Source organism: Campylobacter sp. US53, from assembly GCF_004378995.1.
GTDB classification, from domain to species: domain Bacteria; phylum Campylobacterota; class Campylobacteria; order Campylobacterales; family Campylobacteraceae; genus Campylobacter_D; species Campylobacter_D jejuni.
Genome location: NZ_RYYH01000011.1, coordinates 1 through 45,809 on the forward strand (window position 1 = coordinate 1; position 45,809 = coordinate 45,809).

Here is a 45,809-nt window from a genome sequence, read left to right on the forward strand (position 1 = left end):
GAATAGTGTAAAATAAAGATTTACTGTGTGCTTAGGGTTATATTAGAGAATAGGGTGTTTTTAGGGGTTTGGAAGGTAATAGAGGATAAAATTTAAAATTTTCTAAGTTAAAATTACATAGAATATATTAGCAATATTTTTGAAAAGATGTCGAAAATTTGAAGGCATCAAAATGGATTTTATAAAATTTCTTAATCATTTTCAACCCATATCTAAATCTTCTCAGCAAGCTAGTGTATATAAATCTTTTAAGTTGAATTTAAAACCAAAGATTCTTAATGAAAAAGACGAAAATTCCTCTTCATTTCAAGATCAAAAAACAGATGTAGCTCAAACTATGCTTCAAAGATTAGAAGATGAAAAAGTTTTCAATCAAAAGGTAAGTGATAAAGTGAAAAAAGCTGAAAGAGGTATGACTACTATATATTTTAGAGATCCTATTACAAATAAACTCGTTCGTAGTGCTTTAAGTTCAACAGCTATCAATAAAATGGGGATTGAATTTGATAAAGAAGATATGACTAAAAGACTTGATGGATCATATATATTAAGTGGAAAAGCTGAAAATTTCGTGGCTGGATGGTATGCTGATATAGCATATACTAGAGCTTATATGGTTAGCGATAGAAATAATGATGGATATTTAGAAGATTACGAGCTTGAAGATACGAAAAGTGGTTTTGTAGCACAGGAAACAAATTTAGGACTTTTTGTGCAATCTTATACACAATTAAATGGTAGTGTAGATACTCTATTTGGTTTTGAAAAAGATTTTAGAGAAATGCGTCCAGATGATACCAAAGATACAGATTATGCTGGTAGAACTATAGGTTTAGAGCTTGATAAAATGATAAGAAAAGATGGAGATTTTGATGGAGAGCTTAGTTTTAGCGAAACTGGCATGCAAGCAGTAAAAACCAAAGCTCCAAATTCTAGATGGACTGAAAGTGTAGGTATATTAACTTTAACTAAATTTGATCAAACTAATACAATGGAAATTAAAGATATCTTGGATAAATTAGGTAAAGGTGTAAAATATGATGATTTAAGTGAAGATGAAAAATCTCTACTTAAAATGCAATTATCTGATAAAATTTTTGATGAAGTTGAAGATAAAGAAACTGGTAATAAAAAACTTGTTTTTAATCTGGATAAATTTAAAATTTTCTATGAAGCTTTTGTGGATTTATTCAAACAAAGAAGTGCAAAAATGCTAGGTTTAAAACCTGAAGATGCAACTAAACTTAATTATGACAATCTTGGTGAAATTGTCAACGAAATGAAGCAAACTTATTTTGATACAAATTCTACAAGTTATGGAAAAATAGCTGATTTAATTAAAATTTGGGCTTAGTTTTTATAATTATCTTGTAAAGTGTATTGTTATTTTTATTTTGATATATTGATATATTGTATTCTTATAAAAAAGTAACTAATAAAAGTTTAGTCATATAGACTAAATAAAATTAAGTATATTTTTTTATATTTATACTTGACAAAATAACACTCAATGTTGTATAATACTTCTAGCAATCAAAAAATAGAGTGCTAAAAATTTAAGGAAAGAGCTATGAAAAGCCGAGATAAAAAGGATTTGATTTTAGATTCTATCATCCAAACTTATCTTTTAGATAATGTTCCTATTGGTTCAAATGAATTGAATTTAAATCTTTGCATCCCTGCTTCAACTATACGTGTCTATCTTAAAAGGCTTAGCGACGAGGGTTTGATCACTCAGCTTCATATAAGTAGTGGTAGAATTCCTACTATTTTGACAATGCAAAATTACTGGCAAAGTTTTTGGAAAAAAGAACAAGATCAAGATATCAATATCAAAAGTGAGAATTTTTTAAAAGAGTTGAGTAAAGAATTTGAAATTTACTGTCTTGTTTATGGTGGTAGAAGCTTAGTGCTTAAAGAAGTGCTTGATCTAAATGCTAAGTTTATAGTGCTTGATTTTAAAGAAGAAGAGCTCGTTTTAAAATATGAAAAAGAAGCATGGAATTTTTTACAAAGTCTTATAGGATTGGATCTTTTTAGTATAGAAAAAATAGCTTTGAGGGTTCATTTTATGGATCTTGTAGAAAAAATAGCTAGCTTAAGGCAAAATTTGATTTGCTATAGAAGCAATGAAGAAAGAGCTTATCAAATTTATCAAAATGATGAATTTGTTAAGCTCTTAGATTGCGGAGTTCATCGTTATTTTAAAGAAAGTCTTGAATTTGAACCTTTATTTAAAGAAGGTTTTATGGGGCTTAAGGTGGATGCGCAGTTTTTGGGCGAAGATGTAAATATTATCTTAGCAGGTAGTGTTTATACGGATTATAAAAAAATATTACAATACATAAAGGAGGCGGCGTGAGCGAGCAAAAGCAAGAATTTGAAAACGAAAACGCAGAAAATTCTGAACATTTGCAAGATGAGAATTTGCAAAATATCGAAGATGTTGAGCAAAACAAATTGCAAAAAGACTATGATGAATTAAAAGACAAATATATGCGTGCAAACGCTGAATTTGAAAATATTAAAAAAAGAATGGAAAAAGAAAAGCTAAGTGCTATGGCTTATGCAAATGAAAGCTTTGCAAAGGATTTGCTTGATGTTTTAGATGCTTTAGAAGCAGCTATTAATGTCGAATGTCATGATGAAATTAGCTTAAAAATCAAAGAAGGAGTGCAAAACACTTTAGATTTGTTTCTTAAAAAACTTGAAAAGCATGGAGTGGCTCTTATTAAAGAAGAAAAAGAGTTCGATCCAAATTTACATGAGGCAATGTTTCATGTAGATAGTGAAAATCATCAAAGTGGTGAAGTGGTTACCGTGCTTCAAAAAGGCTATAAAATAGCCGATCGCGTAATCCGCCCAACCAAAGTTAGTGTAGCAAAATAAATTTTAATAAAAAGGATAAAAAATGAGTAAAGTTATAGGTATAGATTTAGGAACAACCAATTCTTGTGTTGCTGTGTATGAACGCGGTGAGAGTAAAGTAATCCCAAACAAAGAAGGTAAAAATACAACCCCTTCTGTGGTGGCTTTTACAGATAAAGGCGAGGTTTTAGTAGGAGATAGTGCAAAACGCCAAGCGGTAACTAACCCTGAAAAAACTATTTATTCTATTAAAAGAATTATGGGTTTGATGATCAATGAAGACGCGGCTAAAGAAGCTAAAAACAGACTTCCTTATCATATCACTGAAAGAAATGGTGCTTGTGCTATTGAGATTGCAGGGAAAATTTATACTCCGCAAGAAATTTCAGCAAAAGTTTTAATGAAACTAAAAGAAGATGCTGAAGCTTTCTTGGGCGAGAGTGTTGTAGATGCGGTTATTACTGTGCCTGCATATTTTAACGATGCGCAAAGAAAAGCGACAAAAGAAGCAGGAACGATAGCAGGACTTAATGTATTAAGAATTATCAATGAACCTACTTCAGCAGCTCTAGCTTATGGACTTGATAAAAAAGATAGTGAAAAAATCGTGGTTTATGATCTAGGTGGGGGAACTTTTGACGTTACTGTGCTTGAAACTGGCGATAATGTAGTAGAAGTTTTAGCAACAGGTGGTAATGCTTTCTTAGGGGGCGATGATTTTGATAATAAACTTATTGATTTTCTAGCTAATGAATTTAAAGATGAAACAGGCATAGATCTTAAAAATGATGTTATGGCTTTACAACGCTTGAAAGAAGCAGCAGAAAATGCTAAAAAAGAATTAAGCTCAGCTAATGAAACTGAAATTAATTTACCATTTATCACAGCAGATGCAAGTGGGCCAAAACACTTGGTTAAAAAACTTACTAGAGCTAAATTTGAAGGTATGATTGATTCTTTAGTGGCTGAAACCATCACTAAAATCAATGAAGTAGTAAGTGACGCAGGGCTTAAAAAAGATGAGATTAAAGAAATTGTTATGGTAGGGGGCTCTACTCGTGTTCCTTTAGTGCAAGAAGAAGTGAAAAAAGCCTTTAATAAAGATCTTAATAAGTCTGTAAATCCTGATGAAGTTGTGGCTATTGGTGCGGCGATTCAAGGTGCGGTTATAAAAGGTGATGTAAAAGATGTGCTTTTACTTGATGTTACTCCGCTCTCTTTGGGTATAGAAACTCTAGGCGGGGTAATGACTAAGATTATCGAAAAAGGAACAACTATCCCAACTAAAAAAGAGCAAGTTTTCTCAACCGCTGAAGATAATCAAAGTGCTGTAACTATCAATGTTTTACAAGGGGAAAGAGAATTTAGTCGTGATAATAAATCTTTAGGAAATTTTAATCTTGAAGGAATTCCACCAGCACCACGCGGTATGCCGCAAATCGAAGTTACTTTTGATATTGATGCAAATGGTATTTTAACTGTTAGTGCAAAAGATAAAGCAACAGGTAAGGCTCAAGAGATCAAAATCACAGGTTCAAGCGGACTTAGCGAAGAAGAAATTAACAACATGGTAAAAGATGCTGAACTTCACAAAGAAGAAGATAAAAAACGCAAAGAAGCTGTAGATGCTAGAAATGCAGCTGATAGCTTGGCTCATCAAGTAGAAAAATCTTTAAGTGAGTTGGGTGAAAAAGTTGCCACTGCTGATAAAGAAAACATCCAAAAAGCTCTTGATGATTTGCGCGAGACTTTGAAAAATCAAAATGCAAGCAAAGAAGAGATTGAAAGCAAAATGAAAGCTTTAAGTGAAGTTTCTCATAAATTAGCTGAAAATATGTATAAAAAAGATGAGCCAAATGCAGCGAACGATAAAAAGAAAAAAGATGACGATGTAATCGACGCTGAAGTTGAGTAATCTTCCAAAATCTCCATTCAAGCCTTTTTAAAAGGCTTGAACTCAATTCTATTTTATCTTATTTAATTTTTAAAAATTTTTTAGTAGTGATTTTATATAATATATTATTAATAAAAACATAAGGAACACATCATGAAACAAAGCCAATTCCAGCCCATTGTCAACTTTATATGGAGTGTGGCAGATGATTTGCTTCGTGATGTTTATGTGAAGGGCAAATACCGCGATGTTATCTTACCCATGACAATCATAAGAAGAATTGATGCGGTTTTAGAGCCTACAAAAGATAAAGTTCTCGAAACTTACGACACTTATAAAGATAAATTTGAAAATTTAGATTTTATACTAGGTGGAAAACAAGGAAACAACCTAGGCTTTTCTAATTATTCTAAATTTAACCTACAAACCCTTCTAAACGATCCAAAAAACATAAGAATAAATTTCGAAAATTATCTTGATTGTTTTAGTGAAAATATCAAAGATATCATTTTAAAATTTAAATTCAAAAACCAACTCGATACCCTAGAAGAATCCAATATACTTTTTGGTGTTATAGAAAGATTTTGCTCACCTAAGGTAAATTTCGGTATAGAAGATATTTTAGATGAAAAAGGTAATGTTATCCATAAAGGCTTGAGTAATCTTGGCATGGGGTATGTTTTTGAAGAGCTTATCCGTAAATTTAACGAAGAAAATAATGAAGAAGCCGGAGAGCACTTTACCCCAAGAGAGATTATAGAGCTTATGACTCATCTTGTATTTTTGCCTGTAAAAGAGCAGATCAAACAAGGAACATGGCTTATTTATGATAATGCTTGTGGAAGTGGTGGTATGCTAACAGAATCAAAAGAATTCATCACAGATCCTGAAGGGCTTATACAGTCAAAAGCAAATATTTATCTTTACGGACAAGAAATCAACCCTGAAACTTATGCTATATGTAAAGCAGATATGCTGATAAAAGGCGAAGATCCAGATCATATAAAATTTGGCTCTACTTTAAGCAATGATCAACAAAACTTACAATTTGATTTCATGCTTAGCAATCCACCTTATGGTAAGTCTTGGGAAAATGATCAAAAAATTCTAGGTGTAGAAAAGAAAGGTTCAAATTCAACTTGTAATGATCCAAGATTTAGCGTAGGTATCACGAGCAAAAGCGATGGGCAAATGATGTTTTTGCTCAATATGCTTAGCAAGATGAAAACAGATACCCCTTTAGGCTCTCGCATCGCAAGCGTGCATAATGGAAGCTCACTTTTTAACTCAGATAGTGGCATGGTAGCCATAAGAAAACACATCATAGAAAAAGACTATCTTGAAGCTATAGTCGCTCTACCTACAAATATGTTTTACAATACAGGAATTCCCACTTTTATATGGATCATCACCAACAAAAAGTCAGAACACAAAAAAGGCAAAGTCCAGCTTATAAACACTACAAATGAAGAATATTTTTCAAAAATGAAAAAGTCTTTAGGACAAAAGCAAAATGAAATGACAAAAGAACATATAGAAAAAATCACTAAATTATTTTTGAATTTTACATCAAGCAAAGATTGCAAGATTCTAGATAATGAAGACTTTGGCTATACTAAAATCATCATAGAAAAGCCAAAAAGTGTAGAATTTCTAAAAGATGATGAAAAATTTGCAAAACTAAAATACAAAGAAAAAATCTTAGAAAAATTACAAGAATTAGAACAAAATCCACAAGACTTTAAAAACAGAGAAGAATTTATCAAATTTTTAGGTGTAAAGCTTAAAAAAAGCGAAGAAAATCTCATCATTGATAGCGATAAAACAAACAATACTGAAAAAATTCCACTCAAAACAGATATACAAAGCTATTATGATACAGAAGTAAAGCCTTATGTAGCAAACTCTTGGATAGCATGGGAAAGTGCAAGTGTGGGCTATGAAATACTTTTTAACAAATATTTTTATACCTACACACCACCAAGAAAGCTAGAAGAGATAAACAACGAATTAGAAAAGCTAGAAAAAGAAGTGCAAGATCTTTTAAGAGAGATTGTACAATGAAAAATTTCAAAGATAGTGGCATAGAATGGCTTGGAGAAATTCCGGAGCATTGGGAAGTGGTGAAAATCAACAAGATAGTAACTTTTGTAAATGGATATGCTTTTGAAAACTTTGATTTTAATCCAATTTTTGAAATTCCTGTGATTCGTATCGGAGATATGCAAAAGGAAAAAATTTTATATGACAATTGCCTAAAAACAAAAGAAAAAGAAAAATTGAAACAATTTTTAATTAGTAATAATGATATTTTAATTGCTTTAAGTGGAGCAACCACAGGAAAAATAGCATTTTGTGATACTGATAATAAAGCTTATATCAATCAAAGAGTTGCCATTGTTAGAAGTAAATTAAAACTTGTAAAATATTATTTTTTAACTAGAGGATTTTCATTGCTTATTGAGCTTGCTTGTAATGGATCTGCACAACCAAATATTTCAACCAAAGAAATAGGGGAATTTAAAATCCCACTTCCGCCCTTAAAAGAGCAAGAGCAAATCGCAAAATTTTTAGATGAAAAATGCGAAAAAATAGCAAATTTCATAGAGAAAAAAGAAAAACTCATCAATCTTTTAAAAGAGCAAAAGCAAGTCTTGATAAATGAAACCATTACAAAAGGACTTGATAAAAATGTAAATTTCAAAGATAGCGGTATAGAATGGCTTGGGGAAATTCCGGAGCATTGGAAGTTGATTAAGTGTAAAAATTTTTTTGTTTTAAAGAGTATACCTATAGGTGATTTGTGGAATAAAACAAAATTACTATCATTAACTTTAAATGGAGTTATAGAAAGAGATATTAATAATCCGGAAGGAAAATTTCCAAGTGATTTTTCTACTTATCAGATAGTTAAAGAAGGCGATTTAATTTTTTGTCTTTTTGATGTAGCAGAAACCCCTAGAATTATAGGATTATCAAAATTAAATGGAATGATTACTAGTGCTTATACTATATTTGAGATTAAAAATCAAGAAAAACGATTTTTAGAATATTTCTTTATTGACCTTGATAACAGAAAAAATCTTAAATTTTTATATAGAGGTTTAAGAAATACAATATCAAAAGAAGATTTACTGAATCTTAAAATTCCACTTCCACCACTAAAAGAGCAAGAGCAAATTGCAAATTTTTTAGATTCTGAAATTTCTAAAATAGATAAAATCATAGAAAAAATCAAAAAACAAATAGAACTCATAAAAGAATACAAAACCATACTCATAAACCAAGCCGTATGCGGTAGGATTAGTTTATAAAAGGAGAAAAGATGAGAATTAAAGAAATTCAAATTAAAAATTTTAAAAGATTTGATAATTTGATTATTAAAGGCACTGAACAATCTAAATTAGTTGCGTTAGTCGGTCCTAATGGAAGTGGAAAATCATCAATCTTGGAAGCTTGCAACACATGGCAAAAAAGTAAAAGATGGAATATTATAGATACAACGTATCATAATAAATATTTGAATATAGGTCATCAAATTGATATAATTTTTAATCAAGATTTACCTCATGATTATAATTATCAAAAGCTAATGCATTTTAGAAGTGCTCATAGAAATGAAGCAGATTTTACAGTTGAGCAATTTTCAAAAATGAGCAAACCCTATGAAAGTTTAAAACTCAGAAAAATTATAGATAATGATACTTCTGTTTCTGATAATTTTAAAAGATTAGTTGGAATGACGGTATCTGATTTATATAATAATGAGAACTCTGAAATATTAGTAAAAGATTTAAAAGAAAGATTATTGGGTAAATTAAGAAAATCTATGAAAAATATTTTTGATGATTTGATTCTAGAAGGAATAACAAATCCTTTTGAAAATGGTAGTTTTTATTTTAAAAAAGGAAAAGTAGAAAAATTTCATTATAAAAATTTATCATCAGGAGAAAAATCAGCTTTTGATTTATTATTAGATTTGGTTTTAAAAATAGAATATTTTGAAGATGGGATTATTTTCATTGATGAACCAGAAACTCATATGCACACTTCATTACAGTCAAAACTAATTGAAGAAATTTATAATATTATTCCAGATAATAATCAGCTATGGATTACAACACATTCTTTAGGAATATTGCAAAAAATAAAAGAATTAATTGCATGCAAAAATCAAGATATATCTATTATTGATTTTTCGGAACAAAATTTTGATGAAGAAATAGTATTAGAACCTTGTAATATTGACAATATAATTTGGGAAAAATTTTTATCTTTTACTATTGGAAATTTATCAAATTTTATAGCACCAGAAATTATAATTTTTTGCGAAGGAAATTTATGTGGTGAAAAAAGAAAAAATTTTGACGCTGAAATTTATAATAATATTTTTAATAAAAAATATCCAAAAGTTACTTTTATAGCTGGTGGTAATTGTGAAGATTTGAAAAAAGATGATAATCAAAGTGTAAAACTACTAGAATACATACTGCCAAAAACTAAAATTATTAAATTAATTGATAGAGATACACATACAGATGAAGAAATTAAAGATCTTAATAATCAAAATATAATCGTTTTGAACAAAGCAAATTTGGAAACATATTTATTAGATGATGAAATTTTAGAACTTTTTTGTCAAAATAATTTTACTGATTATTTAAAAGTACTTGAACAAATAAAACAAATAAAACAAAATGATATACATGATCTTAAAAAAGTACGAGGAGAAATTTTTAATGCTTTAAAGAATCAATTTAAATCAGAAGGTAAAACCTATTATATTGGAAGTAATGCTGATGGTTTTTTAAAATCGACATTATGTAAATATATTACAGAAGATACTAAAATTTATAAAGAATTAGAAAATATTATTTTTGGAAAAAACAATGACTAACTACACAGAAAAGAGGCTTGAAGATTTCATAGAATCATATTTGTTAGAAAACCATGCCTATATCAAAAGAACAAATGAAAATTACGATAAAAATTTATGTTTAGATGTAGAGCTTTTTGAAAATTTTTTACAAGCTACGCAAAGTGTAGCACTTGAAGAGCTTAAAAAGCGTTGTGGGCAAAACTATAAAAAAGAACTTTTTGATCGTATTTTCTCACAGATCAAAACTAAAGGCATAGTCAAAGCCTTGCAAGGCTATGTAGAGATCAAAGGTATCAAAATTTACCTAGCCTTTGCCAAGCCAAATACCAATGCAAACGAAGAAAGTGTGAAAAAATACGAGCAAAACACCCTTTCTATCATACGCCAGCTTTACTATAGCACGCAAAATAAAAACTCCCTTGATATGGTGATCTTTTTAAATGGCTTACCTCTTATCACCATAGAGCTTAAAAACCATTTCACAGGACAAAATGTCTTTCACGCTATAGAGCAATACAAAAAAGATAGAAACCCAAAAGAAGCTATATTTAACTATACGATAGTGCATTTTGCGCTAGATCATGATCTTTGTTACATGAGTACGAAATTAGATCAAGATGCGACTACATTTTTACCTTTTAACCTTGGTTTAAATAATGGTAGTGGCAAAATAGGCCTAGCAAATGGAGCAGGTAATCCGCCAAGTGATGGTATAAAAACAGCTTATTTGTGGGAGAAAATCTTTAAAAAAGATACTTTGCTAAATTTATTTTTTAATTTTGTGCAAGTTGTAAAAAAGAAAAATGAAGAAATCATCATATTTCCTAGATACCATCAATTCGATGTAGTAGAAAAGCTACTCGCCCATGCAAAAGAAAACAGCACAGGGCAACGCTACTTGATCCAGCATAGTGCAGGAAGTGGCAAGAGTAATTCTATATCTTGGCTTGCACATAATCTCGTAAGCTTGCATAGACTTGAAAAAAATATCTTTGATTCTATCATCGTAGTAACCGATAGAAAAGTGCTTGATAGTCAAATAAGAGAAAATGTAAAATCCTTTTCGCAGACAAAAAATTTAGTAGAAGCTATCACTCATGGAAGCAAACAGCTTAAAAATGCTTTAGAAGAAGGTAAGAAAATCATCATCACAACCATACAAAAATTTCCTTTTATTTTAGATGAAATCAAAACTTTAAAAAGCAAAACTTTTGCTATCATTATCGATGAAGCTCATTCAAGTCAAAGCGGAAGCAATGCTCAAAAAATGGCAGAAGCCATAAGGGATAAAAGCGGCGATGAAAGTCAAAATTTAGATGATGAAATTTTAGAAATCATAAAAAATAAAAAACTCCAAAGTAATGCTTCTTATTTTGCATTTACCGCTACGCCTAAGCCAAAAACCTTAGAAATGTTTGGTATGCCTTGTGATGTTAATGGAGAACAAAGGTTTATCCCTTTTCATCTTTACTCGATGAAACAAGCCATAGAAGAAGGATTTATACTTGATGTACTAAAAGGTTATACAACCTATAAAAGTTACTATAAAATCATATCTTGTACAAATGATAATCCAAAATACGATAAAAAAAGAGCAAGCGCAAAACTAAAAGCTTATGTACAAAACAATATCAAAACAATCGAACAAAAATCACAAATCATGTGTGAGCATTTTTTTCAAAATAGCTTTAAAAAGATAAATGGTAAAGCAAAAGCTATGATTGTAACAAGCTCAAGAGAAAATGCCGTGAAATATTATCTTGTTTTTAGGGAATATTTAAGAAAAAATTATCCACATTTTAAAGCCATTGTAGCTTTTTCAGGTGAAGTAAATTTAGAAGGTGAAATTTATAGCGAAAGTGCTTTAAATGGTTTTGCGGAAAATGTTTTAAAAGATGAGTTTAAAAAAGATGAGTATCGTTTTTTAATCGTTGCGGAAAAATACCAAACTGGATTTGATGAGCCATTATTACATACTATGTATGTGGATAAAGCATTAAGTGGGGTAAGTGCAGTACAAACTCTATCAAGACTAAACCGAACTTGCAAAAACAAAGAAAACACTTTTGTGCTAGATTTTGTAAATACTCATGAAGATATAGCAAAATCTTTTAGTGTGTTTTATGAGCAAACTTATTTAAGTGAAGCCACAGATGATAATAGAATTTTTGATTTAAAGGCAAATCTAAATGAGTATGAAATTTATACCCAAGAAGAAATAGATGATTTTACAAATGCCATTTTAAAAAGTGAAAAAGAAAATATCATTCATGCAAAATTGGACATAATGCTAGATAGATTTAATCAAAAAAGTGATGATGAAAAATTAGATTTTTATAATAAAGCAAAAACTTATCTTAAAGAGTATTCTTTTCTTGCACAAATATTGCTTTATGAAGACATAGAGCTTGAAAAACTCTATATATTGCTTAAAAAACTTGCTAGTAAGATCATCTTGCCTAAATCAGAGGATTTAGCTAAAGGAATTTTAGATAATGTGGATTTTGATAGTTATCGCTTACAACTTGATAAAACACAAGACATCGTTTTACAAGGAAATGGAGAGCTAAAGCCTTCGTTCGCAGATGGTTCGAGCAAAAGTGTTGAAGCTGAATTAGAAGAACTTTCAAACATCATCAAAGATTTTAATAACAAATACGCAAATATAGACTTTAATGAAAGCGATAAAATTGCTAAAATCTTATATGATATAAAAGATGATATAGCAAAAAATGAAAGAATACGTGAAACTTTTAGCAAATCCGATATGCAAAATTCTCGTATCGAGTTCGATGCACTTTTAAAAGATAAAATTCAAGATATCTTGGAGTTAAATTTAGAACTTTTTAAACAATTTAATCAAAATATAGAATTTAAAGACAAGATAGCAAATACCATGTTTAATATGGTTTGTAATGATTTTTAAAGTATAAAGTTGTCAAAAAAAGGATAAATGTTTGTGAGTGTAGATTTTTTTAAAACCTTTGATATTTCTAATGCACAACGATCAAAAGCTAAAAAAGTGCAGGGTAAAAAATATGAAATTTTTCTTAATGAAAATGAGCAAAGTCTTATAACTCCTAAAGTGTCTTTTAAAGAAATTTTGAGGTATTATTATCTTTATCCTAAAAATGCCATTCCTTCTTTTAAATTACCTTTTTTCAAGCCTGATTTGAGTGATTTTAATACTCCGCATATTACTTGGCTTGGACATTCTTCGCTTTTTATAAGTTTTAAAGAATATAAAATTTTGATCGATCCTGTTTTTAACACTCATGCTTCGCCTATTTCTTTTATCAATAAGGCTTTTAAAAATGCTCCTGTTTATAATGTAAATGATTTTAATGAAATTTTTGCTGTGATTATCACGCATTCGCATTTTGATCATTTAGATGCTAAGAGTGTAAAAGTTTTAAAAGATAAGGCTAAATTTTTTATCACTCCTTTAAAAGTGGGAAATTATCTAAAAAGCTATGGGGTGAGTGAGAAAAAAATCATAGAGCTTGATTGGTGGAATGGAATAGAATTTGATGATTTAAAAATCATTGCAACACCTGCACAGCACAGTTCAAGTAGGGGAGATGGTAAAAACAAAACTCTTTGGGCTTCTTTTGTGATGGAATTTTTAAGTGTAGATAAAAGAGTGTTTTTTAGTGCAGATGGAGGGTATTTTACACATTTTAAAAAAATAGGTGAGTATTTTGGAGGTTTTGACCTAGCTTGTCTTGAAAGCGGACAATTTAATATCGCTTGGCCATATTCACATTCTTTTCCTGATCAAATTTTAAAAGAGGCAAAGGATCTTAATGCAAAAGCTGTCATGCCTATACATTGGGGGAGATTTTTAGCAGGAACTCATGCGTGGAATGAAGTGGTAAAATTTCTTTATGAAAATTTAGATTTACCCCTTATCACACCAAAAATGGGTGAGGCTTATGAAATAGGGGTTAAGTTTAAACAGGATTTTTGGTGGAAAGAAGGATAAATTAACACAAGTTTATAATTTATATTTTGGTTTTTGTTATAGTTTTATAAAACTAAAAAAGGAGATTTTGTGAAAATCATTCAATGGAATAGGGCGGAATTTAGCCCAAAAGAAGTGAAAATCAATGTTTTAATTGACAATGAAAAAGGTAAAGAAATTCAAATTTTATTAGCTAAAGATAGTGTGATGAAAGAGCATAAAGCTCCTTTTGCTATACATATTCAAGTTTTAAGCGGTAAAATTTGGTTTGAAGTGGAAAAGGAAAAATTTGAATTAAATGCTTTAGATATGATAAGCCTAGAGGCAAATGTAGCGCATTCTTTAGGTGGATTAGAAAATTCTATAATAAGATTGAGTTTAAATAAATCAGATAGTATTCAAAGAGTAAATGCTGTGCTTAAAAAGCCTTAAAGTAATTTTAAGGCTTTAGGGCTTAATAAGAAGCAATGAAATTTGCTATTCTTTCTAAACCTTTTTTGATAAGCTCATCGCTTGTGGCATAAGAAAGCCTAAAATATCCATCCATTCCAAAACCTATACCTGGAACAACGGCAACTTTTTCTTGTTCAAGCAATTTTTGGCAAAATTTCATAGAATCTTTTTCTATTTTTTGTATATTTACAAAAAGATAAAAAGCACCTTCTGGTTTATAAACACTGATATTTGGGATTTGTTTAAGCATATCTAAGGCTAAGTTACGGCGTTTTTCAAAGGCTTGACGCATTTTTTCTATATCTTTATCACATTCTCCATTTAAAGCAGGAATGGCCGCATGTTGAGTAATGGAGCAAATATTTGAAGTGCTTTGTCCTTGAAGTCTTTTAACGGCCGAAATTAGGGCTTTATTTTTGCTTGCCATATAGCCAAAACGCCATCCTGGCATAGCTCCACATTTGCTAAGTCCGTTAATGGTCGTAGTGCGTTTTAAAGCATCTTCGCTTACACTTGCAAAAGCTACAAAATCAAAACCATCATAGCGAAGTTTTTCATACATTTCATCACTTAAAACAGTGATTTGCGTTCCTTCTAAAACTTTAGCAATTTGAGTTAATTCTTCTTTGGAATAAATCGATCCCACAGGATTTGAAGGAGAATTTAACATCAAAACCTTGGTTTTAGCTGTGATAGCTTTTTTTAATTGTTCAGCGGTAATTTTAAAGCCATTTTCTTCTAAGCCTTCTACAAATACAGGTTTTCCACCTGCAAATTTTACCATTTCAGGATAGCTTACCCAGTAAGGACTAGGGATAATCACTTCATCATCTTTTTCTACTAAACATTCTATACATTCAAAAAGAGAGTGTTTTGCGCCTACATTGGTGATAATTTCGCTTGTTTCATAATCAAGATTATTATCTTTTTTAAATTTGATTTGAATAGCTTTTAATACTTCAGGAATTCCCGCAACGGCAGTGTATTTTCCACATCCTTTTTCAATAGCACTTATAGCGGCATTTTTGATAGTTTGTGGTGTGTCAAAATCAGGTTCGCCTGCTGAAAAACTAATGATATCTTCGCCTTTGGCTTTAAGTTCATTGGCAAGTGCAGTGATGGCTAAAGTGATAGATTCTTCTAAAACTTGAGATCTTTTTGTAAGCATTTTTCAATCCTTAATAATTTTTGTTTAATTTTAGCAGAAAATTGCATTTTTACAATAAATTTAATTTAAAAATGAGTTATAAATTTCAATAAATGTGAAAATTTGTATTAATTTTTAGGAAAAATTAATACGCATAATAATATGTATAATTTTATGTATTATAAAAAATTATTATTTTTGTGATTCAGGTTGTTTTAATATAAGATTTTCAAGTTCTAAAATTTTCTTTTCTAACTTTTCTAGTTTGTCATCGCAATTTGCATCTATGGCTCTAATGTTTTTATTTTTACGCTCTTCGATAATATAAGCAGGAATTCCAACGGCAGTTAAATTTGCGCCTACATCTTTAACCACTACAGCATTTGAGCCTATTTTGGCATTTTCTCCTATGGTGATATTGCCAAGTACTTTTGCGCCTGAGCCTATGATCACTCCTTTTTTTATGGTTGGATGGCGTTTAGTACCTTTTTCTAGGCTTGTTCCACCTAAAGTAACGCCTTGATAAATTAAAACATCATCTTCTATGATCGCTGTTTGACCTATAACTACTCCATTGGCATGATCTATAAAAATACGTCTTCCAAGTTCTGCTCCAGGGTGTAAATCTACCCCAGTTAAGAATTGTGAAATTCCACTAATCATTCTTGCAATACGTTTAAAATTTCTTATATAAAAAAAATGTGCAAAGCGGTAATTTACTACAGCCCACACTCCAGGGTAATTAAAAAAAAGTTCTATACAAGAATTAAAAGCTGGATCTTGTGCCTTTGGCTGAGAAAAATCTTCTTTTATAATACCCCAAAAATTCATCTAAACTCCTATGCTTTTTAAATAACCATTATCATTTAAGAAAAGATAAAGTTCCCCTAAAATATGCTTTTTTTGCTTGTCATTTACAAGCTTAGAATTACTTATGCGTTCATTAAGTATATCCATGATAGCGTGTATATCATAGTCTAAATCTTCTAAGGCATCAAGTATGGATTGTGCTTCTATAACCCCCTCAACTTCATAGCCTTTTTCATTGATACTTATAATAGCTTCAGTAGGATGAGTAAAAAGATTGTGTTTCATTCCAAGTACTTCTTGATAGGCACCTACAAGAAAAAACCCTAGAAAATAATTTTCTTTTTCTACATCTACATCGTGTAAAAATAAAGGTTTATCTTTAGAGTATGAAATTTCTCCATCACTATCGCAGGTTATATCCCAAATACTTGCACTTCGAGTCGGTTCTTCATCTAAGCGATCAAGTGGCATAATGGGGAAATTTTGTTCTAAGCCCCAAAAATCGGGTATGCTTTGAAAGAGTGAAAAATTTACCAAATACCTTTCTTGTACTTCATCTTGTATAGCAAGCAAATCCGCAGGATTTTGCTTATCACCTAAAAGCAAGATGGCTTTTTTTGTAATCAAATGAGTTAAAATTTCAGCATTGGAACGATCTTGTAAATCCACATAGCCCAAATCAAAAAGAGTTAAAATACTCTCTAAATGATCTATGCTATCATGCAAGTATTCTAAAGCATTGGAAGGTTTTATGCTTTTATAAAGATCGTAAAGCTCATCGATAAGTTTTGGATTTTGTTTTTTAAGTATGAGTTTGTTTTCTGCGTATTCTTGAGAAAAAAGTTCTAATACAGGAGCAATTAAAACAGCGTGATTAGCTGCTACAAAACGTCCACTTTCTATGAAAATATCAGGCTCTAAATCTTTTTTTTGTTCAGCTATATTTTTTAGGATAAAAACTACATCGTTAGCGTATTCTCTTAAGGTATAATTTCTACTTTTTTCATTTTTAAATTGTGAGTATTCCACAGCTAAACCGCCACCAAGATTGATAGCTTTTAGATTTTTAGCTCCCATTTTTCTAAGTTCTGTGTAAATATTTCCTGCTTCATTTAAGGCTTTTTTCAAGGGATGAATTTCGGTAATTTGTGAGCCTAGATGAAAGTGAATCATGGTAAATTGTTCTAAAAGTTTGTTTTCTTTGAGTAAATTTACCGCTTCTATGAGTTCAGTGGATGTAAGTCCAAATTTAGAATTAATCCCACCACTTTTTGCCCAAATTCCAACTCCAGCAGAATGCAAACGCACGCGTAAGCCTATATTTGGTTTAGGTTTAAAGCGTTCTTTGGCTATGTCTATGATAGCTTCAAGTTCATTAAGTCCTTCTATGGTTAAAGTGATATTATGTCCCATTTCAGCTGCGATAAAGCCTATATTGATAAGTTCTCTATCTTTAAAGCCGTTTACTGTAATAGGTGCGCCTTCATTATTATAAGCCATAGCGAGTAAAAGCTCTGCCTTAGAACCTGCTTCAAGTCCGTAGTTATAGTCTTTTCCAAGCTTTACAAGATTTTTTACAAAACCAGGGTATTGATTGACCTTTAAAGGATAAACAGCGTTAAATCCTCCTTTATAGCCAAATTCTTTTCTTGCTTTATTGAAATTTCCGTAAATATTTTCAATTTGTTTTTGAATAAGATGAGGAAATCTTAAAAGTAAAGGCCCCTTGTATCCATCATCTCTTAATTCTTTAACTATATCAATAATAGCAGGTTTTTTCTCATGATTGATACAAACTTTACCATTTTTGATAATAAAATTTTCATTTCCCCAAATATCAATACCATAATCCATCATAAAACCTTCTTTAAGTCTGAAATTTTAATCATTTTTTCTTCTTTTTTTGCTAAATTTTTATAAAACAAACTTTCATTTTGTGCTTCATTTTCTCCCATACAAAGAAAAATTTCAGCATTATTTTTATCCGCGTTTTCGAGATGTTTAGCTAGTTTTCTTGCCTCATAGCTTAAAAACACTTTATATTCTTTTCTTAAATTTGTAGCGATATGCAAAAGTTTTTGGATATAAATTTCATCCATAGCGCAAAGATAAATTCCTTCTCTTTGAACCTTTTCTTCTTTTTGTTCTAAAATGGCTATAATTCTTTCTATACCCATGGCAAAACCTACGCCAAAACCACTTTTTCCATCAAGGTATTCAATGAGTCTATCATATCTTCCGCCCCCAGCAATAGCAGCTTTTGCACCAATTTCATCGCTAATGAATTCAAAAGCCGTTTTAGAGTAGTAATCAAGCCCTCTAACAAGTTTAGAATCTACTTCAAAATCCACTCCATTTTCTTTTAAAACGCTTTGTAAAATTTCAAAATCTTTTTGACAAGATGAGCATAAATTTTGATTTAAAAGTGGAGCATCGTTAAGTAAGCTTTGGCAATGCTCATTTTTACAGTCTAAAACACGAATGGGATTTAAGTTTTTTCTACGCAAACAATCCTCGCAAAAACCTTTTTTGCTATCTAAAAAATGTATTAAATTTTCACGATATTTTGGCATACATTCTAAACAACCTAAAGAGTTAATCAGTAGTTTAAATTTAATATCTAAGCGTGAAAAAATTTCTACTAACATTAAAATAATACTTGCATCTTCATAAACGCTTGCGTTTCCAAAACTTTCAACGCCAAATTGATGAAATTCTCTTAAGCGTCCTTTTTGGGGTCTTTCATAGCGGAACATAGAGCCATGATAAAACCATCTTTTCACACTAGTGTTTTTATCGAGTTTTTTTTCTATATAGGCACGCACTACCCCAGCAGTTCCTTCAGGACGCATGCAAACATGATTTTCGCCTTTATCGATAAATTCATACATTTCTTTACCTACTATATCAGAACTTTCTCCTACGCTTCTTTTAAAAAGGGTGCAAAGTTCTAAATGCGGTGTATTGATAAAAGTAAAGCCATAGTTTTTAGCTACTTCTTCGCAGGTTTTAATCACTTTTTCATAATAATATGCATCTTTATCTAATAAATCTTTCATTCCTTTTAAAGCGTTAATCATTGTAAAAATTCCTTTATTTGTTGGTGTAATTTTTCTTTACTTTCTTTTGCGTCAAGTGTTAAAATTTCTACAGAAATTTTTTCTTTTAAAAAATGAAGCACTTTTTCGAGTTTATCTTGCACACTTAAAAAATACTCAATGCCACGTTTTTCTATGCTATCTAGTTCTTTTTGACTGAGGCGTTCTTGGATAAGGCTTGCATCTCCTTTTAAAAAGATAATTTTTTGTGGAAAAAAATCTTCTAAAGCAAAACTATTTAAAGCAAAAAGTAAATCGTTTTCAAAATCTTTGGCATAAGCCATGCCTGAAATAAAACTTCTATCGCTAATAATGAGTTTGTTTTGATTGGTTTTTAAGATTTCTTCAAAATGTTGAGCACGATCAGCTAAAAAAAGCAAGAGTTCAGCTCTTTTGCTAATAGGATGAGTTTTATTAAGTAAAATTTCTCTTAAATGTTTTCCAAGTTCTGTTCCGCCAGGTTCGAGTGTAAAAATGGCGTCTTTGTAAATTTCTTTTAAAAGTGAAATTTGCGTACTTTTTCCTACGCAGTCAATACCTTCAAAAACTACATACAAGATTGATCCTTTAAAAAAGGTAGAATTTCTTTTGGAACAAGAGAACTTACATCGCCCCCATGTGCTACTATAGAGCGAACAATAGAACTTGAAATAAAAGCATGTTTTAGACTTGGCATAAGATAAATGGTTTCCATATCTTCCCAAAGTGCGTGATTTGCATAGCCAATTTGCAATTCGTATTCAAAATCACTCACCGCTCTAAGTCCACGGATTATAGTATTAACTTTTAATTCTTTGGCTAAATCTACAAGCAAATTATCAAAAGCAATGATTTTAACATTTTTTAAATTTTGTGTTGCGAGCAGGGCTAGTTCTTTGCGTTTTTCTAAATCATAGCAAGGTTTTTTATGTTCACTTTTTGCTATGGCAACGATGACTTCATCAAAAATTTTTAAAGCCCGTTTTATAACATCTAAATGCCCGTTGGTAATAGGATCAAAAGTCCCAGGATATAAACAAGTCATTTTTGCTCCAATTTTTTTTAAAAATATAACAAATTTAAACTAAAAATTTTGCCATTTTTCGTATAAATTGTGTTTTATTTCTAAAAGATCTAACCATTTACCTACGATAAAATTTTCCATTTGCTCTAGATTGTTTGCTCTAGAATAACTTGCAATAATAGGAGGTGCGATGATAGCTCCCATTTGGCTAAGTTTTAACATATGTTCTAAATTTAAAGTAGAAAAAGGCATTTCGCGTACACCTAAGATGAGTTTTTTTCTTTCTTTTAAGGCTACTGCTGCAGCACGCATTAAAAGAGTATCTGCAAAACCAGCGTGAATTTTTGCTAAACTTGAAATCGAACAAGGAGCAATGATAGTTTTTTCTATTCCAAAAGATCCACTTGCTACACTTAGACTTAAATTTTTATCATCTAAAAAATGAGTGTATTTAAAATTTTCTTGACAAATTTCTTCTAAATTTGCTCGATTTTCAGCTTTGAAGCTAAGTTTAGCACCTTGGGTTAAAATGCAATAAAGTTCGCATTGATTTTCTAAATTTTTTAATAATTTTAAGCCTAAATTGACACTGCTTGAACCAGAAATTCCTAATAAAACCTTCATTGTATAATCATCCTATTTTTACCCACTACGATGCCTTGCATAACTTTACCTTCTTTGTTTTTTGCACGAATCCTTTCGCCCATATTTGCACTTTGCAAAGCCACAAGTTCGATTAAAACATCAACATTTGCTTCGCTTAAAACCCCGATTATAGGATCATTTCGGCGTATTAAAGCTGTGGTTTTAAACATATTTGCTCTTAAAATGGCGTTTTTGTTAATATTGCTTTTAGCTACAAGATTATCCACATCATCTAAGGTTAAGGCATTTAAAGGAACTTTATCAAAATCAATCAATACGCTTTTATAGTCAAAAGCTCCAAGTTTATCTCCTCTTTTTATAGCGCGTTCGCTTTTTAAAACTTCTAAATTTGCTTGAATGAAATATCTAAAAAATACATTTTTTTGTATATTTTGCGGAGTTTTAAATTCAGCCCTTAAAAAGCCTTGTGCTTGATTAAAACGCCCATTAGCGATTCTTAGAAATTCATATTGATCAAAATCTTTAGGCAGTGATGTTATTTTTAAATCAATTTGAGAAATTATAATTTTAGGGAAATTATTTCTAAATTCTTTAGCTAGTGCTGTTTTGATTTCTTCTAAACTAGCTGCTTGGATATAATTTATCACAATAAAAAAAGTTAAAAAAATAATTTTCATTTTTATCCTAAGAATTATAATGCAATAAATAGTATTTTAGCTTTTATAAGTTTAACAAAGCCTTTAGAAGGCTTTGTATAGAGTTAAAAAGTAGGGATAACAGAGCCTTTGTATTTTTCTATGATGAAATTTTTAATTTTATCGCTTGTTAAAATTTCTTTAATAACAAGACTTTTTTGACTTGTTTCTTCACCTTTTCTTGTAGCTAAAACAATAGCATATAAACTATCTTTATCTTCCATAAAAATACCATCTTTTAAAGGGTTTAAACCTGCTCCAAGAGCATAGTTTGTGGTAATAATAGCCAAATCAGTATCATTTAGGGCTCTTGGAAGTTGTGCGGCTTTAAGCTCTATAAATTTAAGATTTTTTGGATTTTTATTTATGTCAATAGGGGTTTTAAGGGTGTTTTGACTTTTAAATTCTATTAAATTTGCTTTAGCTAGTAAATCAAGGGCTCTGCTTTCATTGGTAGCATCATTAGGTATAGCGATTTTAGCACCATTAGGAATATCTTTTATATCTTTTATGGAATTAGAATATATAGCCATAGGAACTAAAACAATAGCATCTAAAGAACTTAAATTTGTTCCTTTGTGGGTATTAAAATCATCTAAAAAAGGTTTATGCTGATATAAATTTGCATCTAAATCTTTTTCATTTAAAGCGATGTTAGGTATATTATAGTCATTAAATTCCTTAATTATTAACTTCCAACCTTTTTCTTGAAATAAGGGTTTGGAGAAATTTAAAATTTCAGCATAAGGCGTTGGTGTTGCACCTATGATTATGGTTTTATCTGCTCCAAAACCAAGGCTAATTGTAAATAAAACACTTAAAAATATTTTTTTAATATTCATGCTATACTCCTAAAAAGCTGGGATTAATATATCTTTATAATGTTCATTAATGATGGCTTTAAATTTATCGCTTCTTAAAATTTCATCAATTACTTTGGTTTTTTCGCTATCTTTATCTTCTGAGCGTACCACAACATAATTTACATAAGGGCTATTTTTATCTTCTCTAAAAATAGTATCTTTACTTGGATTCAAACCGGCTCCAAGTGCGAAATTAGAATTAATTATAGCAATATCAACATCATCTAAAGCTCTTGGAAGTTGTGCGGCTTTAAGCTCTATAAATTTAAGTTTTTTTGGATTTTTGTTTATGTCCAATGGGGTTTTTAGAGTATTTTTGTTAAGCTCTATTAATTTTACTTTCTCTAAAAGCTCTAAAGCTCTACTTTCATTGGTGGCATCATTAGGTATAGCAACTCTAGCACCTTCTTTAAGATTTTCTAAATTTTTGATTTTTTTACTATAAACTCCTACTGGAGCTATAAGTACAGGCGTCGTTGCAATTAAATTTGAACCTTTCTTTAGGTTGTATTCTTCTAAAAAAGGTTTGTGTTGATATAAATTTGCATCAAGTTCTTTTTCCTCTAATGCACGATTGGGCAAAATATAGTCTGAAAATTCTACTATTTTAAGCTCATACCCTTTGTTTTTAAAATCATCTTTCATTAGTTCTAGTAAGCTACCAAAAGGATTTGGAGTGGCTCCTATAGTAATGTTTTGTGCAAATAGACTAGATAAATTTAGAATGCAAGCGAGTATAATAATTTTAAATAAATTCATAAAAACTCCTTTGTATTTAAGAAAAAAGTCCCTAGGTAAGGGACAAAATTAAAAAGCAGGTAAAACAGATCCGTTGTATTTTTCTATGATAAATTGTTTGATTTTATCACTTTGTAGAGCTTGGGTTAAGGCTTTGATTTTTGGATCGTTTTCATGTCCCACTCTTATAACAAGAATGTTTGCATACGGACTTTCTTTATCTTCGATAAATACGCTATCTTTTGCAGGATTTAGATTTGCAGAGAGAGCGTAGTTGGAATTAATTACAGCAAAATCAACATCATCTAAAGCTCTTGGAAGTTGTGCGGGCTTTAATTCTACAAATTTAATTTTTTTAGGATTGTCTATAATATCAAGAGGTGTTTTTAAAGCCTTATCTTTAAATTTTGCCAAACCTTTTTTTGCAATAATATCTAAAGCTCTACTTTCATTGGTTGGATCATTTGGAATGGCGATTTTAACCCCTTCTTTAATATCATCTAGACTTTTGTATTTTTTGGAGTAAACAGCCATAGGTTCTATGTGTATGGCAGCTACTTTGATAAGTTTGGTGCCTTTGTTTTTATTAAATTCTTCCAAATAAGGAGTATGTTGGAAAAAATTTGCATCGGCTTCTCCGTTATCAACAGCTAGATTAGGTAAAACATAATCCGTAAATTCTTTGATTTCAAGTTTATAGCCTTGTTTTTCTAAATCAGGTTTTACTTGCTCTAGGATTTCAGCATGAGGGACGGGAGTTGCTGCAACTGTGATGGTTTCTAATGCATTTGCATTAAGACTTAATGTTAAAATACTTGCTATAAATAAAGATTTGATTTTCATTTTTTTCCTTTTTAGTCATTTTGTGCTTGCTTTAATCTTAATAAATTCACTCTGACTATCAGGAAGAAGCATATAAAAACTTGTTGATAGTCAGATTAGCACATCTGATACATCATTCTATTTCCTTTAATTTTTTGTTTAAATTCTACTTAAAAAAACTTATATTTATCTTAAAAGGAGATATAATCTCCTTATTTTTTGAAACCTTTATAAAGCAAACTTCCTAAAAATAAGATAAAAACAATTACTTGCCAAAAGAAATTTTCATCATTGTTTATATTGATGACTATGCTAACTCCAAGTAAAATCAATAGAGTGGCAATAATATATGTAGTTTTACTATTTTTAGCCCAAGTATAAAATAAATTACCTAGAATTTGAACTAACTGAACTAATATAAGTAAAATAACTACAGTTTGAATCATAACTTCTTTGTTAAATCTTTCATAACCATAGCGAATAGCTACATCTCCTAATCCTCCACCACCGACAGTTCCAGCAAGAGCAGAAAAACCAATGGTAAAGATCAAAGTTAGGGTAATTCCGCTAATTATAGCAGGAAGGGCTTCACTAAAGATAACCTTGAAGATAATTTGAATATTGCTAGCACCATAACTTTTTGCTGCTTCTATGATTCCTTTGTCTATTTCTTTAAAAGCACTTTCAAGCATCTTCGCCAAATAAGGAGCTATTCCGATAGCTAAAGGAACTATGGCAGCATTTGTACCTATGCTTGTGCCTACTATGATTTTAGAAAGTGGTAAAAGAACAACTATAAGAATTAAAAATGGAAAGGCGCGCAGTATATTTGTAATAAAATCTAAAATGCTATAAGCGATTTTATTTTCTTTAATTCCATTTTTATCCCAAATAGCAAGTAAAATTCCAGGAATAATAGCCAATAAAAATCCAAATAGTACAGCCATTAAACTCATATAAATTGTTTCATTAAGTGCAGGTTTTAAAATGTTTTCATAATTTTCACTGAAACTTGTGATAGAACTTAAACTCACTTCTTTAATATCCTGCCAAGAAAATTCATTAAAAAATTGAGAAATTCTACTAAAAAAAGCACTGATGATAGAGATGTTTTCTTCATTCATGATGCCACCTCCCATAATACTCCACTTTTTTCTATGTAATCAAGAACCTTGTCTTTATCCTTTTCATTTATATTTATAACTAAATTTCCCAAGGCTTTTCCATTAAGTTTTTCTATTTTACCCCAAACTATGTTAAAGTCTATATTTAGAGTTCTTGCCATATGAGTGATGACACTATTTTGGGCAACTTCTTTTGGAAAGTAAAGTTTGATATTAAGTCCGTGCTCAGGCAAGAAGTCGCTTTCTCCTAAAAATTCTTTCATTTTGGCATTAGGCCTTAAAAAAAGCTCATCAATTGCTCCACTTCCTATGATTTGTCCATGTTCAAGTAATAAAGCTTTTTGAGCTATGTCTTTTACTACATCCATTTCGTGAGTTACTAAAACAACAGTAATCCCAAATTCAGCATTGATTTTAGATATAAGCTCTAAAATATTTTTTGTAGTGTTTGGATCAAGAGCCGAAGTAGCTTCATCACTAAGTAAAATTTTTGGGTTTAAAGCTAAGGCTCTAGCAATAGCAACGCGTTGTTTTTGCCCCCCGCTCAGTTCTCTTGGATAGGATTTATTTTTATGATCAAGCCCTACGATTTCAAGTAAGGAATTGACTTTTTGGGCAATTTCTTTTTCGCTCATGTATTCTTTATTAAAAAGCTTGGCATGAAATTTACACTGAGTATAGTGTGTTCTTAAAGGCATAGCAACATTTTCAAATACATTTTTGCGCTCCATTAGGGCAAAATTTTGAAAAATCATCCCTATATCTTTTCTAAGCACTCTCAGCTCTTTTGATTTTTTTTGACTTAAATCTTTAATTTCTTGATCAAAGACTTTTAAGCTTCCTTCTTGATAATTCTCAAGTCCATTAATACATCTTAAAAGAGTGGATTTTCCAGCTCCACTATGACCTACTATGGCGTAAATTTCGCCCTTTTTAATCTCCAAAGAAACATCGTTTATCACGAGTTCTTTGTCATAATATTTTTTTAAATTTTTTATTTTTATCAAATTTTTAACCTCTTAGATTTTGAAGTTCAACTGATATTTTTTCAAGTTGAATTTTTAAATTTTCTAGAGCTTCTTTATTTTGCTCCACCACCTCTTTAGGTGCGTTAGCAATGAATTTTTCATTTGAAAGCATGGAGTTAAGCTTGAAGCTTTCTTTTTCAAGCTTATTTTTTTGATTTTCAAGTCTTGTTAAAATACCACTTAAATCAACATTTTCAAGCGTAATGAAAATTTCTAAATTCTCGCTAACATCACATATTGCCTTTGGTAATTTTTCTTCACTAAATTCTATTTGCTCGCACTTTGCGAGCATCATGATAAAATTCATATAAGCTTTGATTTCATTTTTGATTTTTTTATCGTTAAATTTGATATAAGCTTTTTCTATTTTAGAATTTCCAAGATCGATTAAGCTTTTAGCACGACGGATGCCAACTATGCTTTCTATGAGTAAAGAAAAGATTTTTTCTATATTTTTATCTTGTTCTTTAAATTTTGGATATTTGCTTATCATAATAGAAGGGCTTGTTTTAAGTTCTGTATCACTTAGTTTGTGGTATAAATACTCGCTGATAAAAGGCATGAAAGGATTTAAAAGTTTTAAAGCTTCTTTGAAAATACTACCAAGTTCTTTAACGCTTGATTTTTCGGCTTTACTAAGTTCTATACCCCAATCGCAAAAATCATCCCAAAAGAATTTATATAGGGTATTAGCTGCATCATTAAAGCGATAATTGTCTAAATTTTCTCTTACATCTTTAACACAAGTTTGAAATTTGGCATAGATATATTTTGCTAATTCTGAATGAAGTGTAATATTTTCTAAATCTTCAAATTTACTTTCATTTAAAAGCAGATAATTTGTAGCATTATAAATTTTATTTGTAAAATTTCTAACTTGCAAAAGTTTATCATTACTAAGTTTAATATCGCGTCCTTGTATAGCAAGAAGTGCTAAAGTAAAGCGTAAAATATCAGCACTATATTCTTTAATGCTTTCATTTGGATCGATAACATTTCCAAGGCTTTTGCTCATCTTTCTACCTTGTTCATCTTTTACGAGAGCGTGTAAATAAATATCTTTAAAAGGAAGTTGATGTAAGGCATTAGTGCTTTGAAACATCATTCTAGCCACCCAGAAAAATAAAATATCAAAACCTGTAATGAGTAAAGAATTGGGATAAAAATCTTTTAAATCCTTTTCAGACCAAATTTTATCTTTACCCCAATTTTCATTCCCCCAACCTAAAGTACTCATAGCCCAAAGCCCCGAAGAAAACCAAGTATCAAGCACATCTTCATCTTGTTTGAAATTTTGACTTTGGCATTTCGGACAAGTTTTAGGCGTATGTTGGCTTGCCCATTCATGAGAGCATTCACAATAATACACAGGAATTTGATGTCCCCACCAAAGTTGTCTTGAAATACACCAATCTCTTAAATCTTTCATCCAGGCATTAAAGCTATTTATCCAGTGATTTGGGTAAAATTTACTTTCTCCAAGCGCAACTTTTTCTATACTTTCTTGGGCGATTTCTTTTTTTACAAACCATTGTTTGGAGATATAAGGTTCAACTATATTGTTGCAACGATAACAATATCCTACTTGATTGTTATACTCTTCTATTTTTTCTATAAAACCAAGACTTTCAAGTTTGGTTACGATTTTTTCTCTTGCTTCTAAGCGTTCTAAACCTTGAAACTCTAAACAATGTTCGTTTAAAATTCCTTTTTCATTAAAAACACTTATAAATTCTAAATTATGCTTAAGTCCTACTTCATAATCATTCATGTCATGTGCGGGAGTAACTTTTACAACTCCTGTTCCAAATTCTTTTTCTACATGTTCATCAGCTATGATTTTAATGGCTTTTTTGCTTATAGGCAAAATCACTTCTTTACCCACAAATTTAGTATAGCGTTCATCATCAGGATGTACCATAACTGCAGTATCGCCAAAAAAAGTTTCAGGACGCGTTGTGGCTACTACTAAAAATTCATCGCTATCTTTTAAAAAGTATTTAATATGATAAAGTTTTCCTTTGTTTTCTTTGTATTCAACTTCTATATCACTTAAAGCGCCATCGTGAGTACACCAATTTATCATGTAGTTTCCACGTACAATAAGTCTTTTATCATAAAGTTCCACAAAGGCTTTTTTTACGGCATTAACCAAACCTTCATCCATAGTAAAACGCAAGCGACTCCATGCAGGAGTGATGCCTAGTGTTCTCATTTGGTCTAAAATTTTTCCACCGCTTTGCTCTTTCCACTCCCAGACTTTTTCTATAAATTTCTCTCTACCTAGTTCTTCTTTTTTAATGCCTTGAGCAAGGAGTTGTTTTTCTACAACATTTTGAGTGGCAATACCTGCGTGATCAAGTCCTGGTTGATAAAGAACCTTATAACCGTCCATTCTTTTATAACGCGTCATAATATCTTGCAGAGTAAAAGTTAAAGCATGTCCTATGTGTAAAACTCCAGTGACATTAGGAGGAGGCATCATAATGCAGAAATTTTTATCTTTTTCTTGTATGGTTTTATTGCCATCGATCTCAAAATATCCGCGTTCCTCGCAAATTTGATAATACTCTTTTTCTAAATTTTTATCATACATTATTTGCCTTTATTGTTTTAGCTTATTTAATAGAGCTAATTTCTATAATTTCACAAAACGGGAAGAAATATTGTGCTGTATTAAGTCCAGTTTTCAAACTTTTGATATGTTTAGAAAAATCACTTCCTTTGCCATCTTTTTTAATTTGAAGTTTAAGTCTTTCTAAAATTTCTTCACGTGCTACATGTTCATTTAATTCTTTTGGATTGTTTAAATATGGGCTTAATCTATCTAAACTAATATATTTATAAGCTTTTTTCATATCTGAAAAGATAATTTCTTTGTTATAGATAGTTAATTTCATTTCCCCTTTTGGTAGCATTTTAACAAAAATACTTAGATAATAATCTTTTGCATTATCTTGTATAACACTTAGCATATCTTTTAACAGATTGATTCTGTATTGGCTTAAAAATTTTCCATCTAAAACATAAACTTTCATATTTTCTGTGCTAAGTTCAGGTTCTAAACGACTGTTTTTTCCTATGCTTAGATACTCTCTAGCGGTATTTAGATATTTATTTTTGTTTGATTTGTTTGATTGAAGTTCTTTTTTTACAGCTCTTTCTCTTTCTAAGATCTTTTGTTGTTTGCTGATTTCTTTTTTAAGAGCTTCTATTTTGGCTTGTTTATTTTCTTGTTTTAATTTTTCTTTATCCGTATCTAAAATTTGCTTATTTTCATTTGTATTAATATTATTACTTGTATTGGTGTCATTATTTAAGCTTTGATTGTTTTCGCTTATTGATGTATTAAATGTATTGTTATTTAAGCTTTGATTTTCATCTAATGGGTTTGTTTCTTGCTTTTGGATGGTATTGTTATTAATATTTATATCTGATGAACTATTGTTGGTTTGGATCGAAGGTGAATAGGAATTATCGTAGTTATTGGTATACGATTTTTGTTCGGTGTAAGTGTTGGTATTTAAGGTGTAATTCTTTGGTTTTGAATATTCAAAAAGATAATAATATGTTCCACCTAATATCACAATAACAGCAATTAATATGCCAACAATAATAGAAAAAATTTTCAAATTCATTTGCTATCCCTTAAAAACAGAAAGTTAAATAATTTTAGCATTGTACTATAATCTAATATAAAGTAATTTTAAATTTTTATATTTTTAAGTAAATTTTTTTTATAATTTTAACTTTTATAAGGAAAATAATGCCACTTTCAAAATTAAATAATGAACAATATCTTGCTGCTACTGCTGATTTTGGACACAATCTTGTTATTGCAAGTGCAGGGACGGGAAAAACTTCTACTATTGTTGCAAGAATTTCTTATCTTTTAAGCAAGGGAGTGGCACCTCAAAAAATCATGCTTTTAACTTTCACAAACAAAGCCAGTAAAGAAATGATAGGGCGTTTAGGGAAATTTTTTGATAAAAATATTACCAGTAAAATACTTGCAGGAACTTTTCATAGTACGGCTTATACCTTACTTAGAAATGCGGATAAAAATATAGCCTTAAAGCAAGCAAGCGAGTTAAAAACTCTACTTAAAAGTGTCTATGAAAAAAGAACTTTTAGGCATTTAAGTGATATAAAACCTTATCAATCAAGTTATTTATATGATCTTTATTCTTTGTTTCAAAACAAAGCACACAATCAAGATTTTTATACTTGGTTTTGTCAAAACTACGAAGATCAAAGTATTTATGCTGAAATTTATGAAGATATTTTAAAAGAATATGATAATGAAAAAAAGCGTTTTAATTATGTAGATTTTAATGACTTACTTATCAATCTAAAAGAGCTTTTAAAAGAAGAAAAATATGAATTTGATGAAATTTTAGTAGATGAATATCAAGACACAAACACTTTGCAAAGTTCCTTAATAGAGGCTTTTCATAGTAAAAGTTTGTTTTGCGTAGGGGATTATGATCAAAGTATTTATGCTTTTAATGGAGCGGATATTAATATCATAGGTGGGTTTAAAGATCGTTTTAAAGATGCAAAAATTTTTTCTTTAAATAAAAACTACCGTTCATCGAGAAGTATTTTAGCTTTGGCTAATAAAGTGATTTTAAATAATGAAAGATTATATCCAAAAGAACTTATTGTTACAAGAAATGATGAGTTTAAAGCCCCATCTTTGCTTACTTTTGAAGAATTATTTGATCAGTATCAAAATATAGCCAAAATGATACTTACAAGCGGAGTAAGTTTGGAAGAAATTGCCGTGATTTTTCGCAACAACTCAAGTGCTGATGGGGTTGAAGTAGCTTTAAGGGAGCAGGGTATTGCAAGTGTGAGAAAGGGAAGTGGAAGTTTTTTTGAAAGTTTGGAAGTTAAAGCTTTTAGCTCCATGCTTGCGCTTGTGGTAAATCCTAAAGATATCATGGCTTTTATTCATTTGGTTCAATATACCAAAGGTGTGGGTGGAGTTTTAGCAAAAGAAATTTTTGACGCACTTTTAAAATTAGGGCATGGAAATTTAATAAAAGGTTTTTTAGATCCTGATAAAAATGTAAATTTGCAAAATCATCAAAAAAGAAATTATCAACTTGGGCTTTTTGCAGATTTGGAAGAATTAGCCAGCGAAACTCGTTTTAAATTTGAGAGTGAATTTGATGCACATCCTATTTTAAGACTTTCAAAAATCAATGATTTGTGCGCTAGAAATTTGGAAAAAATCTATCTTTTTTTAAAAAAAGCTATGGAAATAAAACATTCTTTGACTTTAGTCAATTTAATTTGTGAAAATTCTTTTTATAGAGAAATTTGCGAAGAACTTGCAACCAAAAGAGCGACAAATAAAGCAGGGCAGGTGGATTTATTAAGAAAGAGTGAAAATTTAGAAAAAATAGAAACAAAATTCAATGTTTTAAAAGAGCTTACAAAAAATTATAGCGATATTTACAAGTATTATAATTTTCTAACTTTAGGTGCAAGCGAAATGAGTAGTGGCAAAGGAGTTAATTTGCTTAGCGTGCATGCGAGTAAAGGCTTGGAATTTGATCTTGTTTTTGTGATTGATCTTGCGCAAGGTCGCTTTCCTAATCAAAAGCTTATGGGAATGGGTGGAAGCTTAGAAGAAGAAAGAAGACTTTTTTATGTTGCGGTAACTAGGGCAAAAAATATACTTTATTTAAGTTATGCTAAATATGATAAAAACAAAAAAACTTCTTTTGCTCCTTCTCGTTTTCTTATAGAAGCAGGGCTTTGCAAGGGAGAGTTAACTATAGATTGATAAAATTTCCTTTCAAGTAAGTTATATTATAAAGAAAGGTTTATTTTATGAAAAAAATATTAATTTTAAGTTTAGTAGCAGCAAGTTTTTTAAATGCTGAAATTTTAGTTTATGGTCCAGGTGGTCCTGCTCCTGTGCTAAAAGAGCTTGCTTTAAAATTTGAGGAAAAAACAAAAGAAAAGGTGATTGTAACCGCAGGTCCAACTCCAGCTTGGGTAGATAAAGCAAAAGAAAATGCAGATTTGATTTTTTCAGGCAATACTTCAATGATGGATGATTTTGCTAAAAAAATTCCAAGTTTAAGTTTGGAAAATTTAAGCGTTTTAAATGTGCGTCCATCAGGTATTATCGTGCGTCCAAATAATCCAAAAAATATTAAAAATTTTGAAGACATTTTAAAAGATGGCGTAAATGTTATGGTGGTTGATGGTGCAGGACAAGTTGGACTTTATGAAGATATGGCTTTAAAAAGTGCAAAAAGAGAAAATTTGGTAAAATTACGTAAAAATATAAAAATTTATGCTAAAAATTCCAAAGCTGCTGTAGATGAGTGGAATAACAATCCAAATATTGATGTTTTAATCATTTGGTCTCATTGGGCAAAGGCTTTAGGCGATGATAAAGCTTTATTTATCAAAGATAAAAATGCAGTGATTTATCGTGCAGCTGAAATAGCTCCTACAAAAAAAGGTTTAGAAAATAAAAAAGCTTTAGAATTTGTAGATTTTATTAAGAGTAAGGAAGCTCAAAAAGTGTGGAAAAAATATACTTGGAAAGAAATAAAATAATTTTCAGTGAAATTAAAAATAATTAATATTTATAGGATATAATTACTCCTAAAACATTAATTGTAATAATGTTTAAAATATCAAAAAAGGAAATTAAATGAGTACAGTAAATTTTAAAGGAAATCCTGTAAAACTTAAAGGAAATTCAGTAGAAGTTGGAGCAGATGCTCCTAAGGTAAATCTTAAAGCTAAAGATTTAAGCGTGATTGAAATCGGTGCAGCGGGTAAAACTCAAATCATTTTAAGTGTTCCAAGCTTAGATACACCAGTTTGTGCTACAGAGGCTAGAGAATTTAATAAAAAAGTAGCCAGTTACAATGGTGCTGAAGTGATTGTAGTAAGTATGGATTTACCTTTTGCTATGGGAAGATTTTGCAGTACAGAAGGTATTGAAAATTTAAGTGTTGCAAGTGATTTTGTGGCAAAAGAATTTGGTGAAAAATATGGTGTTTTGATAAATGAAGGTGCTTTAGAAGGGCTTTTAGCTCGTGCTGTATTTGTGATTAAAGAGGGTAAAGTGGCATATAAAGAACTTGTAAATGAAATCACAGAAATGCCAGATATTGCAAAACTTGATGCATTTTTTGGTGGTTCTAGCTGCTGCGGTGGTTGTGGTTGCCATTAATTTTGATTAAGCCCATTCTTAGGGCTTAATTTTTACATCTTCATTTTTTTATTATTTTAAGTTGATTATATTTTAATTGTTAAGTTGATTATTTTTAATATTTATTTTGTGTAAGAAAAATATAAAAAGGACAATAAAACTCCTATAAAATAGAGCTTTAAAATTATTATTTTTATTAAAATTTCAAGAGATTTTTATACTCCATTTTTTATAATAAGATGATTTTTTTATTTTGGAGGAATAAGGATGAATAGAAGGGATTTTATTAAAAATACCGCTATTGCAAGTGCTGCTAGTGTTGCAGGACTTAGTGTTCCAAGCTCTATGCTTGGCGCACAAGAAGAAGATTGGAAATGGGATAAGGCTGTTTGTAGATTTTGTGGAACTGGCTGTGGAATTATGATAGCCAGAAAAGATGGCAAAATCGTAGCAACAAAAGGTGATCCTGCAGCACCCGTAAATCGCGGACTTAATTGTATCAAAGGTTATTTTAATGCTAAGATCATGTATGGTGAAGATCGTCTTGTTATGCCTTTACTTCGCATGAATGAAAAAGGCGAATTTGATAAAAAAGGCAAATTTCAACAAGTTTCTTGGCAAAGAGCCTTTGATGAAATGGAAAAACAATTTAAAAAAGCCTACAATGAACTCGGCGTTACAGGTATAGGGATTTTTGGTAGTGGGCAATACACCATCCAAGAAGGTTATGCTGCTTTAAAACTTGCAAAAGCGGGCTTTAGAACAAATAATATCGATCCAAATGCAAGACATTGTATGGCCTCTGCAGTGGTTGGTTTTATGCAAACTTTTGGTGTAGATGAGCCATCAGGCTGTTATGATGATATAGAGCTTACAGATACTATTATCACTTGGGGAGCTAATATGGCTGAAATGCACCCAATCCTTTGGTCAAGAGTAAGCGATAGAAAACTAAGCAATCTTGATAAGGTTAAAGTTGTTAATCTAAGCACTTTTTCTAACCGTACTTCAAATATTGCTGATATTGAAATTATTTTTAAACCAAATACAGATTTGGCTATTTGGAACTACATAGCAAGAGAGATTGTTTATAATCATCCAGAGGCTATGGATATGAAATTTATCAAAGATCACTGCGTATTTGCAACTGGTTATGCTGATATTGGTTATGGTATGAGAAATAATCCAAATCATCCAAAATTTAAAGAAAGTGAAAAAGATACAGTTGAAAAAGAAAATGTAATCACTCTAGACGATGAAGAGGCTACTTCTTTATCTTATCTTGGCGTTAAAGCGGGTGATAAATTTGAAATGAAACATCAAGGTGTGGCTGATAAAAACTGGGAAATTTCTTTTGAAGAATTTAAAAAAGGTTTAGCCCCTTATACTTTGGAATACACTGCAAAAGTAGCCAAAGGTGATGATAATGAGTCTTTGGAAGATTTTAAGAAAAAACTTCAAGAATTAGCTAATCTTTACATAGAGAAAAATCGCAAAGTCGTAAGTTTTTGGACTATGGGCTTTAATCAACACACAAGAGGTTCTTGGGTAAATGAACAAGCTTATATGGTGCATTTTTTACTAGGAAAGCAAGCTAAACCAGGTAGTGGAGCCTTTTCTTTAACAGGACAGCCAAGTGCCTGTGGAACAGCTAGGGAAGTAGGAACTTTCTCGCATCGTTTGCCTGCAGATATGGTTGTAGCCAATCCAAAACACAGAGAAATTTCTGAAAAAATTTGGAAAGTTCCTGCAAAGACCATCAACCCAAAACCAGGCTCTCCTTATCTTAATATCATGAGAGATTTAGAAGATGGAAAAATTAAATTTGCATGGGTGCAAGTGAATAATCCATGGCAAAACACTGCAAATGCAAATCACTGGATCGCAGCAGCAAGAGAAATGGATAATTTTATTGTTGTAAGTGATTGTTATCCTGGAATTTCAGCAAAAGTAGCTGATCTTATTTTACCAAGTGCTATGATTTATGAAAAATGGGGTGCTTATGGTAATGCTGAAAGAAGAACTCAACATTGGAAACAACAAGTTTTACCTGTAGGTGCTGCCATGAGTGATACTTGGCAAATTTTAGAATTTGCAAAACGCTTTAAGCTTAAAGAAGTTTGGAAAGAGCAAAAAGTGGATAATAAGCTTACCTTGCCAAGTGTTTTAGAAGAGGCAAAAGCTATGGGTTATAGTGAAGATGATACACTTTTTGATGTGCTATTTGCCAATAAAGAAGCAAAAAGCTTTAATCCAAACGATGCTATCGCAAAAGGCTTTGATAATACTGATGTTAAAGGCGATGAGAGAAAAATTCAAGGCAGTGATGGAAAAGAATTTACAGGTTATGGCTTTTTCGTTCAAAAATACCTTTGGGAAGAATATCGTAAATTTGGCTTAGGACACGGACATGATTTAGCGGATTTTGATACCTATCATAAAGTAAGGGGTTTAAGATGGCCTGTGGTTAATGGCAAGGAAACACAATGGAGATTTAATACTAAATTTGATTATTATGCTAAAAAAGCGGCTCCAAATTCAGATTTTGCTTTTTATGGTGATTTTAACAAAATGCTTACAAATGGGGATTTAATAGCTCCTAAAGATGAAAAAGAGCACAGTATTAAAAATAAGGCTAAAATTTTCTTTAGGCCATTTATGAAAGCACCTGAAAGACCAAGTAAAGAGTATCCATTCTGGCTTGCAACAGGAAGGGTTTTAGAGCATTGGCATAGTGGAACTATGACTATGCGTGTGCCTGAGCTTTACCGCGCTGTGCCTGAAGCACTTTGCTATATGAGTGAGAAAGATGGAGAGAAATTAGGCTTAAATCAAGGTGATTTGGTTTGGGTGGAATCTCGTCGTGGTAAAGTAAAAGCAAGAGTAGATATGCGTGGAAGAAACAAACCGCCTGTAGGACTTGTATATGTGCCGTGGTTTGATGAGAATGTATATATCAATAAAGTTACTTTGGATGCGACTTGTCCGCTTTCAAAACAAACTGACTTTAAAAAATGTGCTGTAAAAATTTACAAGGCTTAATTTAGGGTTTTGATTAAATGAAAGGTAGAAGAGAATTTTTCGTTAGTGCCTTTAAGGCTGCATGTTTATGTACAGGAGGCGGATTTTTGGCTAATTTGGCTTTAAAAGCCGATGATAATTATGCTTTGCGTCCTCCTGGGGCTGAAGATGAAGCTAGGTTTTTAAGCAAATGTATTCGTTGTGGGCTTTGTGTAAAAGCCTGTCCTTATGATACTTTAAAGCTTGCTAGCTTGTTAGATAGTCCAAAAAATGGTACGCCTTTTTTTAAGGCAAGAGAAATTCCTTGTTATCTTTGTAAGGATATTCCTTGTATTAGAGAATGTCCAACCGATGCTTTAGATAAAAAGCATTTAGAACAGGGTATAGAATCTTTGAAAATGGGTATTGCTATTGTTGATAGTGCTTCTTGTGTGGCACACTGGGGAATTCAATGTGATGCTTGTTATAGAGCTTGTCCTTTGATAGATAGGGCTTTAAAACTTGAGCTTAAACGCAATGAACGCACCGCCAAGCATGCTTTTTTACTACCTAGCGTGGATCATGAAGTGTGTGTAGGTTGTGGGCTTTGTGAACTTGCTTGTATTACTGAAAAACCGGCCATTCGTGTTTTGCCAAGGGAGTATGTATTGGGAAAAGCAGGATCTCATTATGTAAAAGGCTGGGATGAAAAAGATGAAGGTCGTATAAAAAATGCAGATACTTCAAAACATTTTGATGCTAAAAAAGCAACCAATTATTTAAATGATGGAGAACTGTGATGAAGTATTTAATTGCTAGACGCATCGTTCAGCTTGGAATTTTAGCGCTTTTTAGTTTTAAAGCTACAGATTTTATCTTGCAGGGAAATTTAAGTTCTTCTAGACTTTTTAATACCATACCTTTAAGCGATCCTTTTGCGGTTTTGCAAATCATTTTAGCAAGCTGGAGTATAGATTTAATGGCTTTAATAGGAGCTTTGATTATATTTTTTATCTATGGTTTGCTTTTAGGAAGGGTTTTTTGCTCTTGGGTTTGTCCTGTTAATTTAATCACAGATTTTGCTGCTTTTGTGCGAAATAAATTAACCCTTAATAATAAATTTTTAATTTTGCCTAAAAATTTACGCTATTTTGTATTGGTCTTGGTTTTAGTCCTTTCTTTTGTATTTTCATTGCCCGTGTTTGAAAGTTTTTCTTATATAGGAATGATACATAGAGGGATTATTTTTGCTACAAGTTCTTGGATTTTTGTAGCCTTTATACTTTTTTGTATCGATACTTTTTTAAGCCCTAGGGCAATTTGTTCACACTTTTGTCCACTAGGAGCTTTTTATGCTTTTATTTCTCGTTTTGCTTTGCTTAAAATAAAGCATGATAGTGATAAATGCACTAAATGTTATGAATGTATCCGTATTTGTCCTGAAAAACAGGTTTTGTGGATGGTTGGAAAAGAAAGTACTAGCGTGAAATCAGGAGAGTGTATAAGGTGTGCAAGATGTATAGAAGTTTGTAATGATGATGCTTTGAATTTTAATATTTTTGATTTAAGGAATAAATAATGAAGAAGAAATTGGTTTTATTAGGAAGTGCTGCAGTGGTATTTTTTGCAGCTTGCGCAATGAATAGTGGGGTAAGTTCGGAACAAATTGGACTTAGAAAAGCAAGTTTAGAAAATGAAAATAAAGTAAATTTAGTGGAAGCAAATTTCACAACTTTACAACCTGGGGAATCTACTCGTTTTGAGCGTTCTTATGAAAATGCACCACCATTAATTCCGCATGCTATTGAAGATTTGTTACCTATAACTAAAGATAACAATATGTGTTTAAGCTGCCATGATAAGGCTATAGCAGCAGATGCTGGTGCAACTCCACTTCCTGCTAGTCATTATTATGATTTTAGACACAATAAAACCACAGGAGATATGATTAGCGACAGTCGTTTTAATTGTACTCAGTGTCATGTTCCACAAAGCGATGCAAAACCTTTAGTGGGAAATAGCTTTAAACCTGAATTTAAAAATGAACAATTAAAAAGTCGTTCAAATTTAATTGATGTGATTAATGAGGGTGTAAAGTAAATAAATGAAAAAATTTCTTTTTATTTTGAGTCTTTTTTGTGTTTTGTCTTATGCTTATGAGCTGAAATTAAATGCCAATATAACAGCTTTAAAGCTTGATAAGAAAAACTTATATATAGGCACTGATAAAGGTGAAATTTTACAATATAACATTAAAGATAAAAGTTTAAAAGAACTTTTATCTTTGCCAAAGATTAAAAATTATTATGGCGATGATTTTGCTAAAATTTACAACATTGATGTTTTTAAACATACACTTTTAATACTTAGCGAGGGTGATTTTGGTGCTAAAAATTTAAGTTTTTATAAGGAAAATTTACAAATCAAAAAGCTCGAAGAAAATAGCATAATAAAAGCATTTTTTATCAATGAAAATACTTATCTTTTGATTTCTATTGGTTCTGAAATAGAATTGATTGATAAAAGCTTAAAGAATATAAAAAAATTTAATTTTTCCCATTCTAGTCTTAATGATGCAGTTTTAAATGAAGATAAGAGTAGACTAGTTGCAGGTTTTGAGAGTGGCGAAGTAGAACTTTTTGATTTGAAAAATTGGAAGATGTTAAAAAACTATGATAAAATTCATAAAGATAATATCTATCAAGTAGATTTTAAAAATAATATTATTTTAAGTTGTGGAACGGATAGGCGTATAGGAGTTGTAAAAAATGAAGAGCAAAATTTTTTGCAAAAAGATTTTTTGATATATACTTGTGCTTTAAGTCCTAATGGAGAATTCGCTGTTTATAGCGATAATGAAGCTGGAGTTAGTGAAGTTTTTAGCACAAGTGATTTTAAGCCTGTTAAAACTTTTAATAATGAAAATTTGATGAGTGAGTTTATTATTTTTCTAAACAATAAAGATTTTATCGTTTCAGGCTTTGGTGATAGTATAATGTTTAGGAGTATTGATGAATAATCTTTCTAGTGTTTTGATTTTAGCAAAAGAAGAATATATAAATGATTTAAAAAAGGCTATATCTGAAATTCCTTTTTGTTCTGTAGAACTTTGTGAAAATGAAAAGATTATAGTTGTGATTGAAAGTGAAAATTTAGAAGATGAATTAAACTCTTATAAAATGCTTGAGAAATTGCCAAATATTATCAGTATTAATATGGTTTTTTCTTATCAAGATTTAAATGATGATATCCAAAAAGCAATCAATAGTGGCGCAATAGAAACGATAGAAAAAAATGAAAATGCTGAGAATGTTCGCTACTATGGTAGTGTATTTAATCAATTTTCTTAAAGTGTAAAGATGGTATTTTTAATCCCATTGCTTATTATAATTGGTGTTATTTTTGGAATTGATTATGTGTATTTTAAAAATCAAGATTTAAAAGTGCAAGTTAAAAAAGAACAAAAAGAATTAAATTCTAGTTTAGAGAAAGAAAAAAAAGAATATATAGAAAAATTGTTTAAAACAAAATAGACATTAAAAATCATTTTATTTTCTTAAAGATAAATTAAAAAGCTTTTTGCTAGAATTAAAGAAAAATTTTAGGAAACAGTGATGAAAAATACAGTCACTGAAGCTTCTATCTATGAGGCTCAAGGGTTAAAAGACGAAGCTTTAGAAATTTATAAAAATATCTTAAAAGAAGATCCGGATAACCAAAACGCTATTGATGCGGTTCGTCGTCTTAGTGGTTTTAGATCCAAGCATAAAGACTTAAACACTCAAATGTTGGATTTTTTTATTAATATGAAAAGCGATGAAGAAATTAATGAATTTAAAAGGTGGTTGATAAAAATATGAATTTGGAAGATTTAGCTAAAAAAACCATTAGCGAAGTTAGCTCTATCATGGAAGAGCAAAGAAGACAAAATGAAATTTTAAAAGAACAAGAATTAAATAGAAAAACTGAAATAAAAGATGAATTACCGCCTATGGAGTTTGTATGCGAAGAGCTCGATACTCCGCAAGACTTAGAAGATAAAATTTCTATGGCAAAATTTGAAGAAGAGCAAAAAATACAAAATAATATTGAAATTTCTACTCAGGAAAATAAAGAGTTTAAAAAAGAAGAGCCTTTTTTACAAAGTGAAATTTTAAATCCTAGTGTTATGACAGAGGTTCAAACGCTTAATGAGGATATTTTTTTAAAACATCTTAGAGAGAGAATTTTAGTTCTTTTTGAAGGTTTAAATAGTATAAAAAAAGATGATCTTGAAAATAGGTTAAACTTGACCATAAATTTTTTAGAGTTTTTACTTGCAAATATCGAAGATAAGCTTAAAAAATAATTCCGATTTACAGTTTATTGCTGAGTTTTTAAAGCCTTATACCAAACGAGCGTATTTGGTTGGAGGTAGCGTTAGGGATTTGTTTTTAGGTTTAAAAATTTGTGACTATGATATAGAGCTTTATGATATAAAACTTAAAGATTTTGAAAAGATTATGCAAAAATTGGATGCACAAGGCTTTGGAAAAAGTTTTTTTGTGTATAAGTTTAAAAATTATGATTTAGCTCTTGCTAGAACTGAAAACAAAATAAGCTATGGACATAAAGGTTTTGAAGTTCAAATTTGCAATGATGAAAAACTTGGCGCCAAAAGACGCGATTTTACCATAAATTCTATGATGATTAATCTTTTTAACGATGAGTTTTTAGATTTTTACGGAGGATTAAAAGATCTAGGAGCAGGCTTTTTAAGGCATATTGACAAACAAAGCTTTCAAGAGGATAGTTTAAGAGTATTAAGAGCGGTAGTATTTGCTTCAAGGTTTAACTTTAAGATAACTAGTGAAAGCTTGAAATTGATGCAAAGTATGGATATAACTGATCTTAGTAAAGATAGGATCAATGCGGAGCTTTATAAATTCTTTAAAAGTCCTAGACTTGATGTTGGCTATAGATATTTGCAAGAACTTGACTTAGAAAAACAGATTTTCGGCTTTGAGAGTATTTTTAAGAGTTTGGAATTTCAAAATTTACTCAGACAAAGTAGAGAATTTGTAAAAAGCGATGCTTTATTCTTGTATTTGTATTTGAATTTTTTTAATTTAGAAAAAGATATATTTTTTAAAAGAACTAAACTTAAAAAAGAATACCTAAAATACGCAAATCAAGCTTTTTATCTTGATGATATAAGTGATTTTGAACTAGCAAAAATTGCTTTTGAAATGCCTTTGAAGGAATGGCTTGGACTTTGGAGTAAAAAGCGTATTGAGCAAGCTAAAAGATTAGGGCTTTATGAGAATAAGTTTGAAAGTAAAATTTTAGCAAAAGATTTCATAAATGCTGGATTTTGTGGTAAAATTCTTGGTTTAAAGCTTCAAGAAGCAAGAGAGAATGAATTAAAAGAATATATAAAAGGTTTAGCTAAATGATTTCTGTATTAAAAATTTGCACCAAAGATCAAAAAGGTTTAATTTATAGAATTTCTGATGTTATTTTTAAATATCATATCAATATAGTAAAAAACGATGAATTTGTAGGCGAAGGAATGTTTTTTTTTCGTGCTCTTTTAGAAGGTGAATTTGATAAAGAAGCTTTTATAGGAACGCTTGAGGCTATGCTTGGACAAGAAGCCTTGATAGAGCTTTGCGAGAAGAGAAAAAAAGATATTGTTGTTTTTGCTACTAAAGAAAGTCATTGTTTGGGAGATTTGCTAATAAAGCATTATAGTAACGAACTTGAAGCAAATATCAAAGCTGTGATTTCAAATCACAACTCTTTAAAGGATTTAGTTGAGAAATTTGAAATTCCTTATCATTTTATCAGTGCTGAAAATTTAGATCGAAAAGAGCAAGAAAATCAGATTTTAAAATGTCTTGAACAATATAAATTTGATTATTTGGTTTTGGCAAAATATATGCGAATTTTATCTCCTGATTTTGTTAGGCATTTTGAAAGTAAGATTATAAATATTCACCATTCTTTTTTACCTGCATTTATAGGAGCAAATCCTTATAAACAAGCCTTTGAAAGAGGGGTTAAAATAATTGGAGCTACGGCACATTTTGTAAATAATAATCTTGATGAAGGTCCTATTATCACTCAAGCTGTTTTACCTGTAAACCATGAATTTACTTGGCAAGATATGCAGCAAGCAGGTAGAAATATAGAAAAAGATGTTCTTTCAAAAGCACTTGATTTGGTTTTTGAAGATAGAATTTTTATACATAATAATAAAACTATAATATTTTAATGCGATAATTTTACTATAGTTTTATTTAAAGCATTAAAAAAATAATCAATATCCTCTTTTTCATGCGTATAATGCAAGCTTATTCTTAACCAACCTGGTTTTGTTTTAAGTTTTTGATTATCTTTTAAGCCTAGCAAATCATGACCATAAGGCCCAGCACAAGCACATCCAGCGCGTGTTTCTATGTGGTATTTTTTACTAAGTTCGTAAGCGATATCAAAAGGGGAAATTCCTTTGATATTGAAAGCAAAAATAGGCAATCGGGTTTTTAAATTCTTTGCGTATAAAATTAAATTAGGTATAGTTTTTAGTTTTTCAAAAAAATAATCTTTTAGAATTTCTTCTTTTTTTTCTATATTTTTAATCCCTATAGAATCTTTGATTTTAAAAGCTAAGCTAGCGCGAATGAGTTGTAAAATTCCAGGTGTTCCTCCTTCTTCTAAAGCTTCTTCATTGCAAAGGTAGCATTGTGAAGTGCGAGAAACATAGCCCACAGTTCCACCTGCTGCAAAGCTAGGCTTGTTTCCACAAAGATCTTTTTTGATGGCTAAAAGTCCAGAACCACCAATACCACCGATTAATTTATGAGAACTTATAAACAACGCATCATAGTATTGACAAGATATGTTTTTATAGGGAATAAAACTAGATGCATCAAAAGCAACTATCCCTTTAAATTTACGAACCATTTCAGAAATGCGTTTGTAATCACTTAGTATCCCAGTAACATTTGAAGCTAAAGAAAAGCTAGCGATTATTTTTCTTTTTTTGTTTTTTTGTAAAGTTTTTTCTAGAAAATCAAAATCAATTTCCCCATTTTTATCCAAGGGAATTCTAATACATTCGCACAAGCCTTCTCGAAATGAAAGTTCATTAGAATGATGCTCATAAGGCCCTACGATAACTAAAGGTAAAGTATTTTTATCAATTTGCGTAAAATATCTTTCTTTTACAAGAGGGGGAATGTAAATGCCGATCAATTCTTGAAATTTTTTAATAGCACTGCTTGATCCTGTTCCACAAGCTATAAGGGCAAAATTTTCATCTAATGATAAACTTTTTTTTATATCTTTTCTTGCTTGTTCGTAAATTTGTTGAGTTTTAAAAGAATTTAAAGAGCTATCAGAATGTGTGTTTGCATAGGTTGGGAGAATTTTTGAAATTTCTTTTTCTACACATTTTAGAGCTAAAGCACTTGCTGTGAAGTCAAAATGCAAAATACCTTTTTTTAAGATCAATTCTTTTTTTAAATCTGAAATTTGCAAATACAATCCTTATAAAAATTTGCTAAAATTATACTATAAAAATGCTTTATAAAAGGAAAAATATAAAATTTAAGAACTTTGTAGATTTGCATAAGAATTTGTCTTTAAGTAAGCTTTTTGATTTTTATAGCGTGTTTGAAGGTTTTGAAAAATTAAACATTTTAAATTTTGAAGACGATGTATTTACAAATATAGAGCGAATTTTGCTTGATGACTATCTAAAAATTAAAAGTTATTTCGCCTTGGATGAAACAAGTTCTTACGCTCTTACTTTACTAGCTAAAAACAATCGCAAGCGTTTTTCTATCAATAGAAAAATTCAGCATTTTAAAGCTTTATCTACACTTAAATATCTTTTAGAAACAGGTATAATAAAACTTGAGTATAGTAAGGAAGCTAAAAAAATAAAAGATAAAAGACAAAAAATCAAAAAAGAACTAAGATCTTATGTTGTCCAAGATAAGATTATATTTAGCAACCATTTTACTCGTTTCTTTTTTTATTTTTTAAAGCCCAATGAAAAGCTTATTTTGCAAAATCGTTATAAAGAAGTTTTAGAATGTATTAAGGAAAAATTTGAACTTTATCAAAGTTTTTGTTTTGAACAGCTTTCTAGAGAATTGCTTGAGAAAAAATTCAATATCAATGGAGCGCAAAGTTACTGGGATAAGAATTTAGAACTTGATCTTTATTATCAAGATGAAAATTTGTGTTTTGTCGGAGAGGTTAAATTTAAAAATAAAAAAATTTGTAAAAATATTTTAAATCTTTTAAAATCAAAAGCAAAGTCTTTAAATTTGGCTCCAAATTATTACATTATAATCTCAAAAAATGGTTTTAGCAAGGAATTTGATAAAATATGCGAACAGAATTTGCTTTTACTTGATTTGAATGATTTTAAGATTTTATTAGAGGAATGATAAATGAATGAAAGTATTTTAAAAAGTTTAGACTCAAATGAAAAAGAAACCCTACAAAAAGGCTTAGAAAGTCTTATAGAACAAACTTATGTAATAGAAAATGAATACAAAACTTTAAATGAAAACTATAATTCCTTACGCGCAATGGTTGATGAGATTATAGAGGTATTGCCTAGTGCACTTTGGATTTTAGATAAAGAAAAAAATATTATTTTACAAAATCAAGAAGCCTTGAAAAATCCAAAATTACTTAGTATCATTAGTCTTGATAAAATTCGCGATGAGCTTGAATTTGAAGGTAGGTTTTATGCGGTAAAAATCATAGCACATAATGAAAAAACTATAGTTTCAGCTACAGATATTAGCGATGAAAAACGCAATGAAAGGCTTGCAAGCATGGGCAGTGTGGCGGCTCATTTGGCACATGAGATAAGAAATCCTATTGGATCTATATCTTTACTTACTTCAACCCTTTTTGCTCGTAGTGAGCTTAAAAATAAGCATATAGTTCTTGAAATCCAAAAGGCTATTGCTAGAGTAGAGCGTATCGTAAATTCAACTTTACTTTTTACTAAGGGTGTGCACATCAATGCTTTAAATTTTAATCTTTTAGAGTTAAAAGAAGAGTGTGAAAGTGCCATTAACTCTTATAATTTTACTTCTCAAATAGACTTTGAAATATCTTTTTTGGATAAGCAGATTTGTGCTGATAAAGCTCTTCTTGGTTTGGTTTTGCAAAATTTGATTTATAATGCTATTGATGCGATAGAAGAAAGCGAATGTGAAAAGCCTATGATTAAAATTTTAGCAAGTTGTGATAATGAAAAAATATGCATCAGAGTGTATGATAATGGTTGTGAAATAAAAGATGAGAAATTAGTTTTTGAAGCTTTTAAAACAACAAAACTTAAAGGCAATGGGCTTGGCTTGTCTCTTTCTAAAGAAATCATAAACGCTCATAAGGGAGAGTTAAGTTTTCAAAGCGATCCTAAGAATTTTTATTTTACCTTACCTTTGGTGTGATAAATATTTTCTTTTCACCCCAAAACGGAACAGATCTTGCTTATATTATTTTAATATATTTAGGTTGAAGGCAAAAAAATCTAAATTAAGGAATTAATATGAGTATCTTTAGCATCAATGATAACTCAAATTATAATTCTATACTTTCACAAGCAAAAACTAAT

General features: G+C 30.3%; 42 protein-coding genes. 26 read left to right on the top strand and 16 right to left on the bottom strand.

What is annotated here, in order from left to right; all coding sequences use genetic code 11:
* Positions 1-172: 172 nt before the first annotated feature.
* The 10 genes from ELQ05_RS07550 to ELQ05_RS07595 all read left to right on the top strand — a co-directional run bounded on the left by ELQ05_RS07550 (position 173) and on the right by ELQ05_RS07595 (position 14,037).
* Positions 173-1,354, top strand: a complete 1,182-nt coding sequence (locus ELQ05_RS07550; protein ID WP_052785446.1) for a hypothetical protein — start codon at positions 173-175, stop codon at positions 1,352-1,354.
* A 216-nt stretch (positions 1,355-1,570) separates the two neighbouring features.
* Positions 1,571-2,362 (top strand): HrcA family transcriptional regulator, encoded by a 792-nt coding sequence (locus ELQ05_RS07555; protein ID WP_002856966.1) that lies wholly within the window; start codon positions 1,571-1,573, stop codon positions 2,360-2,362.
* On the top strand, positions 2,359-2,889 hold the full coding sequence (gene grpE / locus ELQ05_RS07560; RefSeq protein WP_002790452.1) for a nucleotide exchange factor GrpE: 531 nt from the start codon (positions 2,359-2,361) through the stop codon (positions 2,887-2,889). The genes ELQ05_RS07555 and grpE overlap by 4 nt, the downstream gene beginning before the upstream one ends.
* A 22-nt stretch (positions 2,890-2,911) precedes the next feature.
* Positions 2,912-4,783, top strand: coding sequence for a molecular chaperone DnaK (gene dnaK / locus ELQ05_RS07565; RefSeq protein WP_002871433.1), 1,872 nt, complete (start codon positions 2,912-2,914; stop codon positions 4,781-4,783).
* Positions 4,784-4,915: 132 nt separating this feature from the next.
* Positions 4,916-6,826 carry an N-6 DNA methylase gene (locus ELQ05_RS07570; RefSeq protein WP_134240055.1) on the top strand — a complete coding sequence of 637 codons (1,911 nt, stop codon included), beginning with the start codon at positions 4,916-4,918 and terminating at the stop codon, positions 6,824-6,826.
* Positions 6,823-8,076, top strand: coding sequence for a restriction endonuclease subunit S (locus ELQ05_RS07575; protein ID WP_134240056.1), 1,254 nt, complete (start codon positions 6,823-6,825; stop codon positions 8,074-8,076). The genes ELQ05_RS07570 and ELQ05_RS07575 overlap by 4 nt, the downstream gene beginning before the upstream one ends.
* Positions 8,077-8,087: 11 nt before the next feature.
* Positions 8,088-9,659, top strand: coding sequence for an AAA family ATPase (locus ELQ05_RS07580; RefSeq protein ID WP_052793910.1), 1,572 nt, complete (start codon positions 8,088-8,090; stop codon positions 9,657-9,659).
* Positions 9,652-12,567 carry a type I restriction endonuclease subunit R gene (locus tag ELQ05_RS07585; RefSeq protein ID WP_134240057.1) on the top strand — a complete coding sequence of 972 codons (2,916 nt, stop codon included), beginning with the start codon at positions 9,652-9,654 and terminating at the stop codon, positions 12,565-12,567. Before ELQ05_RS07580 ends, ELQ05_RS07585 begins: the two co-directional genes overlap by 8 nt.
* A 27-nt stretch (positions 12,568-12,594) precedes the next feature.
* On the top strand, positions 12,595-13,626 hold the full coding sequence (locus ELQ05_RS07590; protein WP_134240058.1) for an MBL fold metallo-hydrolase: 1,032 nt from the start codon (positions 12,595-12,597) through the stop codon (positions 13,624-13,626).
* Between the two features lie 69 nt (positions 13,627-13,695).
* Positions 13,696-14,037, top strand: coding sequence for a cupin domain-containing protein (locus ELQ05_RS07595; RefSeq protein WP_044794551.1), 342 nt, complete (start codon positions 13,696-13,698; stop codon positions 14,035-14,037).
* Positions 14,038-14,059: 22 nt separating this feature from the next.
* On the opposite strand, the gene ELQ05_RS07600 is transcribed toward ELQ05_RS07595, so the two are convergent.
* The 15 genes from ELQ05_RS07600 to ELQ05_RS07670 all read right to left on the bottom strand — a co-directional run bounded on the left by ELQ05_RS07600 (position 14,060) and on the right by ELQ05_RS07670 (position 29,630).
* The gene (locus tag ELQ05_RS07600) at positions 14,060-15,226 is read right to left on the bottom strand and encodes a pyridoxal phosphate-dependent aminotransferase (RefSeq protein WP_070316510.1); all 1,167 of its coding nucleotides are present in this window, start codon (positions 15,224-15,226) and stop codon (positions 14,060-14,062) included.
* A gap of 171 nt (positions 15,227-15,397) precedes the next feature.
* Positions 15,398-16,036 carry a serine O-acetyltransferase gene (gene cysE / locus ELQ05_RS07605; protein WP_002860746.1) on the bottom strand — a complete coding sequence of 213 codons (639 nt, stop codon included), beginning with the start codon at positions 16,034-16,036 and terminating at the stop codon, positions 15,398-15,400.
* Positions 16,037-17,872, bottom strand: a complete 1,836-nt coding sequence (gene speA, locus ELQ05_RS07610; protein ID WP_088303697.1) for a biosynthetic arginine decarboxylase — start codon at positions 17,870-17,872, stop codon at positions 16,037-16,039.
* Positions 17,869-19,095, bottom strand: coding sequence for a histidine--tRNA ligase (gene hisS, locus ELQ05_RS07615; RefSeq protein WP_052825565.1), 1,227 nt, complete (start codon positions 19,093-19,095; stop codon positions 17,869-17,871). The genes speA and hisS overlap by 4 nt, the downstream gene beginning before the upstream one ends.
* Positions 19,092-19,670, bottom strand: a complete 579-nt coding sequence (gene tmk / locus ELQ05_RS07620; protein WP_070316508.1) for a dTMP kinase — start codon at positions 19,668-19,670, stop codon at positions 19,092-19,094. The genes hisS and tmk overlap by 4 nt, the downstream gene beginning before the upstream one ends.
* Positions 19,661-20,137 (bottom strand): pantetheine-phosphate adenylyltransferase, encoded by a 477-nt coding sequence (coaD, locus tag ELQ05_RS07625; protein ID WP_002852633.1) that lies wholly within the window; start codon positions 20,135-20,137, stop codon positions 19,661-19,663. The genes tmk and coaD overlap by 10 nt, the downstream gene beginning before the upstream one ends.
* A gap of 39 nt (positions 20,138-20,176) precedes the next feature.
* Positions 20,177-20,740, bottom strand: a complete 564-nt coding sequence (locus ELQ05_RS07630; protein WP_052825567.1) for a UbiX family flavin prenyltransferase — start codon at positions 20,738-20,740, stop codon at positions 20,177-20,179.
* Positions 20,737-21,399, bottom strand: coding sequence for a flagellar basal body P-ring formation chaperone FlgA (gene flgA, locus ELQ05_RS07635; RefSeq protein WP_002852578.1), 663 nt, complete (start codon positions 21,397-21,399; stop codon positions 20,737-20,739). Before flgA ends, ELQ05_RS07630 begins: the two co-directional genes overlap by 4 nt.
* 83 nt (positions 21,400-21,482) lie before the next feature.
* On the bottom strand, positions 21,483-22,259 hold the full coding sequence (locus ELQ05_RS07640; RefSeq protein ID WP_096702889.1) for a MetQ/NlpA family ABC transporter substrate-binding protein: 777 nt from the start codon (positions 22,257-22,259) through the stop codon (positions 21,483-21,485).
* A 9-nt stretch (positions 22,260-22,268) separates the two neighbouring features.
* Positions 22,269-23,039: a MetQ/NlpA family ABC transporter substrate-binding protein gene (locus ELQ05_RS07645; RefSeq protein WP_134240059.1), complete on the bottom strand. Its 771-nt coding sequence runs from the start codon at positions 23,037-23,039 to the stop codon at positions 22,269-22,271.
* 48 nt (positions 23,040-23,087) lie between these two features.
* A complete protein-coding gene (locus ELQ05_RS07650; protein WP_070316504.1) occupies positions 23,088-23,861 on the bottom strand; it encodes a MetQ/NlpA family ABC transporter substrate-binding protein in 774 nt (257 codons plus the stop codon).
* A gap of 191 nt (positions 23,862-24,052) precedes the next feature.
* A complete protein-coding gene (locus tag ELQ05_RS07655; protein WP_002861419.1) occupies positions 24,053-24,964 on the bottom strand; it encodes a methionine ABC transporter permease in 912 nt (303 codons plus the stop codon).
* The gene (locus ELQ05_RS07660; RefSeq protein WP_070316502.1) at positions 24,961-25,971 is read right to left on the bottom strand and encodes a methionine ABC transporter ATP-binding protein; all 1,011 of its coding nucleotides are present in this window, start codon (positions 25,969-25,971) and stop codon (positions 24,961-24,963) included. Before ELQ05_RS07660 ends, ELQ05_RS07655 begins: the two co-directional genes overlap by 4 nt.
* A gap of 4 nt (positions 25,972-25,975) precedes the next feature.
* The gene (locus ELQ05_RS07665; RefSeq protein ID WP_088303691.1) at positions 25,976-28,588 is read right to left on the bottom strand and encodes a valine--tRNA ligase; all 2,613 of its coding nucleotides are present in this window, start codon (positions 28,586-28,588) and stop codon (positions 25,976-25,978) included.
* A gap of 22 nt (positions 28,589-28,610) precedes the next feature.
* A complete protein-coding gene (locus ELQ05_RS07670) occupies positions 28,611-29,630 on the bottom strand; it encodes a hypothetical protein (RefSeq protein WP_070277349.1) in 1,020 nt (339 codons plus the stop codon).
* 128 nt (positions 29,631-29,758) lie between these two features.
* Here ELQ05_RS07670 and ELQ05_RS07675 point away from each other — a divergent pair, with 128 nt between their 5' ends.
* The 14 genes from ELQ05_RS07675 (at position 29,759) to purU (ending at position 42,437) form a co-directional block, all read left to right on the top strand.
* On the top strand, positions 29,759-31,789 hold the full coding sequence (locus tag ELQ05_RS07675; protein ID WP_070316500.1) for an ATP-dependent helicase: 2,031 nt from the start codon (positions 29,759-29,761) through the stop codon (positions 31,787-31,789).
* A gap of 47 nt (positions 31,790-31,836) precedes the next feature.
* Complete coding sequence (gene peb2, locus ELQ05_RS07680; protein ID WP_134240060.1) at positions 31,837-32,577, top strand: AcfC family adhesin PEB2; 741 nt, start codon at positions 31,837-31,839, stop codon at positions 32,575-32,577.
* Between the two features lie 97 nt (positions 32,578-32,674).
* Positions 32,675-33,202, top strand: a complete 528-nt coding sequence (gene tpx / locus ELQ05_RS07685; protein WP_002856712.1) for a thiol peroxidase — start codon at positions 32,675-32,677, stop codon at positions 33,200-33,202.
* A gap of 246 nt (positions 33,203-33,448) precedes the next feature.
* On the top strand, positions 33,449-36,223 hold the full coding sequence (gene napA / locus ELQ05_RS07690; protein ID WP_002861425.1) for a periplasmic nitrate reductase subunit alpha: 2,775 nt from the start codon (positions 33,449-33,451) through the stop codon (positions 36,221-36,223).
* Between the two features lie 17 nt (positions 36,224-36,240).
* The gene (gene napG, locus ELQ05_RS07695) at positions 36,241-36,981 is read left to right on the top strand and encodes a ferredoxin-type protein NapG (RefSeq protein ID WP_002866909.1); all 741 of its coding nucleotides are present in this window, start codon (positions 36,241-36,243) and stop codon (positions 36,979-36,981) included.
* The gene (gene napH, locus ELQ05_RS07700) at positions 36,978-37,760 is read left to right on the top strand and encodes a quinol dehydrogenase ferredoxin subunit NapH (RefSeq protein ID WP_010891886.1); all 783 of its coding nucleotides are present in this window, start codon (positions 36,978-36,980) and stop codon (positions 37,758-37,760) included. Before napG ends, napH begins: the two co-directional genes overlap by 4 nt.
* Positions 37,757-38,281, top strand: a complete 525-nt coding sequence (locus ELQ05_RS07705) for a nitrate reductase cytochrome c-type subunit (protein WP_010891887.1) — start codon at positions 37,757-37,759, stop codon at positions 38,279-38,281. The genes napH and ELQ05_RS07705 overlap by 4 nt, the downstream gene beginning before the upstream one ends.
* Positions 38,282-38,285: 4 nt before the next feature.
* On the top strand, positions 38,286-39,200 hold the full coding sequence (locus ELQ05_RS07710) for a WD40 repeat domain-containing protein (protein ID WP_096702883.1): 915 nt from the start codon (positions 38,286-38,288) through the stop codon (positions 39,198-39,200).
* Positions 39,193-39,531, top strand: coding sequence for a chaperone NapD (locus ELQ05_RS07715; protein ID WP_002852435.1), 339 nt, complete (start codon positions 39,193-39,195; stop codon positions 39,529-39,531). Before ELQ05_RS07710 ends, ELQ05_RS07715 begins: the two co-directional genes overlap by 8 nt.
* Positions 39,532-39,540: 9 nt before the next feature.
* Positions 39,541-39,714 (top strand): Sec-independent protein translocase subunit TatA2, encoded by a 174-nt coding sequence (tatA2, locus tag ELQ05_RS07720; RefSeq protein ID WP_002852615.1) that lies wholly within the window; start codon positions 39,541-39,543, stop codon positions 39,712-39,714.
* 78 nt (positions 39,715-39,792) lie between these two features.
* Positions 39,793-40,041, top strand: coding sequence for a tetratricopeptide repeat protein (locus tag ELQ05_RS07725; protein WP_002859818.1), 249 nt, complete (start codon positions 39,793-39,795; stop codon positions 40,039-40,041).
* Complete coding sequence (locus ELQ05_RS07730; protein ID WP_002856776.1) at positions 40,038-40,529, top strand: CiaD-like domain-containing protein; 492 nt, start codon at positions 40,038-40,040, stop codon at positions 40,527-40,529. The genes ELQ05_RS07725 and ELQ05_RS07730 overlap by 4 nt, the downstream gene beginning before the upstream one ends.
* Positions 40,498-41,616, top strand: a complete 1,119-nt coding sequence (locus ELQ05_RS07735) for a CCA tRNA nucleotidyltransferase (RefSeq protein ID WP_096702881.1) — start codon at positions 40,498-40,500, stop codon at positions 41,614-41,616. Before ELQ05_RS07730 ends, ELQ05_RS07735 begins: the two co-directional genes overlap by 32 nt.
* Entirely contained in the window at positions 41,613-42,437 is an 825-nt protein-coding gene (gene purU / locus ELQ05_RS07740) for a formyltetrahydrofolate deformylase (RefSeq protein WP_096702879.1), read from the top strand. Before ELQ05_RS07735 ends, purU begins: the two co-directional genes overlap by 4 nt.
* On the opposite strand, the gene ELQ05_RS07745 is transcribed toward purU, so the two are convergent.
* Entirely contained in the window at positions 42,434-43,708 is a 1,275-nt protein-coding gene (locus ELQ05_RS07745; RefSeq protein ID WP_079747907.1) for an aminotransferase class V-fold PLP-dependent enzyme, read from the bottom strand. The two genes, purU and ELQ05_RS07745, sit on opposite strands and share 4 nt — an antisense overlap.
* Before the next feature lie 35 nt (positions 43,709-43,743).
* On the opposite strand from ELQ05_RS07745, the gene ELQ05_RS07750 reads away from it, so the two are divergent.
* On the top strand, positions 43,744-44,622 hold the full coding sequence (locus ELQ05_RS07750) for a DUF234 domain-containing protein (RefSeq protein ID WP_088303684.1): 879 nt from the start codon (positions 43,744-43,746) through the stop codon (positions 44,620-44,622).
* A gap of 3 nt (positions 44,623-44,625) precedes the next feature.
* Positions 44,626-45,645 (top strand): fla regulon two-component system sensor histidine kinase FlgS, encoded by a 1,020-nt coding sequence (flgS, locus tag ELQ05_RS07755; protein ID WP_088303683.1) that lies wholly within the window; start codon positions 44,626-44,628, stop codon positions 45,643-45,645.
* The last annotated feature ends 164 nt before the right edge of the window (positions 45,646-45,809 follow it).

What these genes read in the sequence shown, in the direction of transcription:
- ELQ05_RS07600 (WP_070316510.1), bottom strand. Translation starts at nt 15,226, where the DNA reads ATGCTTACAAAAAGATCTCAAGTTTTAGAAGAATCTATCACTTTAGCC.
- ELQ05_RS07650 (WP_070316504.1), bottom strand. Translation starts at nt 23,861, where the DNA reads ATGAAAATCAAATCTTTATTTATAGCAAGTATTTTAACATTAAGTCTT.
- cysE (WP_002860746.1), bottom strand. Translation starts at nt 16,036, where the DNA reads ATGAATTTTTGGGGTATTATAAAAGAAGATTTTTCTCAGCCAAAGGCA.
- tpx (WP_002856712.1), top strand. Translation starts at nt 32,675, where the DNA reads ATGAGTACAGTAAATTTTAAAGGAAATCCTGTAAAACTTAAAGGAAAT.
- ELQ05_RS07630 (WP_052825567.1), bottom strand. Translation starts at nt 20,740, where the DNA reads ATGAAGGTTTTATTAGGAATTTCTGGTTCAAGCAGTGTCAATTTAGGC.
- ELQ05_RS07670 (WP_070277349.1), bottom strand. Translation starts at nt 29,630, where the DNA reads ATGAATTTGAAAATTTTTTCTATTATTGTTGGCATATTAATTGCTGTT.
- ELQ05_RS07640 (WP_096702889.1), bottom strand. Translation starts at nt 22,259, where the DNA reads ATGAATATTAAAAAAATATTTTTAAGTGTTTTATTTACAATTAGCCTT.
- ELQ05_RS07750 (WP_088303684.1), top strand. Translation starts at nt 43,744, where the DNA reads ATGCTTTATAAAAGGAAAAATATAAAATTTAAGAACTTTGTAGATTTG.
- ELQ05_RS07575 (WP_134240056.1), top strand. Translation starts at nt 6,823, where the DNA reads ATGAAAAATTTCAAAGATAGTGGCATAGAATGGCTTGGAGAAATTCCG.
- ELQ05_RS07585 (WP_134240057.1), top strand. Translation starts at nt 9,652, where the DNA reads ATGACTAACTACACAGAAAAGAGGCTTGAAGATTTCATAGAATCATAT.
- flgA (WP_002852578.1), bottom strand. Translation starts at nt 21,399, where the DNA reads ATGAAAATTATTTTTTTAACTTTTTTTATTGTGATAAATTATATCCAA.
- ELQ05_RS07665 (WP_088303691.1), bottom strand. Translation starts at nt 28,588, where the DNA reads ATGTATGATAAAAATTTAGAAAAAGAGTATTATCAAATTTGCGAGGAA.
- tatA2 (WP_002852615.1), top strand. Translation starts at nt 39,541, where the DNA reads ATGGTATTTTTAATCCCATTGCTTATTATAATTGGTGTTATTTTTGGA.
- ELQ05_RS07715 (WP_002852435.1), top strand. Translation starts at nt 39,193, where the DNA reads ATGAATAATCTTTCTAGTGTTTTGATTTTAGCAAAAGAAGAATATATA.
- coaD (WP_002852633.1), bottom strand. Translation starts at nt 20,137, where the DNA reads ATGACTTGTTTATATCCTGGGACTTTTGATCCTATTACCAACGGGCAT.
- ELQ05_RS07675 (WP_070316500.1), top strand. Translation starts at nt 29,759, where the DNA reads ATGCCACTTTCAAAATTAAATAATGAACAATATCTTGCTGCTACTGCT.
- ELQ05_RS07555 (WP_002856966.1), top strand. Translation starts at nt 1,571, where the DNA reads ATGAAAAGCCGAGATAAAAAGGATTTGATTTTAGATTCTATCATCCAA.
- ELQ05_RS07730 (WP_002856776.1), top strand. Translation starts at nt 40,038, where the DNA reads ATGAATTTGGAAGATTTAGCTAAAAAAACCATTAGCGAAGTTAGCTCT.
- ELQ05_RS07710 (WP_096702883.1), top strand. Translation starts at nt 38,286, where the DNA reads ATGAAAAAATTTCTTTTTATTTTGAGTCTTTTTTGTGTTTTGTCTTAT.
- ELQ05_RS07590 (WP_134240058.1), top strand. Translation starts at nt 12,595, where the DNA reads ATGTTTGTGAGTGTAGATTTTTTTAAAACCTTTGATATTTCTAATGCA.
- ELQ05_RS07570 (WP_134240055.1), top strand. Translation starts at nt 4,916, where the DNA reads ATGAAACAAAGCCAATTCCAGCCCATTGTCAACTTTATATGGAGTGTG.
- purU (WP_096702879.1), top strand. Translation starts at nt 41,613, where the DNA reads ATGATTTCTGTATTAAAAATTTGCACCAAAGATCAAAAAGGTTTAATT.
- peb2 (WP_134240060.1), top strand. Translation starts at nt 31,837, where the DNA reads ATGAAAAAAATATTAATTTTAAGTTTAGTAGCAGCAAGTTTTTTAAAT.
- flgS (WP_088303683.1), top strand. Translation starts at nt 44,626, where the DNA reads ATGAATGAAAGTATTTTAAAAAGTTTAGACTCAAATGAAAAAGAAACC.
- speA (WP_088303697.1), bottom strand. Translation starts at nt 17,872, where the DNA reads ATGATGGATTATGGTATTGATATTTGGGGAAATGAAAATTTTATTATC.
- hisS (WP_052825565.1), bottom strand. Translation starts at nt 19,095, where the DNA reads ATGATTAACGCTTTAAAAGGAATGAAAGATTTATTAGATAAAGATGCA.
- napG (WP_002866909.1), top strand. Translation starts at nt 36,241, where the DNA reads ATGAAAGGTAGAAGAGAATTTTTCGTTAGTGCCTTTAAGGCTGCATGT.
- ELQ05_RS07550 (WP_052785446.1), top strand. Translation starts at nt 173, where the DNA reads ATGGATTTTATAAAATTTCTTAATCATTTTCAACCCATATCTAAATCT.
- ELQ05_RS07580 (WP_052793910.1), top strand. Translation starts at nt 8,088, where the DNA reads ATGAGAATTAAAGAAATTCAAATTAAAAATTTTAAAAGATTTGATAAT.
- ELQ05_RS07645 (WP_134240059.1), bottom strand. Translation starts at nt 23,039, where the DNA reads ATGAATTTATTTAAAATTATTATACTCGCTTGCATTCTAAATTTATCT.
- dnaK (WP_002871433.1), top strand. Translation starts at nt 2,912, where the DNA reads ATGAGTAAAGTTATAGGTATAGATTTAGGAACAACCAATTCTTGTGTT.
- ELQ05_RS07655 (WP_002861419.1), bottom strand. Translation starts at nt 24,964, where the DNA reads ATGAATGAAGAAAACATCTCTATCATCAGTGCTTTTTTTAGTAGAATT.
- napA (WP_002861425.1), top strand. Translation starts at nt 33,449, where the DNA reads ATGAATAGAAGGGATTTTATTAAAAATACCGCTATTGCAAGTGCTGCT.